This is a genomic window from Streptomyces monashensis (assembly GCF_001866665.1).
Classification (GTDB): domain Bacteria; phylum Actinomycetota; class Actinomycetes; order Streptomycetales; family Streptomycetaceae; genus Streptomyces; species Streptomyces monashensis.
The window spans coordinates 1-57671 of sequence record NZ_MLYO01000062.1; the positions used below are offsets into that span (position 1 = coordinate 1).

48 protein-coding genes and 3 pseudogenes (1 of these 51 running past the window's edge) are annotated in these 57671 nt (G+C 72.3%); 39 read left to right on the forward strand and 12 right to left on the reverse strand.

Translation table 11 applies throughout. From position 1 onward, the window contains the following. Positions 1–316: 316 nt before the first annotated feature. Positions 317–1429 (forward strand): tryptophan--tRNA ligase, encoded by a 1113-nt coding sequence (trpS, locus tag BIV23_RS32295; RefSeq protein ID WP_071384537.1) that lies wholly within the window; start codon positions 317–319, stop codon positions 1427–1429. Positions 1430–1513: 84 nt separating this feature from the next. Then, positions 1514–2428, forward strand: a complete 915-nt coding sequence (locus BIV23_RS32300; protein WP_071384538.1) for a HipA family kinase — start codon at positions 1514–1516, stop codon at positions 2426–2428. Positions 2429–2482: 54 nt separating this feature from the next. Here BIV23_RS32300 and aceB read toward each other — a convergent pair whose 3' ends face one another. Further along, a complete protein-coding gene (aceB, locus tag BIV23_RS32305) occupies positions 2483–4108 on the reverse strand; it encodes a malate synthase A (RefSeq protein ID WP_071384539.1) in 1626 nt (541 codons plus the stop codon). 184 nt (positions 4109–4292) lie between these two features. Further along, positions 4293–4904, reverse strand: coding sequence for a nucleotidyltransferase family protein (locus BIV23_RS32310; RefSeq protein WP_071384540.1), 612 nt, complete (start codon positions 4902–4904; stop codon positions 4293–4295). Positions 4905–5033: 129 nt separating this feature from the next. On the opposite strand from BIV23_RS32310, the gene BIV23_RS32315 reads away from it, so the two are divergent. Beyond that, positions 5034–5351: a DUF5955 family protein gene (locus BIV23_RS32315; protein WP_071384541.1), complete on the forward strand. Its 318-nt coding sequence runs from the start codon at positions 5034–5036 to the stop codon at positions 5349–5351. A 417-nt stretch (positions 5352–5768) separates the two neighbouring features. Here BIV23_RS32315 and BIV23_RS32320 read toward each other — a convergent pair whose 3' ends face one another. Continuing rightward, a complete protein-coding gene (locus BIV23_RS32320) occupies positions 5769–6563 on the reverse strand; it encodes an IclR family transcriptional regulator (RefSeq protein ID WP_071384542.1) in 795 nt (264 codons plus the stop codon). 273 nt (positions 6564–6836) lie between these two features. Here BIV23_RS32320 and allB point away from each other — a divergent pair, with 273 nt between their 5' ends. The 9 genes from allB to BIV23_RS32365 all read left to right on the forward strand — a co-directional run bounded on the left by allB (position 6837) and on the right by BIV23_RS32365 (position 16130). Continuing rightward, positions 6837–8174 (forward strand): allantoinase AllB, encoded by a 1338-nt coding sequence (allB, locus tag BIV23_RS32325; RefSeq protein ID WP_071384543.1) that lies wholly within the window; start codon positions 6837–6839, stop codon positions 8172–8174. A gap of 45 nt (positions 8175–8219) precedes the next feature. Then, the gene (gene alc / locus BIV23_RS32330; RefSeq protein ID WP_071384544.1) at positions 8220–9335 is read left to right on the forward strand and encodes an allantoicase; all 1116 of its coding nucleotides are present in this window, start codon (positions 8220–8222) and stop codon (positions 9333–9335) included. Positions 9336–9454: 119 nt separating this feature from the next. Continuing rightward, positions 9455–10282, forward strand: a complete 828-nt coding sequence (locus BIV23_RS32335) for an AIM24 family protein (protein ID WP_079173545.1) — start codon at positions 9455–9457, stop codon at positions 10280–10282. A 74-nt stretch (positions 10283–10356) separates the two neighbouring features. Then, positions 10357–10983, forward strand: a complete 627-nt coding sequence (locus BIV23_RS32340) for a dihydrofolate reductase family protein (RefSeq protein WP_071384545.1) — start codon at positions 10357–10359, stop codon at positions 10981–10983. 125 nt (positions 10984–11108) lie between these two features. Further along, complete coding sequence (locus BIV23_RS32345; protein ID WP_071384546.1) at positions 11109–12020, forward strand: DMT family transporter; 912 nt, start codon at positions 11109–11111, stop codon at positions 12018–12020. 85 nt (positions 12021–12105) lie between these two features. Next, on the forward strand, positions 12106–12501 hold the full coding sequence (locus BIV23_RS32350; protein WP_071384547.1) for a ribonuclease: 396 nt from the start codon (positions 12106–12108) through the stop codon (positions 12499–12501). Positions 12502–12837: 336 nt separating this feature from the next. Continuing rightward, positions 12838–14040, forward strand: coding sequence for a sensor histidine kinase (locus BIV23_RS32355; RefSeq protein ID WP_071384548.1), 1203 nt, complete (start codon positions 12838–12840; stop codon positions 14038–14040). 95 nt (positions 14041–14135) lie between these two features. Then, positions 14136–14807, forward strand: a complete 672-nt coding sequence (locus tag BIV23_RS32360; RefSeq protein WP_071384549.1) for a response regulator — start codon at positions 14136–14138, stop codon at positions 14805–14807. Positions 14808–14945: 138 nt separating this feature from the next. After that, positions 14946–16130: a cytochrome P450 family protein gene (locus tag BIV23_RS32365; protein ID WP_177240113.1), complete on the forward strand. Its 1185-nt coding sequence runs from the start codon at positions 14946–14948 to the stop codon at positions 16128–16130. A gap of 83 nt (positions 16131–16213) precedes the next feature. Here the strand turns inward: BIV23_RS32365 and BIV23_RS32370 are convergent, their stop codons facing one another. Then, on the reverse strand, positions 16214–17236 hold the full coding sequence (locus BIV23_RS32370; protein ID WP_071384550.1) for a Gfo/Idh/MocA family protein: 1023 nt from the start codon (positions 17234–17236) through the stop codon (positions 16214–16216). A gap of 118 nt (positions 17237–17354) precedes the next feature. On the opposite strand from BIV23_RS32370, the gene BIV23_RS32375 reads away from it, so the two are divergent. From BIV23_RS32375 to BIV23_RS32425, 11 genes are all read left to right on the forward strand, one after another. After that, positions 17355–18104 carry a GntR family transcriptional regulator gene (locus tag BIV23_RS32375; RefSeq protein WP_071384551.1) on the forward strand — a complete coding sequence of 250 codons (750 nt, stop codon included), beginning with the start codon at positions 17355–17357 and terminating at the stop codon, positions 18102–18104. Positions 18105–18270: 166 nt separating this feature from the next. Further along, positions 18271–19275: a sugar ABC transporter substrate-binding protein gene (locus BIV23_RS32380; RefSeq protein ID WP_071384552.1), complete on the forward strand. Its 1005-nt coding sequence runs from the start codon at positions 18271–18273 to the stop codon at positions 19273–19275. Next, positions 19272–20300, forward strand: a complete 1029-nt coding sequence (locus BIV23_RS32385; RefSeq protein WP_071384553.1) for an ABC transporter permease — start codon at positions 19272–19274, stop codon at positions 20298–20300. Before BIV23_RS32380 ends, BIV23_RS32385 begins: the two co-directional genes overlap by 4 nt. Positions 20301–20320: 20 nt before the next feature. Next, complete coding sequence (locus BIV23_RS32390) at positions 20321–21127, forward strand: ATP-binding cassette domain-containing protein (RefSeq protein WP_071384685.1); 807 nt, start codon at positions 20321–20323, stop codon at positions 21125–21127. A 117-nt stretch (positions 21128–21244) separates the two neighbouring features. After that, complete coding sequence (locus BIV23_RS32395; RefSeq protein ID WP_071384554.1) at positions 21245–22390, forward strand: ROK family glucokinase; 1146 nt, start codon at positions 21245–21247, stop codon at positions 22388–22390. Beyond that, on the forward strand, positions 22387–22968 hold the full coding sequence (locus BIV23_RS32400; RefSeq protein WP_071384555.1) for a sugar kinase: 582 nt from the start codon (positions 22387–22389) through the stop codon (positions 22966–22968). The genes BIV23_RS32395 and BIV23_RS32400 overlap by 4 nt, the downstream gene beginning before the upstream one ends. Positions 22969–23105: 137 nt before the next feature. Then, entirely contained in the window at positions 23106–25961 is a 2856-nt protein-coding gene (locus tag BIV23_RS32405) for a DEAD/DEAH box helicase (RefSeq protein ID WP_071384556.1), read from the forward strand. After that, entirely contained in the window at positions 25958–28150 is a 2193-nt protein-coding gene (locus BIV23_RS52470; protein WP_245790758.1) for an SWIM zinc finger family protein, read from the forward strand. The genes BIV23_RS32405 and BIV23_RS52470 overlap by 4 nt, the downstream gene beginning before the upstream one ends. Positions 28151–28434: 284 nt before the next feature. Continuing rightward, positions 28435–28974, forward strand: a complete 540-nt coding sequence (locus tag BIV23_RS32415) for a hypothetical protein (RefSeq protein ID WP_071384557.1) — start codon at positions 28435–28437, stop codon at positions 28972–28974. A 378-nt stretch (positions 28975–29352) separates the two neighbouring features. Beyond that, positions 29353–31866 (forward strand): MFS transporter, encoded by a 2514-nt coding sequence (locus BIV23_RS32420; protein WP_245790759.1) that lies wholly within the window; start codon positions 29353–29355, stop codon positions 31864–31866. Positions 31867–32376: 510 nt separating this feature from the next. Then, on the forward strand, positions 32377–33138 hold the full coding sequence (locus tag BIV23_RS32425; RefSeq protein ID WP_071384559.1) for a response regulator transcription factor: 762 nt from the start codon (positions 32377–32379) through the stop codon (positions 33136–33138). 212 nt (positions 33139–33350) lie between these two features. Here BIV23_RS32425 and BIV23_RS32430 read toward each other — a convergent pair whose 3' ends face one another. From BIV23_RS32430 to BIV23_RS32440, 3 genes are read right to left on the reverse strand one after another with little or no spacing between them, the layout of a single operon-like run. Then, complete coding sequence (locus tag BIV23_RS32430; protein ID WP_071384560.1) at positions 33351–34625, reverse strand: COG4705 family protein; 1275 nt, start codon at positions 34623–34625, stop codon at positions 33351–33353. 38 nt (positions 34626–34663) lie between these two features. After that, positions 34664–35932, reverse strand: coding sequence for a sensor histidine kinase (locus BIV23_RS32435; RefSeq protein ID WP_071384561.1), 1269 nt, complete (start codon positions 35930–35932; stop codon positions 34664–34666). Continuing rightward, positions 35923–36576: a response regulator transcription factor gene (locus BIV23_RS32440; RefSeq protein WP_071384562.1), complete on the reverse strand. Its 654-nt coding sequence runs from the start codon at positions 36574–36576 to the stop codon at positions 35923–35925. The genes BIV23_RS32435 and BIV23_RS32440 overlap by 10 nt, the downstream gene beginning before the upstream one ends. 175 nt (positions 36577–36751) lie before the next feature. On the opposite strand from BIV23_RS32440, the gene BIV23_RS32445 reads away from it, so the two are divergent. After that, complete coding sequence (locus BIV23_RS32445; RefSeq protein WP_071384563.1) at positions 36752–37090, forward strand: DUF1801 domain-containing protein; 339 nt, start codon at positions 36752–36754, stop codon at positions 37088–37090. Between the two features lie 404 nt (positions 37091–37494). Further along, a pseudogene (locus BIV23_RS47210) lies at positions 37495–37821 on the forward strand (transposase); the annotation flags it as partial. Here BIV23_RS47210 and BIV23_RS32450 read toward each other — a convergent pair. Next, positions 37778–38020 (reverse strand): annotated as a pseudogene (locus BIV23_RS32450) (transposase family protein); the annotation flags it as partial. The pseudogenes BIV23_RS47210 and BIV23_RS32450 sit on opposite strands and share 44 nt — an antisense overlap. A 17-nt stretch (positions 38021–38037) precedes the next feature. On the opposite strand from BIV23_RS32450, the gene BIV23_RS50700 reads away from it, so the two are divergent. Continuing rightward, on the forward strand, positions 38038–38202 hold the full coding sequence (locus BIV23_RS50700) for a hypothetical protein (protein ID WP_177240114.1): 165 nt from the start codon (positions 38038–38040) through the stop codon (positions 38200–38202). A gap of 191 nt (positions 38203–38393) precedes the next feature. Further along, complete coding sequence (locus BIV23_RS32455) at positions 38394–40079, forward strand: ribonuclease J (RefSeq protein WP_071384564.1); 1686 nt, start codon at positions 38394–38396, stop codon at positions 40077–40079. A 506-nt stretch (positions 40080–40585) separates the two neighbouring features. Here the strand turns inward: BIV23_RS32455 and BIV23_RS32460 are convergent. Then, a pseudogene (locus tag BIV23_RS32460) lies at positions 40586–41167 on the reverse strand (flavin reductase family protein); the annotation flags it as partial. A 109-nt stretch (positions 41168–41276) separates the two neighbouring features. Here BIV23_RS32460 and BIV23_RS32465 point away from each other — a divergent pair. The 9 genes from BIV23_RS32465 (at position 41277) to BIV23_RS32505 (ending at position 48614) form a co-directional block, all read left to right on the forward strand. After that, positions 41277–41951, forward strand: coding sequence for a transposase (locus tag BIV23_RS32465; RefSeq protein ID WP_071384687.1), 675 nt, complete (start codon positions 41277–41279; stop codon positions 41949–41951). Positions 41952–41983: 32 nt separating this feature from the next. Further along, positions 41984–43273, forward strand: a complete 1290-nt coding sequence (gene pcaDC / locus BIV23_RS32470; protein ID WP_071384565.1) for a bifunctional 3-oxoadipate enol-lactonase/4-carboxymuconolactone decarboxylase PcaDC — start codon at positions 41984–41986, stop codon at positions 43271–43273. Between the two features lie 46 nt (positions 43274–43319). Further along, positions 43320–43955, forward strand: a complete 636-nt coding sequence (locus tag BIV23_RS32475) for an MBL fold metallo-hydrolase (protein ID WP_071384566.1) — start codon at positions 43320–43322, stop codon at positions 43953–43955. Between the two features lie 36 nt (positions 43956–43991). Further along, positions 43992–44771, forward strand: coding sequence for an exodeoxyribonuclease III (locus tag BIV23_RS32480; protein WP_071384567.1), 780 nt, complete (start codon positions 43992–43994; stop codon positions 44769–44771). Between the two features lie 15 nt (positions 44772–44786). Then, positions 44787–45206 carry a DUF6278 family protein gene (locus tag BIV23_RS32485; protein ID WP_071384568.1) on the forward strand — a complete coding sequence of 140 codons (420 nt, stop codon included), beginning with the start codon at positions 44787–44789 and terminating at the stop codon, positions 45204–45206. Positions 45207–45389: 183 nt separating this feature from the next. After that, positions 45390–46133 (forward strand): amino acid ABC transporter ATP-binding protein, encoded by a 744-nt coding sequence (locus BIV23_RS32490; RefSeq protein ID WP_071384569.1) that lies wholly within the window; start codon positions 45390–45392, stop codon positions 46131–46133. 17 nt (positions 46134–46150) lie between these two features. Then, entirely contained in the window at positions 46151–47098 is a 948-nt protein-coding gene (locus BIV23_RS32495; RefSeq protein WP_079173546.1) for a glutamate ABC transporter substrate-binding protein, read from the forward strand. Continuing rightward, the gene (locus BIV23_RS32500; protein ID WP_071384570.1) at positions 47095–47739 is read left to right on the forward strand and encodes an amino acid ABC transporter permease; all 645 of its coding nucleotides are present in this window, start codon (positions 47095–47097) and stop codon (positions 47737–47739) included. The genes BIV23_RS32495 and BIV23_RS32500 overlap by 4 nt, the downstream gene beginning before the upstream one ends. After that, positions 47736–48614 (forward strand): amino acid ABC transporter permease, encoded by an 879-nt coding sequence (locus tag BIV23_RS32505; RefSeq protein ID WP_071384571.1) that lies wholly within the window; start codon positions 47736–47738, stop codon positions 48612–48614. The genes BIV23_RS32500 and BIV23_RS32505 overlap by 4 nt, the downstream gene beginning before the upstream one ends. Positions 48615–48663: 49 nt before the next feature. Here the strand turns inward: BIV23_RS32505 and BIV23_RS32510 are convergent, their stop codons facing one another. Both BIV23_RS32510 and BIV23_RS32515 read right to left on the reverse strand, forming a co-directional pair. Then, the gene (locus tag BIV23_RS32510; protein WP_071384572.1) at positions 48664–50250 is read right to left on the reverse strand and encodes a CocE/NonD family hydrolase; all 1587 of its coding nucleotides are present in this window, start codon (positions 50248–50250) and stop codon (positions 48664–48666) included. Between the two features lie 108 nt (positions 50251–50358). After that, complete coding sequence (locus BIV23_RS32515) at positions 50359–51102, reverse strand: hypothetical protein (RefSeq protein WP_071384573.1); 744 nt, start codon at positions 51100–51102, stop codon at positions 50359–50361. Between the two features lie 140 nt (positions 51103–51242). Between BIV23_RS32515 and ggt the strand changes: the two genes are divergently transcribed. Further along, on the forward strand, positions 51243–53039 hold the full coding sequence (gene ggt, locus BIV23_RS32520) for a gamma-glutamyltransferase (protein ID WP_071384574.1): 1797 nt from the start codon (positions 51243–51245) through the stop codon (positions 53037–53039). Between the two features lie 26 nt (positions 53040–53065). On the opposite strand, the gene BIV23_RS32525 is transcribed toward ggt, so the two are convergent. Next, a complete protein-coding gene (locus tag BIV23_RS32525) occupies positions 53066–55603 on the reverse strand; it encodes an ATP-dependent Clp protease ATP-binding subunit (RefSeq protein ID WP_071384575.1) in 2538 nt (845 codons plus the stop codon). A 347-nt stretch (positions 55604–55950) separates the two neighbouring features. Here BIV23_RS32525 and BIV23_RS32530 point away from each other — a divergent pair, with 347 nt between their 5' ends. After that, complete coding sequence (locus tag BIV23_RS32530) at positions 55951–56202, forward strand: helix-turn-helix domain-containing protein (protein WP_071384576.1); 252 nt, start codon at positions 55951–55953, stop codon at positions 56200–56202. A gap of 116 nt (positions 56203–56318) precedes the next feature. Next, on the forward strand, positions 56319–57671 hold the 5' portion of the coding sequence (locus BIV23_RS32535; protein ID WP_071384577.1) for a hypothetical protein. Its footprint extends 312 nt past the window's final position; only the first 1353 of its 1665 coding nucleotides appear in the window; it begins with the start codon at positions 56319–56321; its stop codon lies off the right edge, out of view.

The window sequence follows — 57671 nt, forward strand, 5'->3', positions numbered from 1 at the left end:
CCACCCCGCCACCGCGAAACGCCGCTCGCCCCCTCCGACCCCTCGCCTGCCTCTTGGCCCCCGCCCCGGTCCCGTCACCCGCCCCTTGGGCCCCGCGCCGGCCCGCCGCTCGCCCCCGTCGAAGAGTCCCCGGATTCCCGGCGGCGAGGCTATGCTGTGCGCATGCATCTTTCGGCATGTCTGAGCTGGTGGCGCTCCGCGTAGGAGCGGCCGACTCGCATGCACACCGGGCCGTTCGGAATGGACGGCCCTTTCTCGTCCCCTGGACCAGGGCTCGTGCCTCTCTGACGGCGAGACCGACTCACCAGGAGACGTCGTGAACACCACGCCCCAGGCCGCCGGCCCCGACGCCGCTGCCGCAGACTCCGTTGCCGACTCGCTCGGGACGTCCGCCGCGCAGGCGCGCAGTGCGGTGCTGGAGGAGCTCATCCGCAAGGACCCCGGACGGTTCCGCATGCTGACCGGCGACCGTCCCACCGGCCGGCTGCACCTGGGGCACTACTTCGGCACGCTGCACAACCGCGTACGCCTCCAGGACCTCGGCGTGGAGACGTACGTGATCATCGCGGACTACCAGGTCCTGACCGACCGGGACGTCGCCGACAACCTGACCGGGCACGTCGAGGACCTCGTCCTGGACTACCTCGCCATCGGCGTGGACCCGCGGCGCAGCACGATCTTCACGCACAGCGCCGTCCCCGCCCTCAACCAGCTGATGCTGCCCTTCCTCAGCCTCGTGTCCGTCGCCGAGCTGAACCGCAACCCCACGGTCAAGGACGAGATCGCCCACTCGCGCCAGTCCGCCGTCAGCGGCCTGATGTTCACCTACCCCGTCCACCAGGCCGCCGACATCCTCTTCTGCAAGGGCAACCTGGTGCCGGTCGGCCAGGACCAGCTCCCGCACCTGGAGGTCACCCGCACCATCGCCCGCCGCTTCAACGACCGCTACGGCAACGGCACTCCGGTCTTCCCGCAGCCCGACGCCCTGCTCTCCCACGCCCCGCTGCTGCTCGGCACCGACGGCACCAAGATGAGCAAGAGCCGCCGTAACGCCATCACGCTGGCCGCCGACGCCGACGAGACCGCGCGTCTGCTCAAGGGGGCCAGGACGGACTCCGAGCGGCACATCACCTACGACCCGGCGCACCGCCCCGAGGTGTCCTCCCTCCTGCTGCTGGCCGCCCTGTGCCAGAACCGCAGGCCCGAGGAGGTGGCCGAGGAGATCGGCGCGGCGGGGGCCGCCGCGCTGAAGAAGACCGTGACCGAGGCGGTCAACGAGTACCTGGCGCCGATCCGGGCCCGCCGCAGTGAGTACGCCCGGGACCGCGCCTTCCTCCAGCGGACCCTGCGCGAGGGCAACGAGCGCGCCCGCGCGGTGGCCGACGCCACGCTCGCCGAGGTCCGTGCCGCGATGAACAGCCACTACTGACCGGGCGCGACCGGCCCGAACGGCTCCGCGGTCGGCCCACGGCCGGAGAACCGCCACGCCGGCGGAGCGCTTACGCTGGGCGGTGTGCTGCGCGACGTGACTGCTGTTCGATACGTGACCCCTCTCCGGTCCGGCGGCTCCGTGCCCGCAGTCGTCGAGGCCGACGACCTCGGCACGTACGTCGTGAAGTTCACCGCCTCCGCGCAGGGACACAAGGCGCTGGTCGCCGAGGTGATCGTCGGTGAACTCGCCCGCGCGCTGGGCCTGCGCTTCCCGGAGCTGGTCCTCGTCCACTTCGATCCGGCGATCGCCGCGGACGAGCCCCACCAGGAGGTCCGGGAGCTGCACGGCGCGAGCGCGGGGGTGAACCTCGGCATGGACCATCTGCCGGGCGCCGCCGACCTCACCCCCGAGATCGCGCGGGTCTTCCCGGTGGACCCGCTGGAGGCGGGCCGGATCGTCTGGCTGGACGCGCTCACGGTCAACGTGGACCGTACGGTGCACAGCTCCAACCTGATGGTCTGGCCCACGTTCGGCACCGCGGCGCCGCACCTGTGGCTGATCGACCACGGTGCCGCCCTCGTCTTCCATCACCGCTGGGACACCACGGCCCCGGGAAAGAAGTACGACTTCCGCCATCACGCTCTCGGCCACTACGGCCCCGACGTCCGGGCCGCCGACGCCGAACTGGCCCCCCGGGTGACCGGGGAACTGCTGCGCGGCATCGTGGCCGAGGTCCCGGACGCCTGGCTCGCCGAGGACGCGGGCTTCGCGACCCCCGACGACGTCCGCGCCGCCTACGTCGACTACCTCCTGGCCCGGGTGCGGCTGTCGGCGCACTGGCTGCCCACCGACTTCCCGAGCCGCGAGCAGCTCGCCGCCGAGGAGGCGCTGCGCGCGGCGAGGAGCCAGGCGGGCCGGCCGGCCTGGCTCAAGCAGGTCCCCGACCTGCACGGCAAGCCGGCCGCGGCACAGGACTGGTCGGTCCACCTGGGGTGAACACGCGCGAGCGGTCCCGGGAGGGCTCCCGGGACCGCTCGGCGGGCCCGGCGCTCAGCCCCGCAGCTGCTCGTACGCCGGCAGGGTGAGGAAGTCGGCGTAGTCCTCGTCCAGCGAGACCTTCAGCAGCAGGTCGTGGGCCTCCTGCCAGTGCCCGGCGGCGAAGGCCTCCTCGCCGATCTCCTGGCGGATGTCGGACAGTTCCTCGGCGGCGACCTTGCGGGCCAGTTCCGGCGTGGCCGTGTCGCCGTTCTCGAACTCGACGCCCGCGTTGATCCACTGCCAGATCTGCGAGCGGGAGATCTCGGCGGTTGCCGCGTCCTCCATCAGGTTGAAGATGGCGACCGCACCGAGGCCGCGCAGCCAGGCCTCGATGTAACGGATGCCCACCTGAACGGCGTTGACCAGACCGGCGTACGTCGGCTTCGCGTCCAGCGAGTCGATCGCGATCAGGTCGGCGGCCTCGACGTGGACGTCCTCGCGCAGCCGGTCCTTCTGGTTCGGCCGGTCACCGAGGACCTTGTCGAAGGACTCCATGGCGATCGGCACGAGGTCGGGGTGGGCGACCCAGGAGCCGTCGAAACCGTCGTTCGCCTCGCGGTCCTTGTCGGCGCGGACCTTCTCGAAGGCCACCTTGTTGACCTCGGCGTCCCTGCGGGACGGGATGAAGGCCGCCATGCCGCCGATCGCGTGCGCGCCGCGCTTGTGGCAGGTGCGCACCAGGAGTTCGGTGTACGCCCGCATGAACGGGGCGGTCATCGTCACGGCGTTGCGGTCCGGCAGGACGAACTTCGCGCCGCCGTCACGGAAGTTCTTGACGATGGAGAACAGGTAGTCCCAGCGGCCGGCGTTCAACCCGGAGGCGTGGTCGCGCAGTTCGTAGAGGATCTCCTCCATCTCGTACGCGGCGGTGATGGTCTCGATCAGGACGGTCGCGCGGACGGTGCCCTGCGGGATGCCGACGTAGTCCTGGGCGAAGACGAACACGTCGTTCCAGAGGCGGGCCTCCAGGTGCGACTCGGTCTTCGGCAGGTAGAAGTACGGGCCCTTGCCGAGGTCCAGCAGGCGCTGGGCGTTGTGGAAGAAGTACAGGCCGAAGTCGACGAGGGCGCCCGGGACCGGCGTGCCGTCGGCGTCGGCCAGGTGGCGCTCGGTCAGGTGCCAGCCGCGCGGGCGCATGACGACGGTCGCCAGCTCCCCGTCGGGGCGCAGGGCGTACGACTTGCCCGACGCCGGGTCGGTGAAGTCGATGTTCCGGGTGTAGGCGTCGGCCAGGTTGACCTGACCGAGGACGACGTTCTCCCAGGTGGGCGCGGAGGCGTCCTCGAAGTCGGCGAGCCAGACCTTCGCGCCCGAGTTGAGGGCGTTGATCGTCATCTTGCGGTCGGTCGGGCCGGTGATCTCGACGCGCCGGTCGTTCAGCGCGGCCGGGGCCGGGGCGACCTTCCAGGAGTCGTCCGCGCGGATCGCGGCCGTCTCCGGGAGGAAGTCGAGGGTGCAGGTGCGGGCGATCTCGGCGCGGCGCTCGGCCCGGCGGGCGAGGAGTTCGTCACGGCGCGGGGTGAACCGCCGGTGCAGCTCCGCCACGAAGGCGAGCGCGGCGTCCGTGAGGACCTCTTCCTGCCGGAGCAGGGGCTCGGCGTCGACGATGGCCAGCGGGGACGGCGCTGGTGCGGACATGAGCTGTCACTTCCTTCAGCGGTGGCACCGGGTGCCTAGTGGCACGAATAGGGCGAACAGCGCCCGCTGTGCGGTCAGGCGCTTCTGAACAGTGGATACTAGTTTCCTCATCGTGGAACTTCAATGGTTTGTTGACGTCGAGATTCTCTGGGTCGAGGAAAGGTGTCGCTCGGTGCCACCGCGCTCACTCAAGGTGGCGCAGATCGGCCTCGGTGTCGATGTCGTACGGTTCGGCCACGTCCGCGCACTCCACCAGCCGGAGCTCGCTCTCGTGTTCCTTCAGATAGGCGCGGGCCCCGCGGTCCCCGGTGGCCGTCCGCGCGATGCCCGCCCAGTGGGCCGACCCGAACAGCACGGGATGCCCGCGCACCCCCGCGTAGGCGGCCGAGACCAGCGACTTCTCGTCCTCGTGGGCGTCGAGCACCCGGGCCGCCGCGGCCGCCCCGATGCCCGGCTGGTCGACGAGGCTCACCAGGGCCGCGCGCGCCCCCGTGCCGCGGAGCGAGTCCAGCCCCGCCCGCAGCGAGGAGCCCATGCCCTCGGCCCAGTCGGGGTTGTCCACGAGGACGCAGCCGCTCAGCTCGGCCCGCGCCCGCACCTCGTCGGCGCGGGCGCCCAGGACCACGTGGATCCGCCGGCATCCGGCGGCGCGCAGCACCCCCACCGCGTGCTCGACCAGCGGTCGTCCCCGGTGCTGCAGCAGCGCCTTCGGCCGCCCGCCGAGCCGTCGCCCGCCGCCCGCGGCGAGCACCAGCCCGGCGACCTCCGCGCGCTCCTCGTCATGCGTGTCCGTCATGCGTCCTGCATACCTGACGCGGGCCGCGACGGCGCGTTTCCTTGGGCTGAATTTCGGTCGGCGCTGTGGCGCTCCAGGGCGGGGTGGCGTTTACTGACCCGCGCACGACGGCGTGCGAGGGGGAGGGCTGTGTTGCGGAGCTTGGGGCAGAGGCCAGTGATCGGCAGCGACGAGGACCCGAGAGTGACGGAACTGCGGACCGCGGTGTCCCGGTTGCGTCGCGAACTCGCCACACTGCCCTCCGAGTTCCCCGACCGGGCCATAGCGGAGGACGAACTGGCGGCCCTGGCGGCGATGGCCTCCGGCGGCACACCGGAGACCCCGCGCCTGCGCAGCTCCCTGTTACTGATCGCGGGCGCGATCGGCTCGGTGAGCGCCCTGGCGAGGGGCCTCAAGGGCGTGCGGGAGGCAGTCGATCTCTTCGGGGAGCCGACGCAGCGGGGCTAGGGCCTGTCGTTTGGATCATGTCGGTGTCGCGGGCCCTGGCACGCGCATCTGCGGCGTTGTCGTCGGTCGCCGACTCCCCCACGCTCGGCTTCTCCCCCACTCTCGGCTTCGCTCGAGCGGGAGGGGCCCCCACCGCGTCGACTCCCTCCTCCGCCTTGCATCTGCACGCACCAGACCCCGCTCGGGCCGGTCGCAAGGCGCGGTCTCTCTCAACCGACCTGATCAAAACGACAGACCCTAGCCGCGGTCGCCCGGCACCGTATCCGCCCAGCGGGTGCGGCGAAGTCCGGTGCGGTTCGGCAGCGCCCCGAAGGGGCGCGGGGCTCCGTCGATACGCGGCTCCGCCGCGTGGGCGCGACCAGCCGCGACGGCCGCGCGGACGACCGACGGCGCGGTGCGGCACGTCCAGCGGAGCGCTCAGGCGCCCGAACTGGCCAATGCCTGGGACAGTTCCCGTGCGATCCCCTGCAGCACCGGCACGATCTTCTCGGTGGCGGCCTCGGTCACCCGCCCGGCCGGCCCCGAGATGGAGATCGCCGCGGCCGTCGGGGACTCCGGCACGGACACCGCCAGGCACCGCACCCCGATCTCCTGCTCGTTGTCGTCGACGGCGTACCCCAGCTGCCGTACCTCGTCCAGCGCCGCCAGGAACCCGTCGGGCGTGGTGATCGTCTTCTCGGTCGCGGCCGGCATCCCCGTCCGGGCGAGCAGCGCCCGCACCTCGTCGTCCGGCACCCCGGCGAGCAGCGCCTTGCCGACGCCGGTGGAGTGGGGGAGCACCCTCCGGCCCACCTCGGTGAACATCCGCATCGAGTGCTTCGACGGCACCTGTGCCACGTACACGATCTCGTCGCCGTCCAGCAGTGCCATGTTCGCCGTCTCGCCGGTCTCCTCGACCAGTCGCGCCAGGTACGGCCGCGCCCAGGTGCCGAGCAGCCGGGACGCCGACTCGCCGAGCCGGATCAGGCGGGGGCCGAGGGCGTAGCGCCGGTTCGGCTGCTGGCGGACGTAGCCGCAGGCGACCAGCGTGCGCATCAGCCGGTGGATGGTCGGCAGCGGCAGCCCGCTGGTCGCGGACAGCTCGCTGAGACCCACCTCGCCCCCCGCGTCCGCCATCCGCTCGAGCAGATCGAAGGCGCGCTCGAGGGACTGGACACCGCCGCCGGCGGAGGACTTGGCGGAGTCGGTGGTGCTGGCGCTGGACGTCGGCACGGCGCGTTCCTTTCGGGACTGGCGAGAGGGCAGAAGCCTACCCGGCAGTCGGTTGACTCCCCGCTTGTACGTAGCTACGTTCTGCTTGCTGGAATTCTAATTCCGCTTTGTGGAAACGTCCAGAGTGGGCGCCGATGGCGTGCTGCCCAGAAGTGTGCCCCTTGACGACGCGGAAGCGGGAGTGAAGACTCCTTCAACAGAACGTTGAAATCCGTTACGTAGGTGTAAATCCCGTTTCCTGGGCGTAAAACGGCGGTACAGAGAGGGGTTCGGGTGTCCGACGCTGAACTGGTCCTGCGCTCGACGCGCGTCATCACTCCGGAGGGGACACGGGCCGCCGCGGTCACCGTGTCCGCCGGGACGATCACGGCCGTCCTGCCGTACGACGCCGGGATTCCGGCCGGCGCCCGGCTGGAGGACGTCGGCGACCACGTCCTGCTGCCCGGCCTGGTCGACACCCACGTGCACGTCAACGACCCCGGCCGCACCGAGTGGGAGGGCTTCTGGACCGCCACGCGCGCGGCGGCGGCCGGCGGCATCACGACGCTGATCGACATGCCGCTCAACTCCCTCCCGCCGACCACGACCGTGGACCACCTGCGGGTGAAGCAGGACGTGGCCCGCGACAAGGCGCACATCGACGTCGGCTTCTGGGGCGGCGCCCTGCCCGACAACGTCAAGGACCTGCGCCCGCTGCACGAAGCAGGCGTCTTCGGCTTCAAGGCGTTCCTGTCCCCGTCCGGCGTGGACGAGTTCCCGCACCTCGACCAGGACCGGCTCGCCCGGTCCCTGGCGGAGATCGCCGGCTTCGACGGGCTGCTGATCGTGCACGCCGAGGACCCCCACCACCTCGCCGCCGCCCCGCAGCACGGCGGCCCGAAGTACACCGACTTCCTCGCCTCCCGCCCGCGCGACGCCGAGGACACCGCCATCGCGACCCTCGTCGCACAGGCCAAGCGGCTCCACGCGCGCGTGCACGTCCTGCACCTGTCCTCCAGCGACGCGCTGCCGCTGATCCGCGCCGCCCGCGCCGAGGGCGTCCGCATCACCGTCGAGACGTGCCCGCACTACCTCACCCTGACCGCCGAGGAAGTCCCCGACGGCGCCAGCGAGTTCAAGTGCTGCCCGCCCATCCGCGAGGCCGCCAACCAGGACCTGCTGTGGGAGGCGCTGGCCGACGGCACCATCGACTGCGTCGTCACCGACCACTCGCCCTCCACCGCCGACCTGAAGACCGCCGACTTCGCCGCCGCCTGGGGCGGCATCTCCGGCCTCCAGCTCAGCCTGTCCGCCGTATGGACGGCGGCACGCGCGCGTGGACACGGTCTGGAGGACGTCGTGCGCTGGATGTCCACGCGGACCGCCGCGCTGGCGGGCCTCGGCCGAAAGGGCGCCATCGAGGTCGGCCGCGACGCCGACTTCGCCGTCCTCGCCCCGGACGAGACCTTCACCGTGGACCCGGCCGCCCTCCAGCACCGCAACCGCGTCACCGCGTACGCCGGCAAGACCCTGTACGGCGTCGTGAAGTCCACCTGGCTGCGCGGCGAACGCATCGTCCACGACGGCGAGTTCACCGAGCCGCGGGGCACGCTGCTCGCCCGCCCCCGGTAATCCACCCCGCCCCCGCCCACTCCCGGAAAGGAACCCCTGATCACCGTGACGGCGACCTCCAGCTTCACCGGCGACGCGAACCCCTACTCGGGCGGTGACCCGTACGCCGACTACCGCACCGCCGACTTCCCCTTCACCCAGTACGCCAACCTCGCCGACCGGCAGCTCGGCGCGGGCGTGGTCGCCGCCAACGACGAGTTCTTCGCCCAGCGCGAGAACCTGCTGGTGCCCGAGCGGGCCGAGTTCGACCCCGAGCACTTCGGCCACAAGGGCAAGATCATGGACGGCTGGGAGACCCGCCGCCGGCGCGGTGTCTCCGCCGAGCACCCGTGGCCGACCGCCGAGGACCACGACTGGGCGCTGGTCCGTCTCGGCGCGCCCGGCGTGATCCGCGGGATCGTCGTCGACACCGCCCACTTCCGCGGCAACTACCCGCAGGCCGTCTCCGTCGAGGCCGCGTCCGTCCCCGGCTCGCCCTCTCCCGAGGAACTGCTCGGCGACGACGTGAAGTGGACGACGATCGTCCCGCGCACCGCGGTCGGCGGCCACGCGGCGAACGGCTTCGCCGTCTCCGCCGAGCAGCGCTTCACGCACCTGCGCGTCAACCAGCACCCCGACGGCGGCATCGCGCGCCTGCGCGTGCACGGCGAGGTCGTCCCCGACCCCGCGTGGCTGTCGGTGCTGGGCACCTTCGACGTGGTCGCGCTGGAGAACGGCGGCCAGGTCGAGGACGCCTCCAACCTCTTCTACTCCCCGGCCACCAACACCATCCAGCCGGGCCGTTCCCGCAAGATGGACGACGGCTGGGAGACCCGCCGCCGCCGTGACCTGGGCAACGACTGGATCCGCTACCAGCTGGCCGGCCAGTCCCAGATCCGCGCGATCGAGATCGACACCGCCTATCTGAAGGGCAACAGCGCCGGCTGGGCGTCGGTCTCCGTGCGCGACGGCGAGGACGGCGAGTGGACGGAGATCCTTCCCCGCACCCGCCTGCAGCCCGACACCAACCACCGCTTCGTGCTGCCCGCCCCGGCCGTCGGCACGCACGCGCGCGTGGACATCTTCCCCGACGGCGGCATCTCCCGCCTGCGGCTGTTCGGCTCCCTGACCGAGGACGGCGCGGCCCGGCTCGCCGCCCGCCACCAGGAACTGGGCGGCTGACCCACCCCGCGCGTGGGGCGCCCCGGCCTGGACAGCACCGGGCGCCCCGCGTGTCACCCGTACGGCCCCGATTCCGGCCGCCCGGAACCCACGGGCCCGGGTCCGGCGTTCTTCCCCACGTGACCCTTCAGCAAGAGATCGTCGGCAACGCCATGCAGATGGCGGTCGTCAGCCTGCAACCCGGCCAGACCGTGTACTGCGAGGCCGGGAAGTTCCTCTTCAAGACGACGAACGTGACCATGGAGACGCGCCTGTCCGGCCCGTCCGCAAACGGCAGCGGCGGCCGGCAGGGGCAGGGCGGCGCGGGCGGCGGCGGGATGGGCGGCCTGCTGCGCCAGGCCATGGGCACCGCCATGCAGGTGGGCCAGCGCGCGCTCGCGGGCGAGTCGCTGGCGTTCCAGTACTTCACCTCCCAGGGCGGCCAGGGCACGGTCGGCTTCGCGGGCGTCCTGCCCGGCGAGATGCGCGCGCTGGAACTCGACGGCAGGCGCGCGTGGTTCGCCGAGAAGGACGCCTTCGTGGCCGCCGAGTCCACCGTCGAGTTCGGCATCGCCTTCGCCGGCGGCCGCACCGGCATGAGCGGCGGCGAGGGCTTCGTCCTGGAGAAGTTCACCGGGTACGGCACGGTGATCATCGCCGGCGCGGGCAACTTCATCGATCTCAACCCGGCCGACTTCGGCGGCCGCATCGAGGTCGACACCGGCTGCGTGGTCGCCTTCGAGGAGGGCATCCAGTACGGCGTCCAGCGCATCGGCGGCCTCAACCGCCAGGGACTCATGAACGCCGTCTTCGGCGGCGAGGGCCTGTCCCTGGCCACCCTGGAGGGCAACGGCCGGGTGATCCTGCAGTCCCTCACCATCGAGAGCCTCGCCAACGCCCTGAAGAAGGCCCAGGGCGGTGACAAGCAGGGCCCGACCGGCGGGCTGTTCTCCACGCACGCGGGCTGAACCGATGAGTTCCGGGGGCCGGCGGGGTCCGCAGTGGTGACAGCAGACCCCGCACCCGGAAGAAGGCACCCCTCATGGGTAAGCTCGTCTCCACTCTTTTCGTCACCCTCGACGGCGTCTACCAGGGCCCGGGCGGCCCCGGCGAGGACACCCGGGACGGCTTCACGCAGGGCGGCTGGAGCTTTCCGCTCGGCGACGACGACTCCGGCCGCTTCGTCACCGGGGTCTTCGAGCGCGCCGACGCCTTCCTGCTCGGCCGCCGTACGTACGACATCTTCGCCGCCTACTGGCCGCGGGTGACCGACCCGGCCAACCCCTTCGCCTCCCGCCTCAACACCCTGCCCAAGTACGTCGTCTCCGCCACCCTCCAGGATCCCGCGTGGTCCGGCACCACGGTGCTCGGCGGCGACCTCGCCAAGGAGGTCCAGGCCCTCAAGGAGCGCACCGACGGCGAACTCCAGGTGCACGGCAGCGGCGCCCTCGTGCGCTCCCTGATCGGCCTGCGCCTCCTCGACACCCTGCACCTGCTGACCTTCCCGGTCGTCCTCGGCTCCGGCCGCCGGCTGTTCCCGGACGGCACGGCCCCCACCCGCTTCCGGCACACCGGCGGCCACGTCACCGGTTCGGGCGTCTCCCTCCAGACGTACGACCTGGCGGGCGACCCGGAGTACGGCTCGTACGACCTCCCCGAGGACGCCTGAGGCCGGCCCCGACCCCCGGCCGGCAAATCCCTGGCCGAAGATCGTCGCCGCCGGTACGGTGAGCCCGCCCCGTGCGAGCCGCCGACGTCTCCGCACCCCCACCGGAGACCGGGAGAGCCGCCCGCATGTCCTCGATCGCCGTACCGGGCGCCGCCGCCGCGCCCCGCCGCGCCTGGCACACCGACCTGCCCGTCCTGCTCGTCGCGGTCTGCTGGGGCGCCAGCTATCTCGCCGCGAAGGACATCGTCACCGCCCGTACGGTGCTCGCCGTCCTCGTGCTGCGCTTCGCGCTCGCCGTGCCCGTCCTGGCCGTCACCGGCCGCCGTGCCCTGCGCGCGCTCACCGGCGCCCAGTGGCGCGGCGCGGCCCTGCTCGGGCTGATCCTCAGCGGGATCTTCCTGCTGGAGACCTACGGCGTCGTCCGCACCTCGGCGACCAACGCGGGTCTGATCATCAGCCTCACCATGATCTTCACCCCGCTCGCCGAGGCCGCCGTCACCCGCACCCGGCCCACCCCGGCCTTCCTCGGCGCGGCGCTGCTGTCGGTCCTCGGCGTCGTCCTGCTCACCCAGGGCGGCGGCGTCACCCGGCCCTCGTCCGGCGACCTGCTGATGCTGCTCGCCGCGCTCGCCCGCACCGTGCACGTCCTCGCGATGTCCCGCACCAGGGCCGTACAGGGAGCGGCCGCGCTGCCGCTCACCACGGTCCAACTCGGCGCGTCCGTCGCCGTCTTCGCCCTGCTGTCGGCCCTCTCCGGCACTCCGGCGCCGTGGACGGTCGCGGCGGACCTCGGCGCCCGGGACTGGGCCGGGCTGCTGTTCCTGGCCGTGCTGTGCACGGTGTTCGCCTTCTTTGTGCAGATGTGGGCGGTGCGCCGTACGTCCCCCTCGCGGGTCGGGCTGCTGCTCGGCACCGAACCGCTGTGGGCGGCCGCGACCGGCATCGCGCTCGGCGGCGAACGGCTCGGCACGCTCGGCCTGGCCGGGGGTGCGCTGGTGCTCGCGGGGACCGCGTGGGGGCGCAGGGCGGCAGGTTAACTTTCTGAAAACTCAGCGGACTTGAAGGGAAAATCTTCAACGTTGTCGTTGACATGCCAACGTCTACGCGCGTCATCATGGGGGCATGAGATTCCCCCCACGCACCACTCGCATCGGCGCCGCAGCCGCGCTCCTGTCCGCCCTCGTCGTCGGCGGCACCGTCACCGCCACCTCGGCGAACGCCGCGGCCGACTCGGTCGGCAGCATCTGCTACAGCGCCCTGCCGTCGCAGGCTCACGACACCCTGAACCTGATCGCCCAGGGCGGCCCGTACCCGTACTCGCAGGACGGCGTCGTCTTCTCCAACCGTGAAGGCGTCCTGCCCAGCCAGGCGTCCGGGTACTACCACGAGTACACCGTGATCACGCCCGGTTCGCCCACGCGCGGCGCCCGGCGCATCGTCACCGGAGAGCAGTCCCAGGAGGACTACTACACCTCCGACCACTACGCGACGTTCAACCTGGTCGACTTCGGATGCTGAGCCGACGTACCGGACCCGGAAGAACGGCGCGACAGCGGTGACGCGGTAGACGAACCGCGTCCGACGTACTCGAGCACCTGTCCACCTCGCCCCGCGGCCTCCCCCCACTCCGGGCCGCGGGGCGAGCGGCGTCCGCACCGCCGCCGGCCGGGATCCCGACGCGCGTCGCGCGGGAGCCGTACGAAAGTCGGCGATCTCGCGACTTTGGTAGCCGATCCCGCGCGCGGGGCGGCCGACAGAGGCGGGCTCTGCGTAGATTTGTCGACCGTGAGTGAAGACCGACCCCAGCCGGCCCAGGTTTGGGCCCCCGTCCCCGGGGACGGGCTGCGCCGCTGGATGCTCCCGTCGGCCGTGGTGCGGGAACTGGACCCGGACGCGGTCCCCGAGGGCCGCCGGCCACGCCGCACGGCCCGGGACTGGGCCGTCGACACCTGCTGCTTCCTGATGGTCGTCCTGCTGTACCTGGTGACCGCGGTGTCCCTGGTGCAGCACCCCGACGTGCCCGAGGGGCTCGTCGTCGCCGACGGGGTGCTGGGCGGCCTGTCCTGCCTCGCCGTCTGGGTGCGCCGCCGCTGGCCGGTCGGCCTCGCCGTCGCGATGATCCCCGTCGGCCTCGTCTCCTCGACCGCGGGCTGGGCCGAACTGGCCGCCCTGTTCACCGTCGCCGTGCACCGGCCCTTCCGGTACGTCGCCTGGACCGCCGGCGCCACCCTCGCCTTCGCCCCCCTCTACTACTGGCTGCGCCCCGAGACCGGACTGCCGTACGTGGCCTCCCTGGTCTTCGCGCTGCTGCTCACCGTCTGTGTCGTCGGCTGGGGCATGTTCGTGCGCTCCAAGCGGCTGCTGATGATGAGCCTGCGGGACCGGGCGCACCGCGCGGAGACCGAGGCGCGGCTGCGCGCCGAGCAGGCCCAGCGCCTCGCGCGTGAGGACATCGCGCGCGAGATGCACGACGTGCTCGCCCACCGGCTGACCCTGCTGAGCGTGCACGCCGGAGCCCTGGAGTTCCGGCCGGACGCGCCGCGCGAGGAGATCGCGCGGGCCGCCGGTGTCATCCGGGAGAGCTCCCACGAGGCCCTCCAGGACCTGCGGGAGATCATCGGCGTGCTGCGCACCGGCGGCTCCGACGACGCGGCCGGCGGCCGCCCGCAGCCCACGCTCGCCGCGCTCGAACCGCTCGTCGCCGAGTGCCGCGAGGCCGGCATGAAGATCACGCTCGACCATCGCGTCGCCGACCCCGGCGCCGTACCCGCCTCCGTCGGCCGCACCGCCTACCGCATCGCGCAGGAGGCCCTGACCAACGCCCGCAAGCACGCCCCCGGTGCCGAGGTCACCCTCCGCCTCACCGGCACCTGCGGCGACGGCCTCGCGATCACCGTCACCAACCCGCCGCCCGAGTCCGAGGCCCCGCCCGTCCCCGGCTCCGGCCAGGGCCTGATCGGCCTCACGGAACGCGCGACGCTGGCCGGCGGCCGGCTGCAGCACGGCACCACACCCGACGGCGGCTTCGAGATCCGGGCCTGGCTGCCCTGGGGGTGAACGGGCGGGGCCCCGGGCCGCCGCTCCCGGCCGGCCACGAGGGACGGCCCGGCTCCGGCGCCATGGGCCGTGCGAACCGTGATTACGTTGGGCCCATGACGCCGATCAGACTCCTCCTCGTAGACGACGACCCCTTGGTGCGCACCGGACTCGCGCTGATGATGGGCGGGGCCGAGGACATCGAGATCGTCGGGGAGGCCGCCGACGGCACCGAGGTCGAGGAACTCGTCGGGCGCACCCGTCCCGACGTCGTCCTGATGGACATCCGCATGCCGTCGGTGGACGGGCTCGCCGCGACCCGACTGCTCCGCGCGCGTGCGGACGCCCCGCAGGTCGTGGTGCTCACCACCTTCCACGCGGACGAACAGGTGCTGCGCGCCCTGCGCGCCGGCGCCGCCGGGTTCGTCCTGAAGGACACCGCGCCCGCGGAGATCGTCGACGCCGTGCGCCGGGTCGCCGCCGGGGAACCGGTGCTGTCGCCCGCCGTCACCCGCCAGCTGATGCGGCACGCGGCGGGCACCGCCGCCGACTCCCGCCGCTCACGCGCGCGTGAGCGGCTCGCCGAGCTGGGCGACCGTGAGCGGGAGGTCGCCGTCCTGGTCGGCCGGGGCCTGGCCAACGCCCAGATCGCCGCCGAGCTCTTCATGAGCGTGGCCACCGTCAAGACCCATGTCTCGCGCATCCTCGCCAAGCTCGGCCTCAACAACCGGGTCCAGATCGCCCTGCTCGCCTACGACGCGGGACTGCTCGACGAGGACGGGCGCTGAGACTCGACGGGGACGGGCGCTGAAGAGCGGGCACGTGCCGAGAACGGGTGGCCGGGGCGGGCACTAACGTCGCGTGCCGTGCGTTGTCCCGGTACCGGCGCACGTCCGGTGGCCTCGGGGGAGTCCGGAAGGGGAGCTGTGGACAGGCAACAGTCGGTGGATCTGGGGGAGTTCGAGCAAGCGCTGCACGAGGACCCGCATCCGGTGTACGCCCGGCTGCGCGCGCAGGGCCCTGTGCACCGTGTCCGGCTGCCCGGCTGGAGCGAGGACGCCTGGCTGGTCGTGGGGTACGAGGCGGCGCGGACGGCCCTCGCCGACCCCCGGCTGGTCAAGGACACCACCAAGATCGGCGTGACCATCATGGAGCGGGACATGGTCGGCGATCATCTGCTGGCCACCGATCCACCCCAGCACACCCGGCTGCGCGCGCTCGTCACGCGCGCGTTCACGATGCGCCGGGTCGAGCAACTGCGCCCGCGCATCCAGCAGATCACCGATGAACTGCTGGACGAGATGCTCCCGGCGGGCCGCGCCGACCTGATCGGCTCGCTCGCCTACCCGCTGCCCATCACGGTCATCTGCGAACTGCTCGGCGTGCCGGACATGGACCGCGCGGAGTTCCGCAAGATGTCCACCGAGGTGGTCGCGCCGGCCGACGTGGAGACGGAGCAGTCCGCGGTCGTCCGCCTCGGCGAGTACCTCACGGAGCTGATCGAGGACAAGCGCCGCTCCGGCCCCACCGACGACCTGCTGAGCGACCTGATCCGCACCACCGCCGAGGACGGCGACCGGCTCTCCGCGCGGGAACTGCGCGGCATGGCCTTCCTGCTGCTGATCGCCGGCCACGAGACCACCGTCAACCTCATCGGCAACGGCGTCCACGCCCTCCTCACCCATCCCGACCAACTCGCCGCCCTGCGGGCCGACATGAGCCTCCTGGACGGCGCCGTGGAGGAGATGCTGCGCTACGAGGGCCCGGTGCACAGCGCCACGTACCGGTTCGCCGGCGAGCCCCTGGAGATCGGCGGCACACCGATCGGGAAGGGCGAGCACGTGGTGGTCGGCCTCACCGCGGCCCAGCGCGACGACGGCCGTTACGACGACCCCGACCGCTTCGACATCCGCCGCGACACCCGGGGCCATCTCGCCTTCGGCCACGGCATCCACTTCTGCCTCGGCGCACCCCTGGCCCGCCTGGAGGGCCGCATCGCCATCGGCACCCTCCTGCGCCGCGCCCCCGGCCTCGCACTCGACGGCACCCCGGGCGCGTGGCTGCCGGGGCTGCTGATGCGCGGGATGCGCAACCTCCCCCTGCGCTGGTGACCGGCCCCTGACGCCGGCCTGGGGTGCGGGCCGGGCCGGCGTTGGGCCCGCCGTCGTGCCCCCGCCCCCGAGCCGGGCCGCCGTCAGCCGTACGACGGCTGTACCCGGTCCGGGACCTCCGTGAGGGCGACCGGGCGGTGCTCGCGGCGGGAGATCTCGCAGGCCTCGGCGATCCGCAGCGCCTGGAGGGCCTCGTGGCCGTCGCAGGGGTTCGGCCGCTCGCCGCGCACCACGTCGACGAAGGCGTTCAGCTCGGCCTCGTAGGCGGGCCCGAACCGCTCCAAGAAGCCCGTCCACGGCGTGTCCGCGGGCGGCGGCCCGCTCGGCTCGGTCGAGGCGAGCGGCGTACGGTCGTCCAGTCCCACCACGGCCGTGTCCCGCTCCCCGGCCAGCTCCATGCGCACGTCGTAGCCGGCGCCGTTGAGCCGGGTCGCGCTCACCGTGGCCAGCGTGCCGTCGTCGAGCGTGAGCAGGGCTGCGCCGGTGGCCACGTCGCCGGCCTCGCGGAACATCGCGGGCCCGGTGTCCGACCCGGCGGCGTACACGTCCACCACCTCACGGCCGGTCACCCAGCGCAGCACGTCGGCGTCGTGGATCAGCGTGTCCCGGAACAGCCCGCCGGACAGCCTCAGCCAGTCGGCCGGGGGAGGGGCCGGGTCGCAGGTCAGCGCCCGTACGGTGTGCAGCCGCCCGAGCCGTCCCGAGCGCACCGCCTCCCGGGCGCCGGCGTACCCCGCGTCGAAGCGCCGCTGGAACCCCATCTGAAGGATCGTTCCGGCGCGCTCCACCTCGGTGAGCGCCTGCAGGGTGCCGGGCAGGTCGAGCGCGATCGGCTTCTCGCAGAAGACCGGCAGGCCCGAGCGCGCCGCCCGGCCGATCAGCTCGGCGTGTGCCGCCGTCGCCGTGGTGATCACCACCGCGTCCACGCCCCAGGTGTAGATCTCGTCCACCCCCGGGGCCGCCGTCTCGCCCAGCCGGTGCGCCAGTTCCTGGGCGCGCACGGGATCCGCGTCCGTCAGGATCAGCGAGCCGACCTCGCGGTGGCGGCTGAGCGTTCTCGCGTGAAGGGTGCCGATGCGGCCCGTACCGATGACCCCGATGCGCATGGAAACAAAGTGAGGGCGGACCCCGCGCGCTGTCAATGCATATGTCCGGACAATCGGACTTCACAACTTCCCGTCAACCCATCACGCGACTACGCTCAGCCCCGTGCCGAAACCTGATGTGGACCCGACTGTCGCGCTCGACCTCCGTGTGGACCGTAGTTCGCCGGTGCCCCTCTACTTCCAGCTCTCCCAGCAGCTGGAGGCCGCGATCGAGCACGGCGGCCTCACCCCGGGCAGTCTGCTGGGCAACGAGATCGAGCTGGCCGCACGGCTCGGCCTGTCCCGGCCGACCGTCCGTCAGGCCATCCAGTCCCTGGTCGACAAGGGCCTGCTCGTGCGCCGCAGAGGCGTCGGCACCCAGGTCGTGCACAGCCAGGTCAAGCGCCCGCTGGAGCTGAGCAGCCTCTACGACGACCTGGAGGCGGCCGGTCAGCGCCCCGCGACCAAGGTGCTGGTCAACACCGTCGTACCGGCCTCCGCCGCGGTCGCCGCCGCGCTCGGTGTTGCCGAGGGCGGCGACGTGCACCGCATCGAGCGGCTGCGGCTCGCGCACGGCGAACCGATGGCGTACCTGGTCAACCATCTCCCGACCGGTCTGCTCGACCTGGACACCGGGCAGCTGGAGGCCACCGGCCTGTACCGGCTGATGCGCGCCGCCGGGATCACCCTGCACAGCGCCCGCCAGTCCATCGGCGCCCGCGGCGCCACGGCCGCCGAGGCCGAGCGGCTCGCCGAGTCCGAGGGTGCCCCGCTGCTCACCATGCAGCGCACCACCTTCGACGACACCGGCCGCGCGGTCGAGTTCGGCGACCACACCTACCGCCCGAGCCGCTACTCCTTCGAGTTCCAGCTCCTCGTACGGCCGTGACCCGAGTCCCCGGACTCCTCGCAATGTCCGGACAATCGGACGGTCACGGCACCCCCTGCCCTGTCATGAGTGTTCATGGTGTTCGATACTGGATTATTTGGGGCCGCTGAGGACTGATCGCCGGCCCCTTCCGTACGTACGAACACGGCAAGAAGGGCACGGCCTCGTGGCACGGATTCGGACCTGGGCAGTCTTCGCACTGACAGGGGCACTTTCGCTGTCCCTGGGGGCGTGCAGCAGCACCGGCGGCAAACGGGCCGAGGACGCCCGCAAGGCCGCGGCCGCCCAGGGCAGGGCGGCGGTGAACACCCCGCGCTGGACCTTCGCGATGATCACCCACTCCGGGGACGGCGACACCTTCTGGGACATCGTGCAGAACGGCGCCCGGCAGGCCGCCGTCAAGGACAACATCAACTTCCTGTACTCCCACGACGACCAGGCCCAGCAGCAGGCGCAGCTGGTGGACGCGGCCGTGGACAAGAAGGTCGACGGGATCATCGTCACCCTCGCCAAGCCGGACGCCATGAAGGCGGCCGTGGCCCGCGCCGAGAAGGCCGGCATCCCGGTGATCACGGTCAACTCCGGCTCCGAGGAGTCCAAGGCCTTCGGCGCCCTCGCGCACATCGGCCAGGACGAGTCCGTCGCCGGCGAGGCCGTCGGCGACGAGCTGAACGCGCGCGGGAGGAAGAAGGCCCTGTGCGTGCTGCACGAGCAGGGCAACGTCGGCCACGAACAGCGCTGCGACGGCGTGGCCAAGACCTTCCACGGCGCGCTCCAGAAGCTCTACGTCAACGGCACGAACATGCCCGACGTGCAGTCCGCGATCGAGGCCAAGCTCCAGGCCGACACGTCCATCGACTCGGTCGTCACCCTCGGCGCCCCGTACGCCGACACCGCCGTGAAGGCGAAGGGCGACGCGGGCAGCAAGGCCGAGATCGACACCTTCGACCTCAACGCCCAGGTCGCCGCCGAACTGAAGAACGGCACCCTCGGCTTCGCCGTGGACCAGCAGCCGTACCTCCAGGGCTACGAGGCGGTCGACCTGCTGTGGGCCTACAAGTACAACGGCGACGTCCTCGGCGGGGGCAGGCCCGTGCTGACCGGCCCGCAGATCATCACCAAGGACCAGGCGTCCGCGCTGGCCGCGTACACCGAGCGGGGCACCCGATGAACGCCTCCGTTGATGAAAGGATTCTGCGGAGGTCTCCGCTGAAGAAGCTCCTCGCCCGGCCGGAACTGGGCTCCGTCGTCGGCGCCCTCGCCGTCCTCGTCTTCTTCGCCGTCACCGCCGACGGCTTCCTCGACGCCGCCAGCCTCAGCACGGTGCTGTACGCCTCCTCGACCATCGGGATCATGGCCGTACCGGTGGCGCTGCTGATGATCGGCGGCGAGTTCGACCTGTCGGCCGGTGTCCTGGTGACGTCCTCCGCGCTGGTCTCCTCGATGTTCAGCTACCAGATGACGGCGAACACCTGGGTCGGCGTCGGCGTGTCCCTTCTCGTGACGCTGGCCGTCGGCGCCTTCAACGGCTTCGTGCTCACCCGCACCAAGCTGCCCAGCTTCATCGTCACGCTGGGCACCTTCCTGATGCTGACCGGCCTGAACCTCGGCTTCACCAAACTGATCGACGGCACCGTGTCGACGAAGACCATCGGGGACATGGAGGGCTTCCCCGCCGCCCACGCCGTCTTCGCCTCGACGCTCACCGTCGGCGGGGTCGACGTCAAGGTCACGATCCTGTGGTGGCTCGCCCTGGTGGCCGTGGCCTCCTGGATCCTGCTGCGCACCCGCGCCGGGAACTGGATCTTCGCCGTCGGCGGCAACCAGGACGCGGCCCGCGCGGTCGGCGTCCCGGTCGCGCGGACCAAGATCGGCCTCTACATGGGCGTCGCGTTCGGTGCCTGGATCTCCGGCCAGCACCTGCTCTTCTCCTTCGACGCCGTCCAGTCCGGGGAGGGCGTCGGCAACGAACTGATCTACATCATCGCGGCCGTCATCGGCGGCTGCCTGATCACCGGCGGTTACGGCAGCGCGATCGGCTCCGCCGTGGGCGCCCTCCTCTTCGGCATGACCAGCAAGGGCATCGTCTTCGCCGAGTGGAACCCGGACTGGTTCAAGTTCTTCCTCGGAGCGATGCTGCTCCTCGCGACCCTGCTGAACCACTGGGTCCGGGGGCGCGCGGAGGCGACGGCATGACCGACGACGTGACGGACGACATGACGGGCGGCACGGCGGCGGGGACCGCCGAGCGCACGGCTCTGGTCGAGCTGACCGACGTGGCCAAGCAGTACGGCAACGTACGCGCCCTGGAGGGCGTCTCGCTGGAGGTCCACGCGGGCGGTGTCACCTGCGTCCTCGGCGACAACGGCGCCGGCAAGTCGACCCTGATCAAGATCATCGCCGGCCTGCACGGCCACGACGCCGGGACGCTGCGCATCGAGGGCGAGGAGACCCGCCTGACCTCCCCGCGCGACGCCCTGGACCGCGGCATCGCCACGGTCTACCAGGACCTCGCCGTCGTCCCGCTGATGCCGGTCTGGCGCAACTTCTTCCTGGGCTCCGAGCCCCGCAGGGGCGCGGGCCCCTTCAGGCGCCTGGACACCGGCCTCATGCGCCGCACCACCCGCGAGGCCCTGCTCCGCCTGGGCATCGACCTCCGCGACGTCGACCAGCCCATCGGCACCCTCTCCGGCGGCGAACGCCAGTGCGTGGCGATCGCCCGGGCGGTCCACTTCGGCGCGAAGGTCCTGGTCCTGGACGAGCCGACCGCGGCACTGGGCGTGAAGCAGTCCGGTGTGGTCCTGAAATATGTGGCCGCGGCACGCGACGAGGGCCTGGGCGTCGTCCTGATCACCCACAACCCGCATCACGCGTACCTGGTGGGGGACAGGTTCGTCCTGCTCCGCCGGGGCACGATGGTGGGCAATTACACACGGGACGGGATCACCCTGGACGAACTCACGCAGCAGATGGCGGGAGGCTCCGACCTGGACGCTCTGGTCCACGAACTGCGGCGATCCTGAAGGGCGAGGGGAGCTGCGGGCCGCGCCACGACGCACCCGCACCCGGCCGGGCTCACGCGCCCCCGCCCCCTTCCCCGTACGGCACCCATACCTGCGGTGAGGCAGAATCGACGAACGATGAGCACCTATCGCGACCTCACCGCTCCCATCGGCTCCCGCCGAGCCCCCGTCCTGCGCACCGTGGGCACGAGGGAACGCCGCTCCCACCTGACCGCACCCCGGGTTCCCACGGTCGGCATCGACATCGGCGGCACCAAGGTCATGGCGGGCGTCGTGGACGCCGACGGCAACATCCTGGAGAAGGTCCGCACGGAGACCCCGGACAAGTCCAAGAGCCCCAAGGTCGTCGAAGACACCATCGTCGAACTGGTCCTGGACCTGTCCGACCGGCACGACGTGCACGCGGTCGGCATCGGCGCCGCCGGCTGGGTCGACGCCGACCGTAACCGCGTCCTGTTCGCCCCGCACCTGTCCTGGCGCAACGAGCCCCTGCGCGACCGCCTGAGCGGCCGCCTCTCGGTGCCGGTCCTGGTCGACAACGACGCCAACACCGCCGCCTGGGCGGAGTGGCGCTTCGGCGCCGGCCGCGGCGAGGACCACCTCGTCATGATCACGCTCGGCACCGGCATCGGCGGCGCCATCCTGGAGGACGGCCAGGTCAAGCGGGGCAAGTTCGGCGTCGCGGGTGAGTTCGGCCATATGCAGGTCGTGCCCGGCGGCCACCGCTGCCCGTGCGGCAACCGCGGCTGCTGGGAGCAGTACAGCTCCGGCAACGCCCTCGTCCGCGAGGCCAAGGAGCTGGCCGCCGCCGACTCCCCGGTGGCGTACGGGATCATCGAGCGCGTCAAGGGCAACATCGGCGACATCACCGGCCCGCTGATCACCGAGCTGGCCCGCGAGGGCGACGCGATGTGCATCGAGCTGCTCCAGGACATCGGCCAGTGGCTCGGCGTCGGCATCGCCAACCTCGCCGCCGCCCTCGACCCCTCCTGCTTCGTGATCGGCGGCGGTGTCTCCGCCGCCGACGACCTGCTCATCGGCCCGGCCCGGGACGCCTTCAAGCGCCACCTCACCGGCCGCGGCTACCGCCCCGAGGCCCGCATCACCCGCGCCCAGCTCGGCCCCGAGGCCGGCATGGTCGGCGCGGCCGACCTCGCCCGGCTGGTGGCCCGCCGGTTCCGCCGCGCCAAGCGCCGCCGCGTGGAGCGCTACGAGCGGTACGAGCGCTACACCCAGGCCCGCCGCGACCGGGACACCGCGTGACCGCGGCCCTGCCGCGCCAGGCGGCCCCGCCGGACGAGCCGCGCCGCCCCGCCGAGAACCCCGGGCACAAGGCCAGGCGACGTGCGCTCACCCTGCTCATCATCGGCCTGCTGATCGGCATCCCGGCCGGCTATCTGGTGATCTCCGCCAACCAGAGTCGCAACAGCGGCAAGGACAAGGAGGCGAAGTACGCGGCGACGGGGCTCACCCCCGGCCTGCCGTCGGCGCTGCAGCGACGCCTCTACCAGGTGCCGGTTCCTCACCCGGCCGACTCCCCCGCCTCCTACGAGACCAACAACTGGAAGACCAGCCGCCTCTACGTGCAGTTCCGCACCAACGACGCCGGTCTCGACGCCTTCCTGGAGTCGATGGGCACGCGCCGGGAGAAGCTGAGGAAGGGCGACATCGCCATCGCCGCCCGCGACCAGAAGGTCAGCGGCTGGCGCTTCACCGGCACCGGCCCCTGGTGGGGCCTCACCCATGCGCAGAAGAACCCGGCCCCCACCCAGGACGTGGTCGTGAACATGTCCGACCCGAAGAACCCGGTGGTGTACCTCGTCTCGCGCACGGTGCCGTAACGCCGGCCCCCGACCGGTGCCGACCGGTGTCCGGGGCCCGTTGTCAGACCCCGCCCGTAGAGTCGAAGGCGTCTGACGACGTCCGATGACGTCCGACGAGGTCTGTTCCGGTATGCGGGCGGGAGGTGGCAGGACAGATGAGCACGGGCACGGTCGCGGCGGCGGGTCGCACGGACGGTTCCGCGCGGGCCGAGGACCTGGTCCCGGTGCGCCTGGCGTCGGTCTATCTGCCCGCGCCCCTGCCGCGCCAGGGCCGCATCGCCTTCTGGGACCCCGACGGCGGCCCCGTGGCCGGCCCCGGCGACCCCGAGGAGCTCACCGTCGTACGGCGGCACGGTGCCGGTGTGCGCCGCCGGCAGGTCCCCGCGCTGACGCTGCCGCTCGCCGAGGCCCTGCCGCTGCTGGTCCGGGCCCGCCGGGACCCGGCCGCCCACCCGGCGACGGCCTGCTGGGGCGCTGCCGCGCTGCACGCGCTGCGGCTGGTCGCCCGCGGCCGGCTGCTGCCGGGCCTGACCCCCGGCGGGCACGACGCCTGGCGGGCCGGCCCGCTGGAGCCCGACGACATCGCCCATCTGCGCGCGGTGGCCGCGGCCCTGCCCCCGGAGGGCCACGCCGTGCCGCTCGCCGGCACCGGCCCGCTGCGGCTGCCCGAGCCCGAGGCCCTCGTCCGCTCCTTCCTGGACGCGGTCGCCGACACCCTGCCGCGCACCCCGGCCGCCCCGCACACCGCGGGCCGGCCCTTCGCCGCCCGCGAACCCGTGGCCCTGCCCCGGGCGCACGCCTGGGCGGCCGAGGTCGCCGCCGGCATGGACGCGGGGGTACGGATCTCGCTGCGCCTGGACCTGTCCGCGTACGACGTCTTCGACGCCGGTGCGAGCGACGGCGCGCGGGCCGCCGGAGCGGCGATCGTGCAGGTCCACAGCCTCGCCGACCCCACCCTGGTGGCCGACGCGGCGGCGCTGTGGGCGGGGGAGGCCGACGCGGCGTTCGGCCCCCGCGCGCGCGTGGACGCCGCCCTCGCCGTACGGCGCGCGGCCCGCGTGTGGGCGCCCCTGGACCGGCTCGCCGAGCAGGACGTGCCCGACGTGCTCGCCCTGTCCGAGGAGGAGCTGGGCGAACTGCTCGGCGTCGCCGCCTCCCGGCTGGCCGCCGCCGGGGTCGCCGTGCACTGGCCCCGGGACCTCGCCCGCGATCTCACGGCCACCGCGGAGGTCCGCCCGGCACCCGGCTCGGCGACCGACGGCACCGGCTTCTTCGAGAGCGAGGACCTGCTCCGGTTCCGCTGGCAGCTGGCGCTCGGCGGCGACCCGCTCAGCGAGGCCGAGATGGACGCCCTCGCCGAGGCCCACCGCCCGGTCGTCCGGCTGCGCGACCGCTGGGTCCTGGTCGATCCGGCACTGGTCCGCAAGGCCCGCAAGCGCGAACTGGGCCTGCTCGACCCGGTCGACGCCCTGTCCGTCGCACTCACCGGCACCGCCGAGGTCGACGGCGAGACCGTCGAAGCCGTGCCGACGGGTGCCCTGGCGGCGCTCCGCGCGCGTCTCACGGCGGGCCTGCACCCGGCCGACCCGCCCGCGGGGCTGGCCGCCACCCTCCGCGACTACCAACTGCGCGGCCTGGCCTGGCTCGACCTCATGACCTCCCTCGGTCTCGGCGGCTGCCTCGCCGACGACATGGGCCTCGGCAAGACGGTCACCCTCATCGCCCTGCACCTGAAGCGGGCCCGCACCGAGCCGACCCTCGTCGTCTGCCCCGCCTCCCTGCTCGGCAACTGGCAGCGGGAGATCACCCGGTTCGCACCCGGTGTCCCCGTCCGCCGCTTCCACGGCCAGGACCGCACCCTGGACGGCCTGGCGGGCGGCTTCGTCCTCACCACGTACGGCACGATGCGCTCGGCGGCCGAACAGCTCGCCGACCACCCCTGGGGCATGGTCGTCGCGGACGAGGCCCAGCATGTGAAGAACCCCTACTCGGCCACGGCCAAGGCGCTGCGCACCATCCCGGCCCCCGCGCGCGTGGCCCTCACCGGCACCCCGGTGGAGAACAACCTCTCCGAGCTGTGGGCCCTGCTCGACTGGACCACCCCCGGCCTCCTCGGCCCCCTGAAGTCCTTCCGCGCCCGTCACGCGCGCGCGGCGGAGAACGGCGCGGCCGAGGAGAACGGGGCGGCGGTCGAGCGTCTGGCCCGCCTGGTCCGCCCCTTCCTCCTGCGCCGCAGGAAGTCCGACCCGGGTATCGTCCCCGAGCTGCCGCCCAAGACCGAGACGGACCACCCGGTCCCGCTCACCCGCGAGCAGGCCGCGCTGTACGAGGCGGTGGTACGCGAGTCGCTGCTCGCCATCGAGACCGCGGAGGGCATCGCCCGCAGGGGCCTGGTCCTGAAGCTGCTGGGCGCCCTGAAGCAGATCTGCGACCACCCCGCGCTCTACCTGAAGGAGGAGTCGGGCGGGGGTCGCCCGGCGCACCGCTCCGGCAAACTCGCCCTGCTCGACGAGCTGTTGGACACCCTGCTCGCCGAGGACGGCTCGGCGCTGGTCTTCACCCAGTACGTCGGCATGGCCCGCCTCATCACCGCGCACCTGTCCGCCCGCGCGATCCCGGTGGACCTGCTGCACGGCGGCACCCCGGTCCCGGAACGGGAGCGCATGGTCGACCGCTTCCAGGACGGTGAGACCCCGGTCCTGGTGTTGTCCCTGAAGGCGGCGGGCACCGGCCTGAACCTCACCCGCGCGGGTCACGTCATCCACTTCGACCGCTGGTGGAATCCGGCGGTGGAGGAGCAGGCCACCGACCGCGCCTACCGGATCGGCCAGACCCAGCCCGTCCAGGTCCACCGCCTGGTCACCGAGGGCACGGTCGAGGACCGCATCGCCGAGATGCTCACCGCCAAGCGTGCCCTCGCCGATGCCGTCCTGGGCTCCGGCGAGGCGGCCCTGACCGAGCTGACCGACCGCGAACTGTCCGACCTCGTCTCTCTCCGGAGGACCCCATGAGCCTCCCCCCGCAGGACCCCACGGCGTCCCCCGCCCCCCGCCCCGCCGACGCGGCCCGCCAGGCCCTGCGGGCGGCCCGGCGACGTGCCGACGCCGCGCGCGAGGAGGTACGGGACGGGGAGCAGGCGACTCCTGCCGCCGCGGCCGCCGGGGCCACGGGCGAGCAGGCGCGAGAGCGGGAGGGGGCGGCCGGGGCCGAGGAGACTCCTGCCGGCATGGCTCACCGAGTGCTCAGGGAGGCACGGGAACGGTCGAAGGCAGAGCGCGCGTCGGATTCCGGGACGGCGGAGGAGGACTCCGCCGGCACAGCGGAGGCACCGGCGGGGCGGGGCGGCGCTGAGGCGTGGCCGGAGAGCGTGGCCGTACCCCGCCCTGCCACGGCCACGGACCCGGCTGACGCCACCATCCCGGTCCGGGACGAGACCCCCGCGACCCGGGCCCGCCCCGGCACTCCCGCCGCCGGCCGGCCCGCCGACATCGCCAGGGAAGCGCTGCGAGCCGCACGGCGGGAGGCGGTTCGGGCCCTGGCCGAGGCCGAGGCGGACGCGGCGGAACGAGGTGCCGCGCGGGCCAGGCGGACGGCGCAGCCCCGTCCCCGAGGCGGTGCGCCCGCACCCGGCGGCTCCGTCGCGGCCGAGCCCGGACCGGAGTCCCCGGCGATCCGGAGCAAGGCCGCCCAGGACATGCGGCACTACCTGGCCAACGCCTTCCGGATGCCCACCTGGTCCGACACCCCGGACGAGGAGACCCGGCCCTCGGACACCAGCGCCGGCGCCGGCGGCCACACCCACCCGGAGCCCTCGCCCACCGCCCCCGTATCCACTGCCGACGAGACCCACCCGTCACCCACCTCTGCCGCCGCCGACCCCGACCACCCCGCCACTGCCCCCGCCTCCGCGCGCCCGTACCTGCCCGCCACCATGGCCACCCCCCACCGGGACACCGAACTGCGGCGTACGTTCCCGGCGTTCGCGGCGCGTGCGGCTGCCGACGGGGTTGCGCCGTTCGCCGGGACCTGGTGGGGCAACGCGTGGGCCGACGCGCTGGAGCAGGGGGCGCTGGACGCCAAGCGACTGGCGCGGGGCCGGGGTTACGCCGACCAGGGGCACGTCGACGCGATCACCGTGACACCGGGGCTGGTGCTGGCGTACGTACGCGGCAGCCGGCCGCGGCCGTACCGCGTGCAGGTGCGGGTCCGGACGCTGGAGGACGAGGACTGGGAGCGTTTCCTGGACGCGGCCGCCGACCGGCCAGGGCACATCGCCGCGCTGCTCGACAGGGAGCTGCCCCAGTCCCTCGCCGACTGCGGTGCGCCGCTGCTGCCCGGGCCAGGTGACCTCGCCCCGCAGTGCAGCTGTCCCGACTCCGGGCACCCCTGCAAGCACGCCGCCGCGCTCTGTTACCAGACGGCCCGGCTGCTCGACGCCGACCCGTTCGTGCTGCTCCTGCTGCGCGGCCGGGGCGAGAAGGACCTGCTCGACGCGTTGTCCCGGCGCAGTGCGGCCCGCGCGGCCCGTGCCGCCCAGGAGCGGCAGGTCGACTCCCTGTCCGGCGTGCGCGCCACCGACGCCCTCGCGCCCCGCCGACTGCCGCCGCTGCCCCCGCCGTTGCCCGTGCCGCCCCATTGCGGGCAGCCACCGGTCTATCCCGCGGCCCCCGGCGGCCCGGACCCCTTCGCCCTGGACCAGCTCGCGACCGACGCCGCCGCCCGCGCGCACGCGCTGCTCGACACCGGCCGTGACCCGGTGGGGGAGCTGACCCTGTGGCAGGACGCGGTGCGCCTCGCCGCCGCCCGCCCCGGCTCCGGCCTCACGGCCGCCACCCGCACGCTGTACGCCACGCTCGCCACGGCCGTCGGCCGTACCGCGTCCGACCTCGCGCGGGCCGTCGCCGCCTGGCGGCAGGGCGCGTCCGCCGGGCTGGCCGCCCTGGAGGAGCCGTGGGATCCGCCGGCCGGCCGCTTCGACCGGGCCCGCCCGCTGCTGCTCGCCGCCGACCTCCCGGCGTTCCGCCCCTGGCGCAACCGCCTCACCCACCCGCAGGGCCACGCCCAGCTCCGCCTCGGCCGCGACGGACTGTGGTACGCCTACGAGTCCGAGCCCGGCCGCGACGACTGGTGGCCCCGCGGCACCCCGGACCTCGACCCGGTGGGCGCCATGACCGGCCTCGGCACCCCGGAGGGCCTCTAGTCCGTACCGCCGAGTCCTCCGGCAGGGGCGCGCGGGGCAGCCCCGCGGCCGTGGACCCTCGCCGCCGCCCTCCCTCATCGCCCCGGCACGTGTGGAGAGCGCCGCGGGAACTGTGGGGGTCCGGTGTGGTGGTCCGGGGTGGTGCGCGGGGGCCGAAGAGCCGGTGGCATCATGACCGGCCGGATCGACATCGGGTGGGCGGGGGAGACGTGACACCGGTGAGGGCGGGAAGAGCCCGGGCGGGAACCCGGAGCGAGCCGAGGACCAGGCTGGGCCGTGTCGGGATGGTGCTGTTCGGGGTGTTCGCAGGGGTGCTGTTCAGTGGCCTCGGCATCGGCGGCGCCGTGGGTCTCGCCGACGGCATGAAGTACTCCATGCGGATGTCCGGCACCCCGGGGCTGCTGCGGATCGAATACTGCGAGACCTCCGGCACCGGCAAACAGCGTCACACCGACTGCTACGGAGACTTCCGCTCCGACGATCACCGGGTCACGGACGCGTACGCCTCCATCGGTGAGTCGTTCACGGCGGGGACGGTCCTGCCGGTCCAGCGGGACGCGAGGGGCCATTGCTACCTTGTCGGGGTCGCTCCGACGGCCGGGAGGCTGGCCGGGATCTGTGTCGGCGTGGTGGCGTTCGTCGCCGGCCTGACCCTCCTGTGTGGCGCGTTCTCCACCGCGATGCCCCGGCTGGGCGGGCGGATCGGCGCGGCGTTGTGGTCCCCCGGGGCCGGCCGGCTGCTGAGGAGGCTGCTGCTGGCGTGCGGCATCGGTTTCGCCGTCTTCGGCGTGGCCGGCGTGATCGGATGGCTGGCCATGCCCTGAGGCCGGACATCCGATGACCGGGGACAGCCATTGATCGCACATACGGGTGATCGGACCTATGTGATAGAGCCTGGCCCGGCCAGGATCTACACTCAGTTGGTAGCCGCAAGCAACGGTACGTGAGTGAAGATCGGCACGGGCCGCCGGAGGCCGTGAGTGAGCAGCGCGCTCGCACGTCGATCGGGGATTGGTGCAGCGCCCCCACGGCGACCCGGCGACCCACAGGAACACGAGCCTCGGAGCCGGGAAGAGCCCGGGGGGCGAGGCGAGGCAAGGAGATTCGTACGCATGACCATGTCAGCGTCCCCGGCCCGCGGGGGAACCGCAGAGATATCCGCGTCGCCACCACCGGCCGGCAGAATGACGCACCGGCAGATCATGACGATCCTCAGCGGCCTGATGCTGGGGATGTTCCTCGCGGCTCTCGACCAGACCATCGTCAGCACCTCGATCCGCACGATCGCCGACGATCTGCACGGCCTCAGCTCGCAGGCGTGGGTCACGACCGCGTATCTGATCACCTCCACCATCAGTACGCCGCTGTACGGCAAGCTGTCCGACATCTACGGCCGCAAGCCGTTCTTCCTCGCGGCCATCTCGATCTTCATCGTCGGCTCGGCGGCCTGTTCGTTCGCCACCTCGATGACGGAGCTGGCGGCCTTCCGGGCCTTCCAGGGCATCGGCGCGGGCGGCCTGATGGCACTGGCGCTGGCGATCATCGGTGACATCGTCCCGCCCCGCGAGCGGGCCCGCTACCAGGGCTACATGCTCGCGATGTTCGGCTCCTCCAGCGTGCTCGGCCCGCTGATCGGCGGTTTCCTCGCGGGCCGCGGCAGCATCCTGGCCATCACGGGCTGGCGCTGGGTCTTCCTGGTCAACGTGCCGGTCGGCATCATCGCGCTGTTCGTCGTCGCCAAGGTGCTGAACCTCCCGCACACCCGCCGTGAACACCGCATCGACTGGTGGGGCGCGCTCACCATCGCCATCGGTGTCGTACCGCTGCTGCTCGTCGCCGAGCAGGGCCAGGACTGGGGCTGGGGCTCCACCAGGTCCCTCGTCTGCTACGGCGTCGGCGCGGTCGGTCTGATCGTGTGGGTCCTCGTCGAACGGGCGATGGGCGAGGAGGCCCTGATCCCGATGCGGCTGTTCCGCAGCGCCGTGTTCAGCAAGATGAGCCTGCTGTCCGTGCTCGTCGGCATGGGCATGTTCGGCGGCATGATGATGGTCCCGCTGTACCTCCAGATCGTGAAGGGGGTCAGCCCCACCAAGTCCGGCCTGCTGATGCTGCCGCTGATGGTCGGCATGATCGCCGGCACCATCGTGGTCGGCCGCATCATCCAGCAGACCGGCAAGTACAAGATCTTCCCCGTCATCGGCACCCTGCTGATCATCGCCGCGCTGCTGCTGTTCCACTACCGGGTGGAGTGGAACACCGCGCTGCCCGAGACCATGGCCTACATGGCGCTGTTCGGCATCGGTCTCGCCGGCTGCATGCAGATCCTGACCCTGGCCGTGCAGAACGCCGTGGAGCCCAAGGACATGGGCGTGGCGACCGCGTCGGCCACCTTCTTCCGGCAGATGGGCGGCACCGCCGGTACCGCGATCTTCCTCTCCGTGCTGTTCAGCACCGTCGGCGACAAGATCGGCTCCGCCTTCCGCTCCGCCGCGCAGACGCCCGCGTTCCAGGCCGCGCTGCACGACCCGGCCGTCCGCGCCGACCCCGCCAACGCGCCCGTGCTGGACATGCTCAAGCACCCCGCGGCGAGCGGCAGCGGCGGTTCGGGCGTGCTGAACGACTCCTCGTTCATCCAGCGGCTCGACCCGCGCCTGGCCGAGCCGTTCAAGGTCGGCTTCACCGACTCGATGCAGCTCGTGTTCCTCATCGCCGCCGGCGTGATGGTCCTGGGCTTCCTGGTCGCCGTGTGGACCAAGGAGGTTCCGCTGCGCAAGGTCTCCGGACTGGAGGCGCAGGCCGCCGAGGAGAACGGCGCCCCGGCCGTCGAGCAGGCCGCCGAGCCCGTCGCCGAGCTCGTCGCCGCAGAGCCCGCCGCCGGGCCCGCCGGTGACGACCGACCCACCGCCGTGTCGCCCGCCGACCGGTTCGCACCCGTACCGGGCGGCCCGTCGTACGTCGTCCGGGGCCATGTGCTGGACGGCGCCAACGCGCCGGTGGCGCAGGCCGTGATCACCGTGATCGACGTCGACGGACGGCAGCTCGGCCGCGCCGTCACCGGCCCCGACGGCGGCTACACGGTGTCCGTCACCGGCCCCGGCACCTATGTGCTGATCGCCGCCGCCGGTTCCCGCCAGCCGCAGGCCGTCACCGTGCTCGTCGGCGAGGAGCCGGTCGTCTGCGACCTCGCGCTCAGCGGCACCGTCGCCCTGTCCGGGGTCGTCCGCGACGCCGACGACGCCCGCCCGGTGCCCGCGGCGCTGCTGGTCGCCACCGACGTGCGCGGCGAGGTCGTGTCCTCCGGGACCACCGCCGAGGACGGCACGTTCACGCTCGCCGAACTGGTCCCGGGCAGCTACACGCTGGTCGTGAACGCGCCCGGACACCGCCCGGCCGCACTTCCCGTCGAGGTCACCGCGGGCGCCGGGGAGGTCCACGAGATCCGCCTGGAGTCGAGTGCGCGGCTGGGCGGGGTCGTCACCACCCCCGCCGGCACGCCGCTCGACGATGCCAAGGTCACGCTGCTGGACTCGGCCGGAAACGTGGTCGGCACCGCGGTCACCGGCACCGACGGGGTCTACGGGTTCACCGACCTGGACGGCGGCGAGTACACCGTCATCGCCAGCGGCTACGCCCCGGTCGCCACGTCCGTACGTCTGGACGGCAGCGGCGTGACCGACTTCGACCTGGAACTGTCCCACCAGGACGAGGCCCGCTAGGCGCTCCGCCGGAAGTGCCGCACGGCGCCGTCGGTCGTCCGCGGGGCCGTCGCGACGGGTCGCGCCCACGCGGCGGAGCCGCATATCGACACAGCCCCGCGCCCCTTCGGGGCGCTGCCGGACCGCACCGGACTTCGCCGGACCCGCTGAGCGACCCGCGGCACGCACACCGGGAGGGCCGGCCGGGCGACCACTGGGGTCGCCGGGCCGGCCCTCCGTGATCGGCGTGCGCGACGAAGGGGGCTGGGGCTTCCCTCTGGCGCGCCGCCCTCAACCGTTCCGGTTCAGGTACGGGAGAGATGACGGACAGGTATGTCCGATCGGCGGCTTGCGGGCAGGGGAATGTCGCCACGGCGGCATCGACTTCCGAGCGATGGAACTTCCGCCACGTGGGACTCCGGGAGGCCCGCGCCGCCCATCGGTCCCGGGGAAGCGCGTGGCCCCCGCGGTGGAGGAACTCCGCGACCTGTGAGCCCGCCTGCAGGGAAGCGACCTGCCTGCTCTGTTGCCATGGGCACGCCTGCCGCACCGGACCGCAGCCGTCTGCACATCCTGGTCGTCGAGGACGACGACACCATCGGACGCCACCTGGAAACCGGCCTGCGCGTCAACGGCTACGCCTCCGCATGGAGCCGCACCGGCGCCTCGGCCCTGGCGGAGACGGACCGCACCGCCTACGACGCCGTTCTCCTGGACCTCGGCCTGCCCGACCTCGACGGACTGGACCTCGCCCGCACCCTGCGCGCACGCTTTCCCGACCTGCTGATCGTCATCCTCACCGCTCGCACCGACGACATCGACGTCATCGCCGGCCTGGACGCAGGCGCCGACGACTACCTGGTCAAGCCCTTCAGCCTCACCGTCCTGCTGGCCCGCCTCCGCGCCCACCTGCGCCGCCAGACCGGCACGTCGCAGCCGCAGCCCTCACTACGGCTCGGCGACCTGGTCATCGACACCACGTCCCGCCGCTGCACCCTCCACGACACGGAGATCTCCTTGCGGCCGAAGGAATTCGACCTCCTCGCCCTGCTCGCCAGGAACCCCGGCATCGCTGTCTCGCGAGAAACGCTGATGGCACAGGTGTGGGACGAGAACTGGTTCGGCCCCACCAAGACCCTGGACGTCACCATGGCCGGCCTGCGCCGACGTCTCACCCAGGCCGCCGAGGAGTCCGCCCGCCCGTGCCGGTTGCCTCACATCACCACGCTCCGAGGGCACGGCTACCGCCTCGAGCGCTGCGGCTGGAGCGATGAGGCCGGGACGAAGAGTTGACTGGCCCTCGCCTGTCCGCGCAGCAGGGTCTGCACTCATCATCCGGCCGACGCCATCCGGTCAGCGACCGCCCACGAGAGTCTGCGGACGTGCCCGGGCCGCCTGCGCTGTCCGCGGCTCGCCGGCGTGTGCCAGGGCGGCGCGGTTCTCTGCGCAGCCCTGGCACACGGAGCCCGTCGGCCGGGTGGGCCGGCCGGGCGCTGTGCGGTCTGTCAGCCCATGTCCGTCAGGAGCGCGTTCAGTTCCTTCTCCTGCTGGGCAGGCGACATCGGCGGGTTCGAGTGATCGATGCCGAAGGTCTTGAGCACCTTGTCCATCTGGGCGTCGATGGAGGTCCAGCCGGTCTGGTCCAGCGGCTGCAGCGAGTCCTGGTCGGCGTCCCACAGGTCACGCAGCTTCTGGGCGGCCGTGTGGGCCCCGGCCGCGTTCCCCGAGCGTGCGTCCTGGAGCGAGGTGGAGGCGAGGGTCTTCAGCGCGGCGACCTTGGCGGGCGGGAACTTCTTCACCGCCTGTCCGGGAGCCATCTGGACGGCGGAGGTGGTGTCGGTCTCCGGCGCCGGGCCGACGTGCGGCTGGCCGTGGGCCCAGACCAGCAGGCCCGCGGTGGCGACGGCGAGCAGTCCGAAGCCGGCGAGCGCGGTGCGCTCCTTGCGCGGGTTGCTGGTGGCCGGTGCGGCGTGGGTCGCCTCGTGGGTCTCGGTCACGTCCGAGCGCGTCACCGTCAGGTAGATGACCGTCGCCAGAATCAGGCCGAGGAAGATCAGGCTGGTGGTGAACGTGCCCAGGTCGAGACCGGTCGGGTCGCCCGGGTTCTGGGCGACCTTGGGGGAGGCGAGCCAGTCGCCGATGTTCGCGCCCAGCGGGCGGGTCAGGATGTAGGCGAGCCAGAAGGACAGCACGGGGTTGGCGCCGAACTTCCACAGCAGCGTGATCGCCGCGATGAGGCCGAGCGGCAGCAGGACCGAGACTCCCGGGCTCCAGCCGGTGAGCTCGAGGGTCCAGTCGCCGGTCGCGGTGCCGAGCGCGAAGGTGACGAGAACGGCGAGCCAGTAGAACGACTCACGCGGCAGCGTCGTGACCGAGTGGATCGACAGCGTGCGCTCACGCGCCCACCACACGCCGAAGACCACCGCGAGCAGCACCGAGAAGACTGCGGAACTGATCCACAGCGGCACGTTCAGCTGGTCGGTCAGGATGTCGGTGTACAGGGTGCCCGTGACGCTGACAACGACCACGGTCAGCCAGTAGGGGAACGGAACGTACCGCTTCAGCCGCAGCTGGACGGCCAGAACCACCACGAACACCGCGGTGAAGATCCAGGCCGTGTTCACCAGGCCGACGCCCAGCTTCATGTTGATCCAGTCGGCGAAGCTCTCACCGACGGTCGTGCACAGGATCTTGATCACCCAGAACCAGACGGTGACCTCGGGAACCTTGTTGAGCATGAGACGCCCGCTGCGCGTGCGTGCTTCCGTTGTCGTTGTCATGCGGGGAGGTTTACGCGGGGAATCTGCACATAACCTGACTACGCGGTTGCGCGGGCGGCCGGGAGCGTCACCTCGACGTGACCGCGGCCGTCCGCGATCGCGCGGACCTCCGCACCGGCCGAGGCGGCGATGCGCCGGACCACCGGCAGCCCCAGCCCGTACCCGTCGCCGCCGCTCACCCCCGCTTCGAAGACCCGGTCGACGTCCGCGGGATCGAATCCGGGGCCGTCGTCCAGGACATCGACCACGATGGCCTCGCCCTGGAGGCGCGCAGTGATCCACACTCGGGACTTCGCATGCCGCAGGCCGTTGTCCAGCAAGGGCGACAGCAGCGACACGGCGACGTCGGCCGCAACGGCGACCTCGACCTTCGCGGGGAAGGCGACCTCGACCGCGCGGCCGGCGATCGCCTGCCGTGCGGCGGAGCGCAGATCGCACCGGGTCCCCTTGTCCGTCCGTGCGCGCGCGGCGCGCAGAAGCGTCGTGATCGCCGCATCGAGGCGGTCGACCTCGCTCAGCACCGCCTCCGTCGGCACCGGCCCGCCGGACAGCTGCGCCAGCTGTGCCTCGGCCCGCAGGACCGTGAGCGGTGTCCGCAGCTCGTGGGCGATCTCGTCGGTGAGCCGGCGCTCGTCCGCCAGCGCGTTGTCGACGCGCTCCAGAAGATGGTCCAGGGTCCGCCCCAGTTCCCCGAACTCGTCGCGGGGAACCCCGAGGTTGAAGCGGCGCCCGGGTTCGTGATGGCCCCAGTCGTCGGCGAGGGCGGCCATCTCGTGCACGACCCGCAGCGCGCGGTGTACCACGAGGTGTGCGACACCGCCGGCGAGGAGGATCGTGAGGCCGCCCAGTATCAGGGACAAGGCAAGGCTGCGCTGTTCGGATGTCTCGTAGGGCGTGAGGTCCACCCGGACGATCACCATGACGTGGTGGCCGTCGATCGGGACCTTCCGCGCGTACAGGAGGTAGTTGCCGACGGACGCGGTCTGCGACCGCTCCGAGTCCGCCAGCTCCTCGACGCGATCGACCACGCTCGGCGGTACGTTCCCGTCGATCAGGCGGCCGTCGGCATACACCCAGGCGACCTCGTCCAGCGCCTCGCTGCTGTTCTCCGTGAGCACGACACGGCCGCCCTTGGCGGTGACGTTCGCCGCGACCGCCTCGGCGCGGGTACGCGCCAGATCGTGCGCGTCGGTGTCCGTCACCCGGCTCAGCAGCACGTGCGAGACCACGACCAGGATCGCGACCACGGCGGTGGCGATCAGCACGGTGAGCGCGACGACTCTGCTGCGGAATCCCGTCACTGCCATCGGTAGCCCACGCCGCGGACGGTCGCCAGACGCTCGGCCACACCCAGCGGAGCGAGCTTGGTCCGCAGCCGGCGCACATAGGAGTCGAGGGTGTTGTCGCTGACCTGCGCCCCGTGCGGCCAGCCGGCGGCGATCAGGGCGTGGCGGCGTACCGCGTCGCCCTGCGAGGCGATCAGGCGGCCCAGCAGCCGGTACTCGGTCGGGGTCAGGCTCATGCTCACCGCATCGTAGGTCACCACGTGCTTCGCCGGATCGAGGACGACCTCGTGCGGTGCGGGCGCCACGGTGGCCCGGCGCAGCAGCGCTCGGACGCGGACCAGTAGTTCCGGGATGTCGAAGGGCTTGGTCAGGTAGTCGTCGGCGCCGGCCTCGAAGCCGCCCACCTTGTGATGCAGGCCGTCCAAGGCGGTGAGCATCAGCACCGGCGCATCCACGCCGCGAGCCCGCAGGGCCAGGCAGACGTCGCGGCCGTCGGCGTCCGGCAGTCCGAGATCCAGGACGACCAGGTGGGGCGCCGGTGCGAGCTGCCGCAGCAGGCTGTCGGCCGTGGCGGCGACGGAGACGGTGTGACCGTCGTGCTCCAGGGCGCGCCTGAGGACGCCGCGGACCGCCGCGTCGTCTTCGCACACCATGATGAAAGCCACGTGCTGACCCTAGATACTCCCGTCCCGGTTCTCCATCTTCCCTGGTCAGCCGCCTGACGGTCGGGAACGGTCCACTGGTGCCGCACGGCCCTGCCCTGCCATGAAGCCGCGACGGTCGTGCGCGAGGGGCCGAGCCTGCAGCAGCGGTGTTCGCGGGAGGACGACAATGGGTCGCATGGGCTCTGTGCAGGAGTACCTCGACTACATTGCGCCAGGTCACCGTCGGCTCTTCGACCGGGTGAGCGGGCTGATCCTGGAGGAATTCCCGCAGGCGAGCGTGGCGCTGTCCTACGGAATGCCCACCTACCGGGTCGAAAAGCGCAGGCTGCACATCGGTGTCTGGCAGCACGGCGTCTCGATCTACGGGTGGGGAACGGACCGCGATGGTGGCTTCAGCTCCCGCCATCCCGAGCTCATCAGCGGAAAGGCCACCATTCGGCTGCGGTCCACGGACATGGCGGCCGTCACCGACGATGAACTGCGCGCTCTCATCCGTGCCGCGCTGAAGCCCTGACCGGGGACCCGGCCCCGCACGCAGGCACAGCCAGGCGGCCCCTGGACGGCCCGACCGCGTTCCGCCCTCGCGGTTGAATGTGCGGTGACGTTCGTTGGTCTGACCGTTGGGGGTGCTCGCATCCTGGGAACAGGCTGCGGCAGCTTGCGCGCATCGGTGTCCTGCGGTTCCCCGCGTCAGGCCGGACCCGTACGACTCGGTTGGCGGCCTGAGCCACCGCCATCCAGACCACATCAGGCAATGCTGCCGGTGCCCTGGCCGTCCGGACGAATCCGGGAAGCCCGACACCCACGTTGACGAGGGCGAAGAGCCCCTGCCGTACACGGCTCGGCATCCGCCTCCTCGACGCCCCGGACGCGTGGCCGAACGCAACGCCCCGCAACTGCCAGCACGAGTGGGCCAGTGCCGCCACCCTACTGATCACGATGGGGGACAATCCCGAGCGACTGGGCACGGAGGCGTCGTTCGCTGCGTTGTGCGGGGTCAGCCCGGTCGAGTATGCGTCGGGCCGCCGGAGCTCGCGCCGGCTCAACCATGGCGGCGACCGCCAAGCCAACGCCGCACTGCACCGCATCGTGTTCACCCGCCTGCGCTACGACCCGCGCACGCAGGCGTACGTCGAACGCCGCACCCAGGAGGGCAGGACCCGGCGTGAGATCATCCGATGCCTCGAGCGATACGCCGCCCGGCCTGCTGGCCGAGGGTCCGGATGCGGGCATGCGCGGCGTTGACCGCGCGTTGACCTGTCGAGAGCCGGTCCCACCGGCCACGGAAGGGCACTCGCACCGTGCCGCCCGCGCCCCGATAGCCCTTGTCCGCCCAGCAGGCCAGGCCCGCCTCGGTGAGGGCGTCGATGATGCCGTGGGTTCGGGCGGCCTTGATGTCGTGCACAGAGCCGGGCAGGGTGGACGAGGCCCACAGCAGCTTGCCCCACATCGGTCCAGCCGGTGACCGCCGAGGTGCAGAGCTCGGACTCCTCCGCGGGGGCGGTCTACGTCGTACTGCACGACGTGGCAGACGAGAGCCGGGCCCGCGAACTCGCAGCCGCCCTGCACGCCGCCCTGTACGGAAACCTGGCGCCGCTCGCCCGCGCGATACCCACCGCATCCTGACCAGCCGCCTTCAGGACCCCGAGATCATCTCGTGGCGGCTTTTGAGCTCACCTTGGCTGGACCCCGCCTTGACCCCTCCCTGTCCGGCCGCCGGCGTCATCGGATCGTCCCCGGACACCCGTTGTGGTGCCCCGACCCTGTCGGGAGGAGGTAATGGATCACCTGTCCCGCTCTCCGGGTACCGTCAGGGTATGAGTCATCCGCACCCCGAGCTGAAAGCCGCCCCGCCCCTTCCCGAAGGGGGGCTGCGGGTCGTCGCCCTGGGCGGCCTGGGTGAGATCGGCCGCAACATGACCGTCTTCGAGCACGCGGGCAAGCTGCTCATCGTCGACTGCGGCGTGCTGTTCCCCGAGGAGATCCAGCCCGGTGTGGACGTGATCCTGCCGGACTTCACCTCGATCCGGGACCGGCTGGACGACATCGTGGCCGTGGTCCTCACCCACGGCCACGAGGACCACATCGGCGGCGTGCCGTACCTCCTGCGCGAACGGCGCGACATTCCCGTCGTCGGCTCCAAGCTGACGCTGGCGTTCCTGGAGGCCAAGCTCAAGGAACACGGCATCCGACCGCGCACGGTGCGGGTGCGGGAGGGCGACCGGCGTGGCTTCGGGCCCTTCGACTGCGAGTTCGTGGCGGTCAACCACTCCATCCCCGACAGCCTCGCGGTCGCGATCCGCACCCGGGCCGGGATGGTGCTGCACACCGGCGACTTCAAGATGGACCAGTTCCCTCTCGACGACCGCATCACCGACCTGCGCGCCTTCGCCCGCCTCGGCGAGGAGGGCGTGGACCTGTTCCTCACCGACTCCACCAACGCCGAAGTACCCGGCTTCACCACCTCCGAGCGAGAGCTGAACCCGGCGATCGAGCAGGTGATGCGCACCGCGCCGCGCCGGGTCATCGTCTCCAGCTTCGCCAGCCACGTGCACCGCATCCAGCAGGTCCTGGACGCCGCCCACCAGCACGGCCGCAAGGTCGCCTTCGTCGGCCGGTCGATGGTCCGCAACATGGGCATCGCCCGTGACCTGGGCTATCTGAAGGTCCCCTCCGGTCTGGTCGTGAGCACCAAGGAGCTGGAGAAGCTCCCGGACCACAAGATCACTCTGGTGTGCACCGGCTCCCAGGGCGAACCGATGGCCGCGCTGTCACGGATGGCCAACCGCGACCACATGATCCGCATCGGCAAGGACGACACCGTCCTGCTCGCCAGCTCCCTCATCCCCGGCAACGAGAACGCCATCTACCGGGTGATCAACGGACTCACCCGGTGGGGCGCCCACGTGGTCCACAAGGGCAACGCCAAGGTGCACGTCTCCGGGCACGCCAGCGCCGGCGAACTCGTCTACTGCTACAACATCGTCAAACCCCGCAACGTCATGCCCGTGCACGGCGAATGGCGCCACCTGCGGGCCAACGCCGACCTCGCCATCCGTACCGGTGTCGACCCGGACCGGGTCGTCATCGCCGAGGACGGCGTCGTCGTCGACCTGATCGACGGACGCGCGTCCATCACCGGCAAGGTCCCCGCCGGCAACGTCTACGTGGACGGCATGGAAGTCGGCGGCGCCACCGAGGCGTCTCTCAAGGACCGCCTCACCCTCGCCGCCGAAGGCGTGGTGACGGTGGTGGCGATCGTCGACGCGGACACCGGCGCCCTCGCCGAGGCCCCCGACTTTCTGGCCCGGGGCTTCGTCCACGACGACGCCACCTTCGAGTCGGTCATCCCTGTCATCGAGAAGACCCTGGCCACCGCAGCCGAGGAAGGCGTCGGGGACGCGCGCCAACTCGAACAGCTCCTCGCCCGCGCCGTGGCGAACTGGGCGTTCCGCACCCACCGCCGCAAGCCCCTCATCATCCCCGTCATCATCGACGCCTGAGCCACACCCGGGCAGGCGTCCGGGGGCGGACGCCGATGTGCACGAGGTGAAACCCGGCGACGAGTCGGTCCTGATGTCCAGCCTCATCACCGGCCCACCGGCCCACCGGCCCACCGGCCCACCGGCCCACCGGCCCACCGGGTCGGCCCCGGCGGCCCGGTGGCGAGCGCTGCGCCGGGCATCCCGCAGCACCTCCAGCAGTTCACCTGCCGCCCGAGCAGCAACATGACGGCCACGGGCAGCAGAAACGCGGACAGCCCGGTGTACCGGCCAAAGGAGGAGAGAAGGTCCGTCAGACATGACGCTCATGTGACGCTCCGGCCGCCTCACAGCCCGCGCCCAAGGCAGGAAAACCCCATGTGACCTGCAGATTCTCCTCCCGTCCACACACCTTGTGACGTGTTTTCGATGACGCATCACGTGGAGTGCGTGGCGATTCTGGAGCCTGCGGACAAGGGCGCCTGACCTCGGGTGCGTGAGCCAGGGCGATGGCGGTCGAGGTGCTCCTACCGTTCGATGTCGCAAGGGCCCGCCGCGGCGGACACACAGGTCTGGACGAGGACGCCCGGCTCGGCCTCGGTGATCTCGCCGGTGCGCAGGTCGCGGACGGCGCCCGCCTTGAGCGGCGTGACGCAGCCGAAGCAGATGCCCATGCGGCACCCGGAGGGCATGAGCACGCCGGCCTCTTCGCCGATGTCCAGCAACGGCGTGGCGCCGTCCGCGTCGACGCTCTTGCCGGTGGCGCGGGACGTGACCTCGCCGCCGCATCCGTCGCCGGCGACGACGTCGCCGGGGCGGAAGCGTTCGGTGTGCAGGCGTTCTTGGACGCCGTGCCCGCTCCCGTGCTCTTCGGCGGCGTCGAGCGGGCCCGCGGGCCCGCAGGCCCAGGTCTCGCGCTCGGCCCAGTCGGGCACGAGTTCGTCGAGACGGGCGATGTCGAGCATGCCGTCTGTGTCGGTGTGCACCTCGAGGAGCCGCAGCTTCTTGTCCGCGACCAGGTCGTGCAGTTCGTTGCGGAAGATCACGTCCTGCGGCCGTGGCACGCAGTGGACCATGACGACGTCGTCGAACTCGATGTCGCGCCGACGGCGAGGCACGTCGGACCCGCTCGATGCCGAGAACGCGGCCCGGGCGGTGCTGAGCGGGCGGGCGCGTGCCCAGGCGAAGACGGGCGATGGGCCGGTGGAGATCGCCCGGATGTACAAGCCGGCCGAGGACTCGGCGGTCAAGGCCCGTACCCAGGCGATCAACCAGCTCAAGGCCGTCCTCATCCGTGCCGATCCGCAGCTGAGGGAGGAACTGGCCGGGCTGGGCAACGCCGAGCTCTTCCGCACCTGCGCAGGGCTCGTCGACGACAGCCTGAACCGCGAGGCCGACGAAGGGGCGGTGCTCCACGCCACCCACGTCATCCTGGGTCTCCTGGCCCGGCGCATCAGGCAGCTCAGCGACGCGGTCCAGGACCTGGAAGGCCGCCTGACCCGACTGGTGGAATGCCACGCTCCGCAGCTGCTTGAGGCAGTGGGCATCGGTCCGGACACGGCCGTCACTTTGCTGATCAGGATCGGGGACAACCCGGAACGCCTGGGCAGTGAGGCGTCCTTCGCGGCGCTGTGCGGGGTCAGCCCGGTCGAGCGTTCCTCGGGCAGCCGGCAGTACCGTCGCCTCAACCGCGGCGGCGACCGGCAAGCGAACGCGGCCCTGCACCGGATCGTGCAGACCCGCCTGCGCGTCGACCCGCGTACCCAGGAGTACTGCGAACGCCGCAGCAAGGAGGGCAAGACCCGGCGCGAGACAGTCCGAAGTCTCAGGCGCTACGCGGCCCGGGAGGTCTTCCACCTGGTCAGACCTGTGCAGCCGCAACCCTCGTCATAGGGGCAGACGTGAGACGTGAGAGGGTCTGGGGCGTGAGTGAGACACCACCGAACACCCTGCAATACCGCTTTGACGGGCCAGAAGACGCTCCGGTCCTGATCCTGGGTCCCTCACTGGGTACCACATGGCACATGTGGGACCGGCAGGTGCCGGAGCTGGCCAAGCAGTGGCGGGTCTTCCGTTTCGACCTGCCCGGACACGGCGGTGCCCCGGCTCACCCGGCGGGTTCCGTCGCCGAGCTGACCGGCCGGTTGCTCGCCACGCTGGACGCGGTGGGTGTGCAGCGGTTCGGGTACGCGGGCTGTGCGCTGGGCGGTGCGATCGGGCTGGAGCTGGCGCTGCGCCACCCGGAGCGGCTCGCCTCGCTGGCGCTGGTCGCCGCCTCGCCCCGGTTCGGGACCGCCGACGAGTTCCGCCAACGGGGCGTGATCGTCCGGACCAACGGGCTCGACCCGATCGCCCGGACCTCCCCGGACCGCTGGTTCACCGGCTCCTTCGCCGCCGCCCAGCCCGCGATCACCGAGTGGGCCGTGCAGATGGTCCGCACCACCGACCCCGGCTGCTACATCGCCGCCTGCGAGGCCCTGGCCGCCTTCGACGTCCGTGCCGAGCTGGGCCGGGCCGCGGCGCCGACCCTCGTGCTGGTCGGCGCCGACGACGGTGTCACCGGGCCGGCCGAGGCCCGCACCCTGGTCGCCGGCATACGGGACGCCCGGCTCGCGGTCGTCCCCGGCGCCTCCCACCTGGTCCCCGTCGAGCAGCCGGCCGCCGTCACCGACCTGCTGGTCCACCACTTCTCCACCGCCTGGCAGCAGCCGTACGACACCGGGCAGACGGCCCTGCCGAGCCTCGCCGCCCTGCCCGTCCCCCTCGCGCCGCCGCCGGTCGTCCCGGTCGCCGAGATCGCGCCGGCCCCCGTACCGGCCGCGCTGCCCGAGCCGCCCGACCGGTACGAGACCGGGCTGAAGATCCGCCGCGAGGTGCTCGGCGACGCGCACGTGGACCGGGCGCTGACCGCGTCCGACGCGTTCTCCGGGGACTTCCAGGACTTCCTCACCCGCGTCACCTGGGGCGAGGTCTGGGACCGGCCGGGCCTGGACCGCCGTACCCGCAGCTGCATCACGCTGACCGCGCTGGTCGCGGGCGGCCACCTGGAGGATCTCGCCTCCCACACCCGGGCGGCCCTGCGCAACGGCCTCACCCCGGACGAGATCAAGGAGGTGCTGCTGCACACGGCCGTGTACTGCGGGGTGCCGGCCGCGCATCGCGCCTTCCGGGTGGCCCAGGGCGTCATCGCGGAGGAGACCACGCCCGACGCGTGAGGCGCCGAGCGACCGCCGGGCCGCCGCAGGCGGCAGGATGGCGGGCATGAAGCTCACGAAGAAGTCCCACGCCTGCGTCCGCCTGGAGAAGGACGGGCGGACGCTCGTCATCGACCCCGGCGGCTTCAGCGAGGCGGACGCGGCCGTCGGCGCGGACGCCGTCCTGGTCACCCACGAGCACCCGGACCACTTCGACGAGGGCCGGCTGCGCGCCGCCCTGGAGGCGAACCCGGCCGCCGAGATCTGGACGCTGAAGTCCGTGGCGGAGCAGATCGCGGCGGCCTTCCCGGGCCGGGTGCACACCGTCGGCCACGGCGACACGTTCACCGCGGCCGGCTTCGACGTGCAGGTCCACGGCGAACTGCACGCCGTGATCCACCCGGACATCCCGCGCATCACCAACGTGGGCTATCTGATCGACGACGGCACGGTCTTCCACCCCGGCGACGCGCTCACCGTCCCCGACCGGGCGGTGCAGACGCTGATGCTGCCCGTGATGGCGCCCTGGAACAAGATCTCCGAGGTCATCGACTACGTCCGCGAGGTGCGCCCGCAGCGCGCCTACGACGTCCACGACGCCCTGCTCACCGACCTCGCCCGGCCGATCTACGACCGCCAGATCGGCACCCTGGGCGGCACCGACCACCTGCGGCTGACCCCGGGAGCCTCGGCGGAGCTCTGAGGTCCGTTGTCAGAGCCTGCGGGTAGGTTGTGAGACATGCGCATCGCAACCTGGAACGTGAACTCGATCACAGCCCGCCTCCCGAGGCTGCTGGCCTGGCTGGAGAGCAGCGGCACCGACGTGCTCTGCCTCCAGGAGGCCAAGGTCGCCGAGGAGCAGTTCCCGTCCGACCAGCTGCGCGAGCTGGGCTACGAGGCGGCGGTGCACGCCACCGGCCGGTGGAACGGCGTGGCGGTGCTCTCCCGCGTCGGCATCGAGGACGTGGTCAAGGGCCTGCCCGGCGACCCCGGCTACGACGGCGTGAGCGAGCCCCGCGCCCTCTCGGCGACCTGCGGCCCGGTCCGCGTCTGGTCGGTGTACGTGCCGAACGGCCGCGAGGTGGACCACCCGCACTACGCGTACAAGCTCCAGTGGTTCGAGGCCCTGAAGGCCGCCGTCGCCGGTGACGCGGGCGGCAGCCGCCCGTTCGCCGTCCTGGGCGACTACAACGTGGCGCCGACGGACGACGACGTCTACGACACGGCCGCCTTCGAGGGCCTCACCCACGTCACCCCCGCCGAGCGCGCCGCCCTCGCCGCGCTGCGCGAGACGGGCCTGGACGACGTCGTGCCCCGCCCGCTGAAGTACGACCACCCGTACACCTACTGGGACTACCGCCAGCTCTGCTTCCCGAAGAACCGCGGCATGCGCATCGACCTCGTGTACGGCAACAAACCCTTCGCCGAGGCGGTCAAGGACGCGTACGTCGACCGTGAGGAGCGCAAGGGCAAGGGCGCGTCCGATCACGCGCCGGTGGTGGTCGACCTCGACGTGTGATGCCAGGCTGGGTCCATGAACCTTCCGTTCCTGGGCCACCGGCACAAGAAGAACGGCGACGCGGTTCTTCCGGCCGACCCCGAGTCGGTCGCCGCGCTGCTGTCCGAGTGCGAGCTGCTGCGCGCACAGGCGGATCAGGCGGGTGTCCGCCTCGATGACACCCCGGCCTCCCTGGAGGCCCTGGACCAGGTCGTCCCGCGCTGGCGCGACGACGCCGAGACCCTGCCCGGGCTCGGCCATGACGCGGGGCTCTATCTGGGCACGGTCGTGGTGCGCACCGTGCCCGGCGCCCGCTGGCGGATCCGCCCCGGCGGGGAGCCCGTCGTCCTCCTGTCCTCCGGCCGGGAGATCGAGGTGGCGGACGCCGGGCTGGAGTGGGCGGCGAGCGGTGCCCCCGAGCTGTCCCGGCTGTACGCCGAGATCGCCGAGAGCTGACCCGGTCACTGCCACCGGTCGCGACCGCCAGCCCGCGCCCCAGCCTGTGCTGCCATGCCCACCTTCACCCCATTTGCGGTAAATACGGCTAATGCCCGAAAAGTGCGTGTCGTCCCTCAACTCCGCTGCCGTCTGGATAGGTTGCGGCAACCACGACACAGCTGAGAGTGGGTAGGGCTGCGTATGGCCGTCGATCCGTTGATCGAACTGCTGGGCGTCAACAAGTACTACGGGGGACTGCATGTCCTGCGGGACATCGACCTCACCGTCGGCAAGGGAGAGGTGGTCGTGGTCGTCGGCCCGTCCGGGTCGGGGAAGTCGACGCTGTGCAGGACGATCAACCGGCTGGAGACCGTCGAGTCCGGCACCATCACCCTCGACGGCGAGCCGCTGCCCCAGGAGGGAAAGGCGCTCGCCCGGCTGCGCGCCGAGGTCGGCATGGTCTTCCAGTCCTTCAACCTCTTCGCCCACAGGACGGTCCTCCAGAACGTCTCCCTCGCCCAGGTCAAGGTCCGCCGGCGCACGAAGGACGACGCCGACCGGCGCTCCCGTGAACTCCTCGACCGGGTCGGCCTGCTCGCGCAGGCCGACAAGTACCCGGCGCAGCTCTCCGGCGGCCAGCAGCAGCGCGTGGCCATCGCCCGCGCCCTCGCCATGGACCCCAAGGCGATGCTCTTCGACGAGCCCACCTCCGCCCTCGACCCGGAGATGATCAACGAGGTGCTGGAGGTCATGCGGCAGCTCGCCCGCGACGGCATGACCATGGTCGTCGTCACCCACGAGATGGGCTTCGCCCGCGCCTCCGCCCACCGGGTCGTCTTCATGGCCGACGGCCGCATCGTCGAGGACCGCACCCCGGAGGAGTTCTTCACCGCCCCGCGCAGCGAGCGCGCCAAGGACTTCCTCTCCAAGATCCTCAAGCACTGACCGGGGGAGCGCGCACCATGATCCGTACCGCCCGTGCGCCCCGCGCCCCGGGCGCCGTCCTGGGCGCTGTCCTCGGCGCGCTCGTGCTGCTCGCCGCCGCCTGCGGCAAGGAGGGCAGCCCGCCCGGCAAGGGCCCGGCGGCCGGCAAGCTCCCGCACTACCAGGTCGACCGGAACTTCCGTCTGCCCGCCTCCGGCACCTGGACCCGGGCGAAGCGGCGCGGCTATTTCGTCGTCGGCGCCAAGGAGGACCAGCCCTACCTCGGCGAGAAGGACCCGGCGACCGGCACCTACTCCGGCTTCGACATCGAGATCGCCAGGATGATGTCCGCCTCCCTCGGCCTCGCGCCGCAGTCGGTGCACTTCAAGACCATCGCCTCCGCCAACCGCGAGACCGCCCTGCAGAACGGCCAGATCGACTACTACGTCGGCACCTACACCATCAACGCCAACCGCAAGAAGCTCGTCGGCTTCGCCGGGCCCTACTTCATGGCCGGCCAGTCCCTGCTGGTCCGCAGGGACGAGAACGACATCCACGGCCCCGGGGACCTCGGCGGCAGACGCGTCTGCTCGGCCGCCGGCTCCACGCCGTACCAGCGCATCCGCGCCGACTACCCGAAGGCCGTCCTGGTCGGCTACGACACCTACTCGGTCTGCGTCGACAACCTGCTCACCTATCAGGTCGACGCGGTCACCACCGACGACGCCATCCTCCTCGGCTACACGGCCAAGGCCCCCGGCGAACTCAAGCTCGCCGGCCGGCCGTTCTCGAGGGAGCCGTACGGCATCGGCGTCCCGCGCAGTGACAACGCCCTGCGCTTCGCCCTGAACGACGCCCTGGAGGCCCGCCAGAGGAACGGTGACTGGAAGAAGGCGTACGAGGCCACGCTCGGCCTGTCCGGCGTGCCCGCCCCCCACCCGCCCCCGATCGACCGCTACCCGGCGCCCGACGGGAGGACGGCGTGAACGTACTGACCGACAACTTCTCCCTCTACGCCCGGGGTTTCCTCGGCACCGTCGAACTCACCGTCTACGCCGGGCTGCTGGCGCTGGCGCTGGGCTTCCTGATGGCGTCGTTCCGGGTCGCCCCCGTCGCCTCCCTGCGCGCCTTCGGCACCGTGTGGGTCACCGTGCTGCGCAACACCCCGCTCACCCTGCTGTTCTTCGCGGTGGTGCTCGGCCTGCCCCGGTTCGGACTCGTGCTGCCCTTCCGGGTGTTCGCCGTCCTCGCCCTCGGCTGCTACACCTCGGCGTTCATCTGCGAGGCCCTGCGCGCCGGCATCAACACCGTGCCCAGGGGCCAGGGCGAGGCGGCCCGCAGCCTCGGCATGACCTTCGGCCAGACCCTCAACCTGGTCGTGCTGCCCCAGGCGTTCCGCTCGGTGATCCCGCCGGTCGGCTCCACCCTCATCGCCCTCGCGAAGAACTCCGCGATCGCGGGCGCCTTCAGCGTCACCGAACTGCTCGGCACCTACAAGACCCTCAACGAGCTGGGCTACGACATCGTCTGGACCTTCGTCTGGATCGCCCTCGGCTACCTGATCATCACGCTCGCCCTCAGCGCGCTGTTCCACGCGCTGGAGCGCACCTGGGGAGTCGCCCGATGACCGGCACCACCGCCCTGTACGACATCCCGGGCCCGCGCACCAGGCAGCGGCACCGCCTCTACGGCGTGCTGGCCACCGCCGTCCTGCTCGGCCTGATCGCCTGGATCCTGTATCTGCTGTTCGACACCGGCCAGTTCACGTACACCAAATGGATGCCCTTCGTGTACAAGGGCATCCAGGAACTGCTGCTGCGCGGCCTCGGCAACACCCTGAAGGCCTTCGCGATCGCGGCCGCGCTCTCCCTCGTGCTCGGCGGGGTGCTCGCCGTCGGGCGGCTGTCGGACCACCGGCCGGTGCGCCGGGCGGCCGCGGTCCTCGTGGAGTTCTTCCGCGCCATGCCCGTCCTGGTGATGATCTTCTTCATCTTCGTGGCGCTCAAGGCACAACCGCTGACCGCGCTCGTCGCCGGACTCACCCTCTACAACGGCTCGGTGCTCGCCGAGGTCTTACGCTCGGGCGTGAACGCGGTCGAACGCGGCCAGCGGGAGGCCGCGTTCGCGCTCGGCATGCGCAAGACACAGGTCATGGCGCACGTCCTCGTCCCCCAGGCGGTACGCGCCATGCTGCCCGCCGTCATCAGCCAGTTGGTGGTCGCCCTGAAGGACACCTCGCTCGGCTACCTCATCACCTACGAGGAGTTCCTCCATGCCGGGAAACTGATCGCCTCCAACCTCGACTACGATTTGCCGTTCATCCCCGTGGTGATGGTGATCTCGCCGATCTACATCGGGATGTGCATGCTGCTCTCGTGGTGCGCCGTCCGGGTGTCCCGCCGTGAGCAGCGCAGCCCCAGGACCGGGGCGGTGGCGGTCGCCACACCCGGTCCCGGGGCGCTGCTGCCGGGCGGGGAGCCCCCCACGGTCCCGAAACCCTAGGAGGGGCGGCAGTTCACACGGGCCAGGCTCGTCCGGCGGCAGCCGGAGATCACTGCTCGCGCACGGGGACGGACACGTACGACGGGTCGTCCGAGGGCGAGGAGAAGGTCAGCTGCGCGCCGGACGGGTTGTGCTCGATGTACAGCGGGTCGACCGTGTCGACCACCAGCGCGAGGCGGTGCCCGGCGGGTACGTCGTACGCCGTGGAGAACAGATCCAGGTCGACGTCGAACGCCTCGCCGGGCGTTCGCCCGTGCCAGGTGTACGGCGCGTGCGTGACCAGCTTGCCGACGCCGAGCGGTCCCACGTCGTACAGATAGGCGACGAGGGTGCCGCTCTCCGCCGTCGGGGTCAGCGTCGTGTGCAGGCTCGCCGTGCCCCGCACCTGCTGCCCGGTGCCGTACCGCGGCGACTGCCACACGGCCGCCCAGCGGCGCGGCAGCAGCGGGATCGAGGCCATCGGCGGCAGCTGGGCGACCTGGTCCAGGATGCTGGAGAGGAAGACGATCCCGCCGTCGGCGCCCGAGTCGACGTTCGCGTGGATGGTGGTGGAGCCCTCGAGCGCGAGCTTCTTCCGGGTCGCGCCGACCGACTTCCAGTCCGGGTAGCCCTCGTATCCCCCCGCGCTACGGGACTTCAGCCGGACCGGTTCCTCGCGGTTGATGCCGTTGTCGCTGCCCTTGAGGTAGTGGTCGAGCCAGCGCTCGGTGTCCGTCCAGACGTCGTTGGGCAGCCCGAACAGACCGGTCAGCTCGGCGGTCGCGTGGTCGCCGGGGCGCAGCTCCAGCCGCTTGGGCACCTTGAGCTTCTCGTAGAAGTCGGCGTACTCGTTGGGGTTGAAGATGGTGTCGCCCCAGGCGTTGGCGAGCATCACGGCGGCGCCGTTGCGGTTCAGCTGGTCGAGATAGGTCGCGGGGGAACGCTTCTTCGCCCACGCGATCATCTCCTGCTCCTTCGACAGGTTCGAGGAGTACAGGTTCCGGAACATCGCGCGCAGTTCCGGGCTCTCGCGGCCGGTGAGCCGCCCCAGGCCGTCCAGCACGCCGAGGGCCTGGAGGTGCTGGGTGCGGCCCGAGTAGATCGAGTCGACCAGGTCCGCCCAGCCGCTCAGCGCAGCCACCGCCTTGATCCGCTTGTCGTGGGCGGCGGCGAGCAGACTGATCCCGGCGCCGTACGACACCCCCGCCATGCCGATGTGCCCCGGGTCGGCCGGGGTGTGGGCCAGGGCCCAGTCGATGACCTTGGAGGCGTCCGCCATGTCCGGCGGACCGGCCACTTCTATCTGCCCGCCGGACTGCCAGAACCCGCGCACGTTGTAGCTGAGGACCACATAGCCGGCGTCGGCGAGTTTCTCGGCCTGCGCCAGATACTCCACCTGGGGCAGGGACCAGCTCGTGGGCAGCACGACGAGCGGGTAGCGGTGCGTGGCGCTCGCGTCGGCGGGCGCGACGACGTTCGCCTTCAGCACGGTGCCGCCGTCGCCGGTGATGTCCACGAAGCGCACGGACGGGGCGGCGGCCGGCACGGCCTCGGCGGCCGGGGCCAGGCCGACGACGCCTGTCGAGACCAGCGCCGCCGATACGGCCGTGGCGGCTGTGGCGCGCAGCGCGGTGCGGCCATGTCCTACGGATCCCACGGGTCACTCCCTCACTCGTGTCAGTGCAAAGTGACCCGACGGTAACCGTGCCCCTTTACCGTAAGTAACCCGTCGGTAAGTTACGTGCGGGTAAAGATTGTTGAAGTGCTAAGCGGCCGTGTCGGCGGAGGCCGTCGCGGGGGCCGGGGTGCGCGCTGCCCGGGTCACGTCCGCCACCAGCTCCACCACGTCCGGGCCGTACGCCTGCGAGTTGAGCACCTTGAGCAGCAGTACGAACGAGCCGGTTCCGTACTTTCGGCGCAGCCGCTCGTGGTGGCGGGCGAGATAGCGGGTCGCGGCCTGGTTGGTGATCGCGCTCTGGCCGCAGAAGAGGAACACCGGCCGGGCCTGGCCGCTCGTGGCGACCCGGGCGAGCAGCACGTGCTCGGCGGTGCCCCGCGCCATCGGGTAGTGCTTGCCGCCGATCCGGAAGGCGCCCCGCTCCGGCCCCGGCTCCGGATCGGTGTTGACCGCGAGGCCCGGCAGCATCGCCGTCATGTGGGCGGCCGTGCGCCGGTTGGAGGCCGGCCCGCCGACACAGAACTCGGTGCGCTCGCCGAACCCCTGCTGGACCGTGTCCTGCGTGACCACCTGGGCGTTGGCTCCGCACTCCTTGATGAGCGCGGACAGTTCCAGCAGCGCGAACACGTCGAAGCGGTGCACCGCCGGTTCGGCGGCGGCCGGGTCGCGGTTGACGACGAGCAGCGACTCCGCGTTCTCCGGCAGCCCGAAGAACGCCTGCTTGCGCCGGAGTCTGCGGCGCCACAGATACGTACGGGCGAGCCAGCCCAGCGAGGCGGAGATGCCCGTGGCCACCAGGCCGAGGACGATGTTGCGCACGTCGTCGTTCATGGGCGCGCATGTTAGCGGTCCCGGGCAACGGCTACGTACCGGTGTTCGATCCGTGACGGTCGTGCGGCGGGGCCGAGGCGTACTGTCGGTTCTGTGTCGGTCTCGTTACGCTGCGTGTACTGTCCTGATGGGAGGCACGGATGGGTCGTTCTGGCACGAAACTTGCGGTTCTGGCGGTCTCGGCCGCTCTGGTGTCGGTGGGGGCGGCCGCGCCGCCCGCCGCGAGAAGCGGCACCCCGACCCGGGCTCCGGTGGCCGTCGGTTACGGCGGCGCCGTCGCGAGTGCCGACGCGGACGCCACCGCGGCCGGCATCGAGGTCCTGCGGCGCGGCGGCAACGCGGTCGACGCGGCCGTCGCCACCGCGGCCGCGCTCGGCGTCACCGAGCCCTACTACTCCGGCATCGGCGGAGGCGGCTACTTCGTCTACTACGACGCCGGCACCCGTACCGTGCACACCATCGACGGCCGGGAGACGGCGCCGCTGAGCGCGGACTCCGACCTGTTCGTGGAGCACGGCAAGCCGCTCTCCTTCGGCGACGCCGTCAGCAGCGGGCTGAGCGTCGGCACCCCGGGCACGCCCGCCACCTGGCAGACGGCGCTGGACGAATGGGGCACCAGGGGGCTCGCCACGGTACTGAAGCCCGCCGAGCGGATCGCCCGCAACGGCTTCACCGTGAGCGACAACTTCCGCTCGAAGACCGCGTCCAACGAGACCCGGTTCCGCTACTTCCCCGACACCGCGAAGCTCTTCCTGCCGGGCGGCCGGCTCCCCGTCGTGGGCTCCACTTTCAAGAACCCCGAACTCGCCCGCACCTACGAGGAGTTGGGCAGCAAGGGTATCGGCGCGATCTACCGCGGGGACATCGGCGACGACATCGTCAAGACGGTGGAACACCCGCCCGTGGACCCCGCCTCCGGCTGGAACGCCCGCCCCGGCAAGCTGGCGGAGAAGGACCTCGCCGTCTACCGGACCAAGCTCCAGGCCCCGACGAGGACGTCCTACCGCGGCCTGAACGTGTACTCCATCGCGCCCTCCGCCGCCGGCGGCACCACGGTCGGGGAGGCGCTCAACATCCTGGAGAACAGCGACCTTTCGAAGATGAGCGAGGTGCAGTATCTGCACCACTTCATCGAGGCCAGCCGCATCGCCTTCGCCGACCGGGGGCGCTGGGTCGGCGATCCCGCGTTCGAGAACGTGCCGACCAGGCAACTGCTGTCGCAGAGGTTCGCCGACTCGCGCGCCTGCCTGATCAAGGACAACGCCGTCCTGACCAGTCCGCTCGCCCCCGGCGACCCGCGCCACCCGAAGGCCTGCGACAAGGGCGGCACGGCGGCCCCGACGACGTACGAGGGCCAGAACACCACCCATCTGACCGTGGCCGACAAGTGGGGCGACATCGTCTCCTACACGCTCACCATCGAGCAGATCGGCGGCAGCGCCATGACGGTGCCCGGCCGGGGCTTCCTGCTCAACAACGAGCTGACCGACTTCTCCTTCACCCCGGCCGACCCGGCCGTGCACGACCCGAACCTGCCGGGTCCGGGCAAGCGGCCCCGCTCGTCGATCGCGGCGACGATCGTGCTGGACAAGCACAACGTGCCGGTGGTGGCGCTCGGTTCGCCCGGCGGAGCCACCATCATCACCACCGTGCTCCAGACCCTGACCGAGTTCCTCGACCGGCACCTCCCGCTGGTCGACGCCATCGCCGCCCCGCGCGCCAGCCAGCGCAACAGGGCCCAGACCGAACTCGAACCCGCCCTCTACAACAGTGACGTGAAGAAACAGCTGGAGGCCATCGGTCACTCCTTCTCCCTCAACCCCGAGATCGGCGCGGCCACCGGTGTCCAGCCCCTGCCCGGCGGCAAGTGGCTGGCCGCCGCCGAGAAGGTACGCCGCGGCGGCGGCTCGGCGATGGTGGTGGACCCGGCGCCCTGAGCGGACGCCCGGGCCTTCAGGGGCCGTTACGGTTCCGGTGCCGGAGGCTGGGAGCGGGCGGAGCGGAAGTCCAGGTGGCCGTCCGTCACGTCCACCGTCACCCGGCTGCCCTCGGAGATCGTGCCGTTCAGCAGGAGGCGGGACAGCTGGTTGTCCACCTCCCGCTGGATGGTGCGGCGCAGCGGGCGGGCGCCGTACTCGGGCTGGTAGCCGCGCTCGGCGAGCCAGTCGACCGCCGGGTCCGTGAAGTGGACCGCGACGCCCTGGCCCTCCAGCAGCCGCCGGGTCCCGTCCAGCAACAGCTCGGTGATCTCCCGCAGTTGGGCGCCGGTGAGCTGCCGGAAGACCACGATCTCGTCGATGCGGTTGAGGAACTCCGGCCGGAAGTGCTCGCGCAGCGGCCGCAGGATCTGCTCGCGCCGCGCCTCCTCGTCCGCGTCCGCGCCGCCCGGCCCGAACCCGATGCCCGCGCCGCGCCGGGTGATCACGTCGGAGCCGAGGTTGCTGGTCATCACGATGACCGTGTTGGTGAAGTCCACCGTGCGGCCCTGGGAGTCGGTCAGCCGGCCGTCGTCCAGGACCTGCAGCAGGATGTTGAAGACGTCCGGGTGCGCCTTCTCCACCTCGTCGAGCAGGAGCAGCGAGTACGGGTACCGGCGCACGACCTCGGTGAGCTGCCCGGCCTCCTCGTGGCCGACGTACCCGGGCGGGGCGCCGACCAGCCGGGAGACGGTGTGCCGCTCCTGGTACTCGCTCATGTCCAGGCGGACCATCCGGTCCTCGCTGCCGAACAGCGCCTCGGCGAGGGCCCGGGCCAGCTCGGTCTTGCCGACGCCGGTCGGGCCGAGGAACAGGAAGCTGCCGATGGGCCGGTTCGGGCTCGCGAGCCCCGCGCGGGAGCGCAGCACGGCCTCCGAGACCACGGCGACGGCCTCCTCCTGGCCGACGACCCGCTGGTGCAGATGCCGCTCCAGGTCGAGCAGCCGTTCCTTCTCCTCCTGGGTGAGCCGGGCGACCGGGACCCCGGTCTGCCGGGAGACGACCTCGGCGACGGCCTCCGCCGTCACCTCCAGATCCAGCCCCTCGTCGGCCTTGTCACTGCCGCTGACCTGCTCGATCCGCTGCTTCAGCTCGCCGATCCGGTCCCGCAGCTGCTTGGCCGCGTCGTAGTCCTCGGCCGCGACCGCCTGGTCCTTGTCCAGGACCAGCTGCTCCACCTCGCGCTCCATCGCGCGCACGTCCGTGCCCTTGGTCCGGGCGCCGAGCCGCACCCGGGCGCCCGCCTGGTCGATCAGGTCGATCGCCTTGTCCGGCAGCCGCCGGTCGGTGAGATAGCGGTCCGAGAGCTGGACGGCGGCGACCAGCGCCTCGTCGGTGTAGCGGACCTGGTGGTGGGCCTCGTACCGGTCGCGCAGCCCGCGCAGGATCTCGATGGTGTCCGCGACCGTCGGCTCGGGCACCAGGATCGGCTGGAACCGGCGCGCCAGCGCCGCGTCCTTCTCGATCCGGCGGAACTCCTCCAGCGTGGTCGCGCCGACGATGTGCAGCTCGCCCCGGGCGAGCGCCGGCTTCAGGATGTTCCCGGCGTCCATCGCGCCGCCCTCGCCGCCGGAGCCCGCGCCGACGACGGTGTGCAGCTCGTCGATGAACACGACCAGCCGGTCGGAGTGCGCGCGGATCTCCTCGACGATGGTGTTGAGCCGCTCCTCGAAGTCGCCCCGGTAGCGGGTGCCGGCGACGACCCCGGTGAGGTCCAGCGCGACGACCCTGCGCCCGGCCAGCCCGTCCGGTACGTCCCCGTCGCCGATGCGCTGCGCGAGCCCTTCCACGACGGCCGTCTTGCCGACCCCGGCGTCCCCGATCAGGACCGGGTTGTTCTTGCCGCGTCGCGACAGCACCTCGATGGTCTGCTCGATCTCGGTGTCCCGGCCGATCACCGGGTCGATCCGGCCCTGCCGGGCCAGTTCGGTCAGATCACGGCCGTACTTGTCCAGCGTGGGCGTGCCGGTGGGCCGTTGCCGCTCCGGGCGGGGCTGCGTGCTCTCCGGCGCCTCGGGCGGCAGCCCGCCCGCCGAGAACCGGGCCTCGTGCAGGATGTGCCCGGCGGCCGAGTCCGGGTTCGCGGCCAGCGCGCTGAGCACGTGCTCCGGGCCGATGTACCCGGCGCCGCTCGACCGCGCCAGGTCGTGCGCGTCCAGCAGGGCGCGCTTGACGGCCGGGGTGAGCGAGAGCGAGGTGGGCGGCGGTGCCTCGCCGGGCGGGTGCTGGACCGGGCCCGCCCGGTCGTCGATCTCCGTGGCGAGCGAGTCCGGGTCCGCGCCGGCCCGGCTCAGCAGGCTCCGGGTGGGCTCGGCCGACACCGCCGCGCGCAGCAGATGCTGGGTGTCCAGGTCCCGGCTGCCGTGCTCGGCGGCGTACTGGGCGGCTCCTCTGACCAGCTCCCGGGCCGGCTGGCTGAGCAGGCGGCCGATGTCGATGTGGCGGGGTCCGGGGGCCGCCCCGGTGCCGCCGAAGAAGCGGGCCAGGAAGTCGCCGAAGGGGTCGGGAGGGTAGCCGTTGGTCATGGCGTTCCGTTCCTCGCTGGCTGTTCATGCCCACGATGACACGATCCGTTGGGGCGGGCATGTTCGCCTGTGGGGGAGCGGGGCGCCGCGCGGCGGGCGGCCGCGGGTGCGTCGCGGTCGGTACGCGCGGTTCCCGCGTCACCCGTACCGTCGCCTCCTCACGGGCACGCCTGGCCGACGGCGTGCCGATGCCGCCGACGCGGTCGCCCGGGGCGGCCGCCGCGATGTCCGCCGCCAGGCCCGCTCGGCGGTGTCGATGAGGCGGGTCCGCCGTGAGCTCCATCTGATCAATTACTATACCGGTATTTGAATAGGGTGCATCGGGTGGCCGGTATTAGAATGGCCGCATGGTGCGCACCCCCCTGACCCCCGAAGAGCGTGAACGCGGCGAGCGGCTCGGACAGTTGCTGCGCGAGGCGCGCGGCGGCCGGAGCATGACCGAGATCGCGGCGGCGGCGGGCGTCTCGGCCGAGACGCTCCGCAAGATCGAGACGGGCCGGGCGCCGACGCCGGCCTTCTTCACCGTGGCCGCGCTGGCCCCGGTCCTCGGGCTGTCGATGGACGAACTGGTCACCCGCTGCGCACTCGTCGCCGCGTGATCCTCTGCCCGGGGTGAGAGGCCCGCGCACTGCCGGAAAACGCCGCGTAGCAGAGCCGTAACACGACGGGTGTTGCCTGGTGGCCGTAGTGTCGGCGGTCGGGCGGGAGCTGGGCGATGGCGGTGGGGCGACTCCCCGGTCCGGTGTGGGAGTTCGCGGGCTGTCTGGACGGCCTGCTGGCCCGCCTGGACCAGGGCGAGGGCTGGAGCGGCGTCTTCTGGCAGCGCGACCCCGAGGGTATGCGGGCCTGCCTGGAGGGGCGCGAGGTGCCGCCGTGGGACGTCGTGGAGGCGCTGCTGGACGACCTCGCGGCGGTGTACGGCACGGCCGCGGCGGACGCCGAACGGGCCCGGGCCCGGAGCCTGTACCGGGCGGCTCTCGCCTCGTGCGACGCCCGCCCCGGGGCACGCGCGGCCCTGGCCGACCGGCTCGACGTCATGCTCCGCGAACAGCGCTACGCGGCCGAACGCCAGGCCGAACTGACCCGTCTGCTCACCACGGGCGCCCCGGGCGCCGACCTCGACTCCCTCCGCCTCGACCTCGCCTGGGCCCATGACGACCACGCCCGGGCCTCCGCGAGGTGCGAGGAACTCCGGGGCCGTCTGGCGGAGTTGGACCGGCGGGCGACGGTCCACCGCGCGGGGTCCGTGCGGGAACGGCCGGCTCCGGGAGGGGGCCCGCCGGCTGACCGGCCCGGCCGGGCGGAGGCGCCGGTGGCCGACGGCGTCCGGGCCGAGGTGCCCGTGCGTGGCGGCGGCGGTTCGGTGGAGGTGTCGTCGGGCGGCGGTGCCGGTTCGGCGGAGGTACCGGTGGATGACGGCGGCCGGGCCGAGGTGCGGGTGGGTGGTCGTGCCGGGTGGGCCGAGGTGCCGGGCGGTGCCGGTGCGGTGGAGGCGCCGGTGGCCGCCGCCCCGTTCGCCCCCGCCTCCCCGACCGTCGTGGTCCCGGAACCGGACCCCGTGCCCCCGCCACCGGCCGCCCGGCACGCCCCGCACTCCGCCGCGGGGCCACCGCCCGATTCGGGGTCACTCCCCGTGCCGGGCGCCACTCCCCGGAAACGCCGGCGGGGCAGTGCCCGGTTCGCCGGGATGGCCGAGGACGAGGCCGCGCCCGTCGTCGTACCGCAGGCGCCCGTAGCGGCGGCCCGGGCGCCGCAGGCGGCCGAGTCCGCCCGGCCGCGCGGGGCCCGGTTCGCCGGGGCGGCGGAGCGGCCCGCAGAGGCGGAGACGGCGCGCGTCGAGCACGTCGATACCGGGGCGGACGCGGCGGTCGCCGAAGCCGTCGGGCGGCTGGCGCGGCTGCGGGCCGCCGGGCGCAGCGGCGAGGCGCACGCGCTGCTGGCCGACGTCGCGCAGTGGCCCCCGGCCCGCTTCCCCCTGCTCGCCGATGCCCTGCACCGGGCCGGGCTCGGGGCCGACTGGGCGACGCTGCTGTGGGAGGCCGCCTCGCTGCCCGCGCAGCGGCTGGCC

Coding starts and splice junctions, on each gene's coding strand:
- aceB (WP_071384539.1), bottom strand. CDS start 4,108: ATGTCCGCACCAGCGCCGTCCCCGCTGGCCATCGTCGACGCCGAGCCC.
- BIV23_RS32310 (WP_071384540.1), bottom strand. CDS start 4,904: ATGACGGACACGCATGACGAGGAGCGCGCGGAGGTCGCCGGGCTGGTG.
- BIV23_RS32340 (WP_071384545.1), top strand. CDS start 10,357: ATGGGTAAGCTCGTCTCCACTCTTTTCGTCACCCTCGACGGCGTCTAC.
- BIV23_RS32345 (WP_071384546.1), top strand. CDS start 11,109: ATGTCCTCGATCGCCGTACCGGGCGCCGCCGCCGCGCCCCGCCGCGCC.
- BIV23_RS32350 (WP_071384547.1), top strand. CDS start 12,106: ATGAGATTCCCCCCACGCACCACTCGCATCGGCGCCGCAGCCGCGCTC.
- BIV23_RS32355 (WP_071384548.1), top strand. CDS start 12,838: ATGCTCCCGTCGGCCGTGGTGCGGGAACTGGACCCGGACGCGGTCCCC.
- BIV23_RS32360 (WP_071384549.1), top strand. CDS start 14,136: ATGACGCCGATCAGACTCCTCCTCGTAGACGACGACCCCTTGGTGCGC.
- BIV23_RS32370 (WP_071384550.1), bottom strand. CDS start 17,236: ATGCGCATCGGGGTCATCGGTACGGGCCGCATCGGCACCCTTCACGCG.
- BIV23_RS32385 (WP_071384553.1), top strand. CDS start 19,272: ATGAACGCCTCCGTTGATGAAAGGATTCTGCGGAGGTCTCCGCTGAAG.
- BIV23_RS32390 (WP_071384685.1), top strand. CDS start 20,321: ATGACGGGCGGCACGGCGGCGGGGACCGCCGAGCGCACGGCTCTGGTC.
- BIV23_RS32395 (WP_071384554.1), top strand. CDS start 21,245: ATGAGCACCTATCGCGACCTCACCGCTCCCATCGGCTCCCGCCGAGCC.
- BIV23_RS32405 (WP_071384556.1), top strand. CDS start 23,106: ATGAGCACGGGCACGGTCGCGGCGGCGGGTCGCACGGACGGTTCCGCG.
- BIV23_RS52470 (WP_245790758.1), top strand. CDS start 25,958: ATGAGCCTCCCCCCGCAGGACCCCACGGCGTCCCCCGCCCCCCGCCCC.
- BIV23_RS32415 (WP_071384557.1), top strand. CDS start 28,435: ATGGTGCTGTTCGGGGTGTTCGCAGGGGTGCTGTTCAGTGGCCTCGGC.
- BIV23_RS32420 (WP_245790759.1), top strand. CDS start 29,353: ATGACGATCCTCAGCGGCCTGATGCTGGGGATGTTCCTCGCGGCTCTC.
- BIV23_RS32425 (WP_071384559.1), top strand. CDS start 32,377: ATGGGCACGCCTGCCGCACCGGACCGCAGCCGTCTGCACATCCTGGTC.
- BIV23_RS32430 (WP_071384560.1), bottom strand. CDS start 34,625: ATGACAACGACAACGGAAGCACGCACGCGCAGCGGGCGTCTCATGCTC.
- BIV23_RS32435 (WP_071384561.1), bottom strand. CDS start 35,932: ATGGCAGTGACGGGATTCCGCAGCAGAGTCGTCGCGCTCACCGTGCTG.
- BIV23_RS32445 (WP_071384563.1), top strand. CDS start 36,752: ATGGGCTCTGTGCAGGAGTACCTCGACTACATTGCGCCAGGTCACCGT.
- BIV23_RS32455 (WP_071384564.1), top strand. CDS start 38,394: ATGAGTCATCCGCACCCCGAGCTGAAAGCCGCCCCGCCCCTTCCCGAA.
- BIV23_RS32465 (WP_071384687.1), top strand. CDS start 41,277: ATGTACAAGCCGGCCGAGGACTCGGCGGTCAAGGCCCGTACCCAGGCG.
- BIV23_RS32475 (WP_071384566.1), top strand. CDS start 43,320: ATGAAGCTCACGAAGAAGTCCCACGCCTGCGTCCGCCTGGAGAAGGAC.
- BIV23_RS32480 (WP_071384567.1), top strand. CDS start 43,992: ATGCGCATCGCAACCTGGAACGTGAACTCGATCACAGCCCGCCTCCCG.
- BIV23_RS32485 (WP_071384568.1), top strand. CDS start 44,787: ATGAACCTTCCGTTCCTGGGCCACCGGCACAAGAAGAACGGCGACGCG.
- BIV23_RS32490 (WP_071384569.1), top strand. CDS start 45,390: ATGGCCGTCGATCCGTTGATCGAACTGCTGGGCGTCAACAAGTACTAC.
- BIV23_RS32495 (WP_079173546.1), top strand. CDS start 46,151: ATGATCCGTACCGCCCGTGCGCCCCGCGCCCCGGGCGCCGTCCTGGGC.
- BIV23_RS32505 (WP_071384571.1), top strand. CDS start 47,736: ATGACCGGCACCACCGCCCTGTACGACATCCCGGGCCCGCGCACCAGG.
- BIV23_RS32515 (WP_071384573.1), bottom strand. CDS start 51,102: ATGAACGACGACGTGCGCAACATCGTCCTCGGCCTGGTGGCCACGGGC.
- ggt (WP_071384574.1), top strand. CDS start 51,243: ATGGGTCGTTCTGGCACGAAACTTGCGGTTCTGGCGGTCTCGGCCGCT.
- BIV23_RS32525 (WP_071384575.1), bottom strand. CDS start 55,603: ATGACCAACGGCTACCCTCCCGACCCCTTCGGCGACTTCCTGGCCCGC.
- BIV23_RS32530 (WP_071384576.1), top strand. CDS start 55,951: ATGGTGCGCACCCCCCTGACCCCCGAAGAGCGTGAACGCGGCGAGCGG.